This window comes from Cupriavidus sp. IDO, assembly GCF_000812465.1.
GTDB lineage: Bacteria > Pseudomonadota > Gammaproteobacteria > Burkholderiales > Burkholderiaceae > Cupriavidus.
In genome coordinates this window covers 57,287-113,396 of sequence record NZ_JWMA01000063.1, presented here as the reverse complement: position 1 = coordinate 113,396, position 56,110 = coordinate 57,287, and the positions used below count along the sequence as shown (strand labels likewise).

The 56,110-nt window shown below is 63.1% G+C and carries 54 protein-coding genes and 3 pseudogenes (2 of these 57 cut by a window edge); 31 read left to right on the top strand and 26 right to left on the bottom strand.

All coding sequences use genetic code 11. From position 1 onward, the window contains the following. Both ltrA and RM96_RS19895 read right to left on the bottom strand, forming a co-directional pair. Positions 1–577, bottom strand: the beginning of a protein-coding gene (gene ltrA / locus RM96_RS19900; protein ID WP_039013080.1) for a group II intron reverse transcriptase/maturase. It extends 707 nt beyond the left edge of the window; only the first 577 of its 1,284 coding nucleotides appear in the window; its start codon is at positions 575–577; the stop codon falls past the left edge of the window. 712 nt (positions 578–1,289) lie between these two features. Further along, positions 1,290–1,817: pseudogene (locus RM96_RS19895) on the bottom strand (aldehyde dehydrogenase family protein); the annotation flags it as partial. A gap of 69 nt (positions 1,818–1,886) precedes the next feature. Here RM96_RS19895 and RM96_RS19890 point away from each other — a divergent pair. After that, positions 1,887–2,809, top strand: a pseudogene (locus tag RM96_RS19890) (LysR family transcriptional regulator). 164 nt (positions 2,810–2,973) lie between these two features. Here RM96_RS19890 and RM96_RS19885 read toward each other — a convergent pair. The 5 genes from RM96_RS19885 to RM96_RS19865 form a co-directional block, all read right to left on the bottom strand. Then, positions 2,974–3,378: an SRPBCC family protein gene (locus tag RM96_RS19885; protein ID WP_039013078.1), complete on the bottom strand. Its 405-nt coding sequence runs from the start codon at positions 3,376–3,378 to the stop codon at positions 2,974–2,976. Positions 3,379–3,404: 26 nt separating this feature from the next. After that, complete coding sequence (locus RM96_RS19880; RefSeq protein WP_039013076.1) at positions 3,405–3,890, bottom strand: SRPBCC family protein; 486 nt, start codon at positions 3,888–3,890, stop codon at positions 3,405–3,407. Further along, a complete protein-coding gene (locus RM96_RS19875; protein WP_039013074.1) occupies positions 3,862–4,230 on the bottom strand; it encodes an ArsR/SmtB family transcription factor in 369 nt (122 codons plus the stop codon). Before RM96_RS19875 ends, RM96_RS19880 begins: the two co-directional genes overlap by 29 nt. 103 nt (positions 4,231–4,333) lie before the next feature. Further along, a complete protein-coding gene (gene tolA, locus RM96_RS19870) occupies positions 4,334–5,098 on the bottom strand; it encodes a cell envelope integrity protein TolA (RefSeq protein ID WP_039013072.1) in 765 nt (254 codons plus the stop codon). A gap of 386 nt (positions 5,099–5,484) precedes the next feature. Next, positions 5,485–6,441, bottom strand: coding sequence for an AraC family transcriptional regulator (locus RM96_RS19865; protein ID WP_039013114.1), 957 nt, complete (start codon positions 6,439–6,441; stop codon positions 5,485–5,487). 140 nt (positions 6,442–6,581) lie between these two features. On the opposite strand from RM96_RS19865, the gene RM96_RS19860 reads away from it, so the two are divergent. Next, entirely contained in the window at positions 6,582–7,121 is a 540-nt protein-coding gene (locus RM96_RS19860; protein WP_039013070.1) for a carboxymuconolactone decarboxylase family protein, read from the top strand. A 72-nt stretch (positions 7,122–7,193) separates the two neighbouring features. Here the strand turns inward: RM96_RS19860 and RM96_RS40050 are convergent, their stop codons facing one another. Together RM96_RS40050 and RM96_RS40045 are read right to left on the bottom strand one after the other, a co-directional pair. Then, complete coding sequence (locus RM96_RS40050; protein WP_238587329.1) at positions 7,194–7,715, bottom strand: LysR substrate-binding domain-containing protein; 522 nt, start codon at positions 7,713–7,715, stop codon at positions 7,194–7,196. A gap of 242 nt (positions 7,716–7,957) precedes the next feature. Then, positions 7,958–8,089 (bottom strand): annotated as a pseudogene (locus RM96_RS40045) (LysR family transcriptional regulator); the annotation flags it as partial. 107 nt (positions 8,090–8,196) lie between these two features. On the opposite strand from RM96_RS40045, the gene purB reads away from it, so the two are divergent. Further along, positions 8,197–9,561, top strand: a complete 1,365-nt coding sequence (gene purB / locus RM96_RS19850; protein ID WP_039013068.1) for an adenylosuccinate lyase — start codon at positions 8,197–8,199, stop codon at positions 9,559–9,561. Between the two features lie 35 nt (positions 9,562–9,596). Then, positions 9,597–10,583 (top strand): tripartite tricarboxylate transporter substrate binding protein, encoded by a 987-nt coding sequence (locus tag RM96_RS19845; RefSeq protein WP_039013066.1) that lies wholly within the window; start codon positions 9,597–9,599, stop codon positions 10,581–10,583. 21 nt (positions 10,584–10,604) lie between these two features. Here the strand turns inward: RM96_RS19845 and RM96_RS19840 are convergent, their stop codons facing one another. Together RM96_RS19840 and RM96_RS19835 are read right to left on the bottom strand one after the other, a co-directional pair. Continuing rightward, the gene (locus RM96_RS19840) at positions 10,605–11,270 is read right to left on the bottom strand and encodes a response regulator (RefSeq protein ID WP_063926001.1); all 666 of its coding nucleotides are present in this window, start codon (positions 11,268–11,270) and stop codon (positions 10,605–10,607) included. Further along, positions 11,251–12,921, bottom strand: a complete 1,671-nt coding sequence (locus RM96_RS19835; RefSeq protein WP_039013065.1) for an MASE1 domain-containing protein — start codon at positions 12,919–12,921, stop codon at positions 11,251–11,253. Before RM96_RS19835 ends, RM96_RS19840 begins: the two co-directional genes overlap by 20 nt. 505 nt (positions 12,922–13,426) lie before the next feature. On the opposite strand from RM96_RS19835, the gene RM96_RS19830 reads away from it, so the two are divergent. From RM96_RS19830 to RM96_RS19785, 10 genes are all read left to right on the top strand, one after another. After that, positions 13,427–13,684 carry a hypothetical protein gene (locus RM96_RS19830; RefSeq protein WP_039013111.1) on the top strand — a complete coding sequence of 86 codons (258 nt, stop codon included), beginning with the start codon at positions 13,427–13,429 and terminating at the stop codon, positions 13,682–13,684. Between the two features lie 106 nt (positions 13,685–13,790). Beyond that, positions 13,791–14,018 (top strand): hypothetical protein, encoded by a 228-nt coding sequence (locus RM96_RS39415; protein ID WP_039013063.1) that lies wholly within the window; start codon positions 13,791–13,793, stop codon positions 14,016–14,018. Positions 14,019–14,293: 275 nt separating this feature from the next. Then, entirely contained in the window at positions 14,294–15,592 is a 1,299-nt protein-coding gene (locus tag RM96_RS19820) for an NRAMP family divalent metal transporter (RefSeq protein ID WP_039013061.1), read from the top strand. After that, positions 15,589–16,803, top strand: a complete 1,215-nt coding sequence (locus RM96_RS19815) for a DUF2252 family protein (protein ID WP_082016612.1) — start codon at positions 15,589–15,591, stop codon at positions 16,801–16,803. Before RM96_RS19820 ends, RM96_RS19815 begins: the two co-directional genes overlap by 4 nt. A 253-nt stretch (positions 16,804–17,056) precedes the next feature. After that, positions 17,057–18,055, top strand: a complete 999-nt coding sequence (gene tauA, locus RM96_RS19810; protein WP_039013059.1) for a taurine ABC transporter substrate-binding protein — start codon at positions 17,057–17,059, stop codon at positions 18,053–18,055. A gap of 87 nt (positions 18,056–18,142) precedes the next feature. Continuing rightward, positions 18,143–18,919, top strand: coding sequence for a taurine ABC transporter ATP-binding protein (locus RM96_RS19805; RefSeq protein ID WP_039013057.1), 777 nt, complete (start codon positions 18,143–18,145; stop codon positions 18,917–18,919). A gap of 10 nt (positions 18,920–18,929) precedes the next feature. Next, positions 18,930–19,805: an ABC transporter permease subunit gene (locus RM96_RS19800; RefSeq protein ID WP_039013055.1), complete on the top strand. Its 876-nt coding sequence runs from the start codon at positions 18,930–18,932 to the stop codon at positions 19,803–19,805. 149 nt (positions 19,806–19,954) lie between these two features. Continuing rightward, on the top strand, positions 19,955–20,278 hold the full coding sequence (locus RM96_RS19795) for an ArsR/SmtB family transcription factor (RefSeq protein WP_039013053.1): 324 nt from the start codon (positions 19,955–19,957) through the stop codon (positions 20,276–20,278). Next, positions 20,275–20,685, top strand: coding sequence for an SRPBCC family protein (locus RM96_RS19790; protein ID WP_039013051.1), 411 nt, complete (start codon positions 20,275–20,277; stop codon positions 20,683–20,685). Before RM96_RS19795 ends, RM96_RS19790 begins: the two co-directional genes overlap by 4 nt. Before the next feature lie 77 nt (positions 20,686–20,762). Next, positions 20,763–21,182: a DUF1801 domain-containing protein gene (locus tag RM96_RS19785; protein WP_039013049.1), complete on the top strand. Its 420-nt coding sequence runs from the start codon at positions 20,763–20,765 to the stop codon at positions 21,180–21,182. Between the two features lie 73 nt (positions 21,183–21,255). Here RM96_RS19785 and RM96_RS19780 read toward each other — a convergent pair whose 3' ends face one another. From RM96_RS19780 to RM96_RS19770, 3 genes are all read right to left on the bottom strand, one after another. Beyond that, complete coding sequence (locus tag RM96_RS19780; protein ID WP_039013047.1) at positions 21,256–22,113, bottom strand: cytochrome c; 858 nt, start codon at positions 22,111–22,113, stop codon at positions 21,256–21,258. A 212-nt stretch (positions 22,114–22,325) separates the two neighbouring features. After that, a complete protein-coding gene (locus RM96_RS19775; RefSeq protein WP_039013045.1) occupies positions 22,326–22,847 on the bottom strand; it encodes a DUF6496 domain-containing protein in 522 nt (173 codons plus the stop codon). 385 nt (positions 22,848–23,232) lie between these two features. After that, positions 23,233–24,618 carry an APC family permease gene (locus RM96_RS19770; protein ID WP_039013043.1) on the bottom strand — a complete coding sequence of 462 codons (1,386 nt, stop codon included), beginning with the start codon at positions 24,616–24,618 and terminating at the stop codon, positions 23,233–23,235. Positions 24,619–24,966: 348 nt separating this feature from the next. Between RM96_RS19770 and RM96_RS19765 the strand changes: the two genes are divergently transcribed. Next, positions 24,967–25,665 carry a hydrolase gene (locus tag RM96_RS19765; protein WP_039013041.1) on the top strand — a complete coding sequence of 233 codons (699 nt, stop codon included), beginning with the start codon at positions 24,967–24,969 and terminating at the stop codon, positions 25,663–25,665. A 192-nt stretch (positions 25,666–25,857) separates the two neighbouring features. On the opposite strand, the gene RM96_RS19755 is transcribed toward RM96_RS19765, so the two are convergent. The 5 genes from RM96_RS19755 to RM96_RS19735 all read right to left on the bottom strand — a co-directional run bounded on the left by RM96_RS19755 (position 25,858) and on the right by RM96_RS19735 (position 30,644). After that, positions 25,858–26,553 carry a hypothetical protein gene (locus tag RM96_RS19755; protein WP_193752484.1) on the bottom strand — a complete coding sequence of 232 codons (696 nt, stop codon included), beginning with the start codon at positions 26,551–26,553 and terminating at the stop codon, positions 25,858–25,860. Continuing rightward, entirely contained in the window at positions 26,519–27,079 is a 561-nt protein-coding gene (locus RM96_RS19750) for a hypothetical protein (protein ID WP_052279599.1), read from the bottom strand. The genes RM96_RS19755 and RM96_RS19750 overlap by 35 nt, the downstream gene beginning before the upstream one ends. A 517-nt stretch (positions 27,080–27,596) precedes the next feature. Further along, on the bottom strand, positions 27,597–28,241 hold the full coding sequence (gene leuD, locus RM96_RS19745; RefSeq protein WP_039013036.1) for a 3-isopropylmalate dehydratase small subunit: 645 nt from the start codon (positions 28,239–28,241) through the stop codon (positions 27,597–27,599). Further along, positions 28,234–29,652, bottom strand: coding sequence for a 3-isopropylmalate dehydratase large subunit (gene leuC, locus RM96_RS19740; protein WP_082016611.1), 1,419 nt, complete (start codon positions 29,650–29,652; stop codon positions 28,234–28,236). Before leuC ends, leuD begins: the two co-directional genes overlap by 8 nt. Before the next feature lie 29 nt (positions 29,653–29,681). Further along, positions 29,682–30,644 (bottom strand): tripartite tricarboxylate transporter substrate binding protein, encoded by a 963-nt coding sequence (locus RM96_RS19735; RefSeq protein WP_039013034.1) that lies wholly within the window; start codon positions 30,642–30,644, stop codon positions 29,682–29,684. A gap of 103 nt (positions 30,645–30,747) precedes the next feature. On the opposite strand from RM96_RS19735, the gene RM96_RS19730 reads away from it, so the two are divergent. The 10 genes from RM96_RS19730 (at position 30,748) to RM96_RS19685 (ending at position 39,914) form a co-directional block, all read left to right on the top strand. After that, positions 30,748–31,674 (top strand): LysR family transcriptional regulator, encoded by a 927-nt coding sequence (locus RM96_RS19730; RefSeq protein ID WP_039013032.1) that lies wholly within the window; start codon positions 30,748–30,750, stop codon positions 31,672–31,674. A gap of 118 nt (positions 31,675–31,792) precedes the next feature. After that, the gene (locus tag RM96_RS19725; RefSeq protein ID WP_039013030.1) at positions 31,793–32,128 is read left to right on the top strand and encodes a DUF3175 domain-containing protein; all 336 of its coding nucleotides are present in this window, start codon (positions 31,793–31,795) and stop codon (positions 32,126–32,128) included. A gap of 86 nt (positions 32,129–32,214) precedes the next feature. Further along, positions 32,215–33,237, top strand: a complete 1,023-nt coding sequence (locus RM96_RS19720; protein ID WP_039013027.1) for a class I fructose-bisphosphate aldolase — start codon at positions 32,215–32,217, stop codon at positions 33,235–33,237. 135 nt (positions 33,238–33,372) lie between these two features. Then, entirely contained in the window at positions 33,373–34,335 is a 963-nt protein-coding gene (locus RM96_RS19715) for a chromate resistance protein ChrB domain-containing protein (protein ID WP_039013105.1), read from the top strand. A 25-nt stretch (positions 34,336–34,360) separates the two neighbouring features. Then, the gene (locus RM96_RS19710) at positions 34,361–35,563 is read left to right on the top strand and encodes a chromate transporter (protein ID WP_039013025.1); all 1,203 of its coding nucleotides are present in this window, start codon (positions 34,361–34,363) and stop codon (positions 35,561–35,563) included. A 23-nt stretch (positions 35,564–35,586) separates the two neighbouring features. Continuing rightward, entirely contained in the window at positions 35,587–36,174 is a 588-nt protein-coding gene (locus tag RM96_RS19705) for a superoxide dismutase (protein ID WP_039013104.1), read from the top strand. An 84-nt stretch (positions 36,175–36,258) separates the two neighbouring features. Next, positions 36,259–36,717, top strand: coding sequence for a chromate resistance protein ChrB domain-containing protein (locus RM96_RS19700; protein ID WP_039013023.1), 459 nt, complete (start codon positions 36,259–36,261; stop codon positions 36,715–36,717). A gap of 32 nt (positions 36,718–36,749) precedes the next feature. Continuing rightward, entirely contained in the window at positions 36,750–37,376 is a 627-nt protein-coding gene (locus tag RM96_RS19695; protein ID WP_039013021.1) for a hypothetical protein, read from the top strand. 90 nt (positions 37,377–37,466) lie between these two features. After that, positions 37,467–38,723, top strand: a complete 1,257-nt coding sequence (locus tag RM96_RS19690; protein WP_039013017.1) for an MFS transporter — start codon at positions 37,467–37,469, stop codon at positions 38,721–38,723. Between the two features lie 132 nt (positions 38,724–38,855). After that, positions 38,856–39,914, top strand: coding sequence for a DMT family transporter (locus RM96_RS19685; RefSeq protein WP_039013015.1), 1,059 nt, complete (start codon positions 38,856–38,858; stop codon positions 39,912–39,914). Between the two features lie 261 nt (positions 39,915–40,175). Here RM96_RS19685 and RM96_RS19680 read toward each other — a convergent pair whose 3' ends face one another. Continuing rightward, the gene (locus tag RM96_RS19680) at positions 40,176–41,117 is read right to left on the bottom strand and encodes a hypothetical protein (RefSeq protein WP_039013013.1); all 942 of its coding nucleotides are present in this window, start codon (positions 41,115–41,117) and stop codon (positions 40,176–40,178) included. 490 nt (positions 41,118–41,607) lie between these two features. On the opposite strand from RM96_RS19680, the gene RM96_RS19675 reads away from it, so the two are divergent. Beyond that, the gene (locus RM96_RS19675; protein WP_039013103.1) at positions 41,608–45,555 is read left to right on the top strand and encodes a BTAD domain-containing putative transcriptional regulator; all 3,948 of its coding nucleotides are present in this window, start codon (positions 41,608–41,610) and stop codon (positions 45,553–45,555) included. A 452-nt stretch (positions 45,556–46,007) separates the two neighbouring features. Here RM96_RS19675 and RM96_RS40040 read toward each other — a convergent pair whose 3' ends face one another. After that, positions 46,008–46,490, bottom strand: coding sequence for an FAM174 family membrane protein (locus RM96_RS40040; RefSeq protein WP_238587326.1), 483 nt, complete (start codon positions 46,488–46,490; stop codon positions 46,008–46,010). Between the two features lie 184 nt (positions 46,491–46,674). Continuing rightward, positions 46,675–47,175, bottom strand: a complete 501-nt coding sequence (locus RM96_RS19665) for a hypothetical protein (RefSeq protein WP_039013011.1) — start codon at positions 47,173–47,175, stop codon at positions 46,675–46,677. Positions 47,176–48,025: 850 nt separating this feature from the next. On the opposite strand from RM96_RS19665, the gene RM96_RS19660 reads away from it, so the two are divergent. Genes RM96_RS19660 through RM96_RS19645 form a run of 4 tightly spaced genes read left to right on the top strand, consistent with a single transcriptional unit; the run spans position 48,026 to position 52,478 of the window. Further along, positions 48,026–48,784, top strand: coding sequence for a DUF3348 domain-containing protein (locus RM96_RS19660; protein ID WP_039013009.1), 759 nt, complete (start codon positions 48,026–48,028; stop codon positions 48,782–48,784). Between the two features lie 10 nt (positions 48,785–48,794). Beyond that, positions 48,795–51,149, top strand: a complete 2,355-nt coding sequence (locus tag RM96_RS19655) for a DUF802 domain-containing protein (protein WP_039013007.1) — start codon at positions 48,795–48,797, stop codon at positions 51,147–51,149. Continuing rightward, positions 51,146–51,793, top strand: a complete 648-nt coding sequence (locus tag RM96_RS19650; RefSeq protein ID WP_039013005.1) for an OmpA family protein — start codon at positions 51,146–51,148, stop codon at positions 51,791–51,793. Before RM96_RS19655 ends, RM96_RS19650 begins: the two co-directional genes overlap by 4 nt. Beyond that, the gene (locus RM96_RS19645) at positions 51,786–52,478 is read left to right on the top strand and encodes a DUF2894 domain-containing protein (RefSeq protein WP_039013004.1); all 693 of its coding nucleotides are present in this window, start codon (positions 51,786–51,788) and stop codon (positions 52,476–52,478) included. The genes RM96_RS19650 and RM96_RS19645 overlap by 8 nt, the downstream gene beginning before the upstream one ends. 101 nt (positions 52,479–52,579) lie before the next feature. Here RM96_RS19645 and RM96_RS19640 read toward each other — a convergent pair whose 3' ends face one another. The 3 genes from RM96_RS19640 to RM96_RS19630 form a co-directional block, all read right to left on the bottom strand. Continuing rightward, on the bottom strand, positions 52,580–52,924 hold the full coding sequence (locus RM96_RS19640) for a cupredoxin domain-containing protein (protein WP_238587325.1): 345 nt from the start codon (positions 52,922–52,924) through the stop codon (positions 52,580–52,582). 8 nt (positions 52,925–52,932) lie between these two features. Next, positions 52,933–53,460: a DUF4142 domain-containing protein gene (locus RM96_RS19635; RefSeq protein WP_039013003.1), complete on the bottom strand. Its 528-nt coding sequence runs from the start codon at positions 53,458–53,460 to the stop codon at positions 52,933–52,935. Positions 53,461–53,776: 316 nt separating this feature from the next. Next, complete coding sequence (locus RM96_RS19630) at positions 53,777–54,760, bottom strand: Bug family tripartite tricarboxylate transporter substrate binding protein (RefSeq protein WP_039013002.1); 984 nt, start codon at positions 54,758–54,760, stop codon at positions 53,777–53,779. Positions 54,761–55,210: 450 nt separating this feature from the next. On the opposite strand from RM96_RS19630, the gene RM96_RS19625 reads away from it, so the two are divergent. Continuing rightward, on the top strand, positions 55,211–55,978 hold the full coding sequence (locus RM96_RS19625; RefSeq protein ID WP_039013001.1) for a ParA family protein: 768 nt from the start codon (positions 55,211–55,213) through the stop codon (positions 55,976–55,978). Positions 55,979–56,073: 95 nt separating this feature from the next. Here the strand turns inward: RM96_RS19625 and RM96_RS19620 are convergent, their stop codons facing one another. Further along, on the bottom strand, positions 56,074–56,110 hold the end of the coding sequence (locus tag RM96_RS19620) for a cation acetate symporter (RefSeq protein ID WP_039013000.1). Its footprint extends 1,625 nt past the window's final position; 37 of the gene's 1,662 nt are visible here — the last part of the coding sequence; its start codon lies beyond the right edge, outside the window; the stop codon is at positions 56,074–56,076.

Below are 56,110 nucleotides of genomic sequence, written 5' to 3'. Positions count from 1 at the left end.
CGACAGCGCATTCCAACCACATCTTGATCAGATGCAGCACACGCCGATCGACGATGCGTCGCGCAAGCGAACGCATCAGTTCCGGGTGGGGAATGCTGCCAAAGTAGTCCGCGAGGTCGGCGTCAACAACGTCCGTATGACCACGGTGGAGCCGCTCCTCCACTTCGACCACCGCCTGCTGGGCGTTGCGGCCCGGGCGATAGGCGTACTGCTCAGGTGGAAGGTCGGCCTCAAAGATCGGATCGAGCACCAGCATCGCTGCTGTCATGCAGACCCGATCACGCAAGGTCGAGATGCCCAGAGGCCGGAACTTGCCGTTAGCCTTCGGGATGAACACTCTTCTGATAGGGTCCGGTCGGTAAGTCTTCTCTCTGAGTGCAAGCGCCAGTTCGCCAAGCCACCGCTCAACCCCGTACGCTTCGACATCCGCGAAGTCCTGACCATCCACACCCGGCGCGCCCTTGTTGGAGCGGCACTGGGCGTAGGCGTGAGCCAGAATGTCGCCGCGGCTGACCTTGTCATATAGGGCATAGAAGCGGTACTCGGCTTCTGCCTTCGCTTTCGCGTGTAACGCCATCTGCAGCTTCCGAACACTGATCGGAGTTGATAGGTTGCCCAATCTCCTGTCCCTCACTACGTCTTGCGTTTGTCTTGAACTGAGGCCCCTTCCCTCCACCGGCATTACCCGGCTTCCCCGGTACTACGGGCCTCTCCGCCACCCCACCGCGCCCGGCCTGTCCCTCGCGGGCGTCCGGTTGGCCATCCCTGGCCACGCCGTGGGGCTTCCCGTGTTGCGTGCGCTTTCCTTGTGTACATGCTGTCGCCACTACCCCGGCGCAGCGACTGGCGGTACTGCCTCGCTCATCCATCCAGTCGTATCAGCCTTCCCCGAAATGGCTGTCGGGTCGGCCTGCGCATCGTCCTTTTCGAGATTTGCTCGGCGTTCACTCGCGTTACGGCCTGCACACTTGCGCTGTCACCAATTCGTGACTCGCTTACCCGAAGGCTTCAGCCACTTCGTTACCTCCATAGCTGCTCCGGTTGCTTCCGGCTGGAGCGGTTGCCGGGTGGGGCTTTCACCCACTGGAAAAGCGCCGCCTTTGCACGGCGCACAGACGTTGGCCCGTAGTTGCACAGAGCCATCCGAATGGCAACTACGCCCTGCGGATTCAACCGGTCGATGCAACACACTAAAGGCTTTGCGAGCGTTTGGGTTGCGCGATCACGAAACAGTGAGAACGGCCTTTGGCTCGAGAAAAGCCTCGAGCCCAAACGTGCCGTACTCGCGATCACGAAACAGTGAGAACGGCCTTTGGCTCGAGAAAAGCCTCGAGCCCAAACGTGCCGTACTCGCGACCGATACCAGATTGCTTGAAGCCGCCGAATGGTGCGGCCGGCTCGTGCGCGAGCGTGTTGACGAGGACTCGACCGGCTTCGATCCGCGACGCGACCTCGCGCGCACGCTTCGCATCCGCCGAAAATACATACGCCTGCAAGCCGTAGTTGGTGTCGTTGGCGATAGCGATCGCATCTTCCATATCGCGGTAGGTGATAATCGACAGCACAGGACCGAAGATCTCTTCGCGGGCAATCGCCATGTCGTTGGCCACATCGCTGAAGACGGTCGGACGCACGAACCATCCTGCGTCGATGCCATCTGGCCGGCCTTCGCCTCCCGCGATCAGGCGCGCGCCTGAATCGATGCCGATCCGTATATAGCGCTGCACGCGTTCCCACTGCTTCTGGCTGACCATTGGGCCGACCGTCGTCTGTGGATCACGCGGATCGCCTGCCTGCGTGCTCGCAACTTCCTGCTGCAGATAGACCCGATGCATTGCGCTGACTAGTTGTACAATTTTGCATGTACCGTTGAACAATTTGGGACAATGAACACATCGGGCTTGAACGAACTGGAGGCGGTGCTGGCCGTCGCGCGTCATCGAAGCTTTCGCGCGGCCGCGACCGATCTGGGCATGTCGACGTCTGCGCTCAGTCATGCGGTGGCGGCGCTCGAAGCGCGTATCGGCGTGCGGCTCTTCAATCGCACGACACGCAGCGCGTCGCTGTCGGAAGCCGGCGCGCAGTTCGTCGACAGCGTCGCGCCCGCACTCTCGACCATCCGCGTCGCGATCGAACAGGCGGGCAGCTTCCGCGACACGCCATCGGGCACGCTGCGCATCAATGCGTCAGCCGGTGCGGCCAGGCAGGTAATGCCGCTTTTCATCGAATTCCTGCGGCGCTACCCGGAGATGAAGCTCGATCTGGTCACCGAAGGGCGCCTGATCGATATCGTCATCGAAGGCTTCGATGCTGGCATTCGTCTGACCGAAACGGTGCCGCAGGAAATGATCGCGGTGCCGTTCGGTGACAGGCAGCGCTTCGCCGTGGTCGGCAGTCCGGCCTATTTTGCGCAGCATAAGCCGCCGCGTACGCCGGCCGATCTGAACGCACACCGCTGCATCCGTTCACGCATGCCGAGCGGTGCGATATATCAGTGGGAGTTCGAGCGGCACGGCGAAACCTTGCGTATTGACGGCAAAGGCGTGCTGACGCTCGACGAGCCGGGCCTGATGCTGGCGGCGGCGCGTGCCGGTCTCGGTCTTGCGTACCTGGCCGAATGGAACGTCGCCGCGGATCTGGAAGCTGGCACGCTGGTTCGCGTGCTGGACGATTGGACGCCCCGCTCGACGGCCTCTGTCTGTACTACCCGGGCCGCCGCCACGTGCCGGCCGGACTACGTGCGCTGATCGGCATGATCCGCGACCACGCCAACGAGCGGCGGGCGCGCCGTCAGCGCACGTCAGCATAGGGGGCGGAGCCCGGCGCATGGACCTGGTGCGGCGTTACGAGGTCCGGACGACCGATGCGCCCCCCAAAGCTGCCATTTGCCTGATGAGACGGCGAACGGCAAATGTGGGTCGGGAAGCACCACTGGCTTCGAGCTTCATCGCCTTCGCAACTCCGAGCGAGTTGCTAGCGCGTTTCGACATGCTTCTTGAAGTTATTCAAGATGCTTTGCCATCCCTGTTGCTGTTGCTCGACTGGATATTCCGATTCGGCGTCGAAGCTCACGCGCACCGCGACGCCCTGCGGCGTGTCGGAAAACTCGACCTGTGCACTGCGGTCACCGAAGGCGTATTCGATCAGTTTGTTCTCGACGATCTTCGTGTAGGTTCCTGCAAAGTCGAACCCCATGCTGCCATCCTTTGCCTCCATCCGCGAGGAGAAGGCGCCGCCAGCCCGCAAATCCACCGTGGCGGCGGTGGTATGCCAGTCGTCGGAGGCGGCGTTCCATTGCTTGATGTCTTCCGGCGTTGTATAGGCGCGCCACACTTTTTCGATGGGGGCCGCAACGGTGACTTCAACATTGATCTTCATAGTCTTTTTTCCTTAATCGATCCTGGTCAGCGCAGCGTGCACGCAAAGTCGTCGAGTTGAGTGATGACGGTATTCCAGCCATCGAAGAAGCCCAGCTTTTCGTGCTGTTCACGCGCGGCATCGTCCGGGTGCATCACCCTGGCGATGTACTGGCTGCCCGTGCCTTCGTCGGCCATGGTGATGACGGCCGTGAAGCCGAGCCATGGCTTGGCCGGACGCCAGCCTGCCGTGAGCATCGACGTAAATACGAGGCGCGATTGCGGCACAACATCGAGGAAGCAGCCGGGATTGTCGCTGGAGTTTCCGTCCGGGCCCTGCATGAAGGTATGAAAGGCTCCGCCCGGTTGCAAATCGAACGCGCGCACCTCGGTGGTCCAGGGCCTGGGGCACCACCACTCCTTGAGCAACTCCGGCTCCGACCATGCGCGCCACAATGCGGCCCGCGGCGCGCGGAGCACGCGGGAGATGACGAGGTCGCGGGAATCAGCCGTCCCGGCTGCGCTTTGTGACATTGCTCTGCTCCTCTTGATGAAGTCGTTCGACAAATTCGACCATGCGGTCGGACCTTGCTTCCCACACGGCCCGCTGCTCGGCGATCCATTGTTCGGCTTGCGAAAGCGTCGCCGGCACCAGCTCGCACGTGCGTGTTCGCCCGAGCTTGCGGGAGCGGACGAGGCCGCTGCGCTCAAGGACGGTCAGGTGCTTCATGAACGAGGGCAGCGCCATGTCGAACGGCGCCGCCAGCGTTGAAACCGTCTGCGAACCACCGCTCAGTGCGCAGACGATCGCACAACGGGTGGGATCGGCGAGCGCATGGAACACCTCGCTGACTGTGGCGGTATAGTTAGCCATACGGCTAACTATAGTCCATTCAGGAGACGGGCGCAATTGCCATGGTGTGCCACGAATGCCGATGGGCGCTCGCGCTGATGCGCAGCTGGCACGGCGGCGCCGATTACGAACTGCCCTGATCCTTTGGCCAGAAGGTGATCCTGATCTCGGCCGGCGCGACGCCGTTTTCGTCGCGCGGCAGCGGGTCGGAGCGCGACACCGCCCGCAGGACGGCGTTGTCCCAGGCCGCATTGCCGCTCGACTTGGCAATCCTCATTGACAGTACCGATCCGTCTGGCGCCATGCGGACGGCCACCACGGCTGCGGGATTGCCGGCGATGTCCTCATCGAAGATGATGTTCGGCTTGACCCGCTGCCGGACGCGCTCGGCATAAGCGGATGAAGGCTTCCCGGAGGTGCCGGTGCCGGTATTCGCGGTGGCGCCGCCCGCCTGCTCCCGCAAGCGCGCCAGTTCGCTTTGGTGCCGGGCATTGCTGGCCTGGCGCTGTGCATCCATCGCGTTGCGCTGTGCCTCCCGTTCTGCCTCCTTCCGGGCGGCCTCCGCCCGGGCCTGCTTTTCGCGTTGCGCTTTCGCTTCGTCGCTCGCCGCGCGCCTGGCGTTGCGCTGCTTTTCCTGTAGCGAGATATCGGCGTTTTCTTCTTCTACCGGCTTCGCGCTCGGCGTCGGCGTGACTGTCGGCTCGGGTGGGACGGCCTCCGGCATGGGCTCCCACAGTTCGGCAGACACCCCTTCCGGCGGCGTGCTGTGCCAATGCACGCCGTAATAGAGCAGTGCGCCGAGCAACACGTGCATAAACAGGGCCGCGAGGAAGCAACTCAAGGTGCCCCGTTCTGGCACGGGCTGATAGGGGTATGCGCCGATCTGCATGGATCACCTGCCTCGCCGCTGCTCGTTGCCGGGATAGTGTGCCTGTCTCCGACCGATGCGACGTGTCCCTCCGACCAATCCAGCTTCAGCCTGGCAATGGCCAGCGAAGCAGAACAAGCCTGAAGGCTGCTCTCCAGGACATAAGCACATTCTACGAGGTGCAACGCGGGAACGGGAGCTAGCCGTGCGACTGGCAGAAGACATTTTGCGGGACTTTCTAGCGATCTCGCCGTCCCTGCCGGACGTCGACCACGACCTTGGTCCGGGCGGTGCCGGCGGCGACAAGTTCATAGGCAGCCTCCGCCCCGTGTCCAGGCCGAAGCGGCGCGGATCGATCACCGGTCGCGGCTTGCCGGCTTCGGCCAGTCGCGTGGCATGCCGCCGGGCTATGGGGTATCAGGGGCCTCGCTGCGCTTCTCGCGATGCCGGCGCCGGTATGCGCCTGGCCCCACGCCGAAATGCTGCGTGAACACGCGGCCAAACGCGGCCTGCGAGGCGTAGCCGCATCGCTCGCCCACGGTGGCGGCGGACAGCTCATCCTGTCGCAACAGCCGCGCGGCGCGCTCCATGCGCAGCGTGGTGACCAGTTCCAGTGGCGTGATGCCTCCCAGCTGCGCAAAGCGCCGTGCCAGCGTCGCGCGCGAGACGTTGCAGATGGCCGCGAGACGATCCACGCTCCATGGCTGCTCCGGAGCGCGCACCACGGCATCCACGGCTTTCGCCATGCGGGCATCCGCCATCAGGGCGAGCAGTCCCTGTGCCACCGATCCGCGCGCGACCAGCGTGCGCAGCAGGATGGTAAAGAGCGCGGTGGACAGGTCCGCAATGATGGCCGCGCCGCCCGGCTGGGGTCGGTCTGCCTCCACATGCATCATGCCGATGAGTCCGCGCAGCCAGTCAGAATCGTGGCTGGTGGTGTCCGCATCGCGAGGGGCTGTCGTGACGCACAGCACCTCGGGCAGTGAGCGCAGCAGGATGTCCGCCGAATTGCCGAGCACAAAGGTGCCGCACAGGATGTCCAGCGGCGCGCCAGCGCCGGCTACCGTGATTTCCGTGACCATCCCATTGAAATGGCGCGATTCCGCTGCGCGCCCGGCCCTGCCCTTGACGCCGACGATGGTGTGCGCGGCCCCGTGCGGAAACACCAGGACATCGCCCGCCGAGACCCGCAAGGCCTCCTTGCCCGACAGGATTTCCGCGCGCCCGTCCAGGATCACGTGATACGGCACGTGGCCTGGCGCGGCCTGCGCATTGTGCGCGGACCAGGCACCGGCCACGCGGCAATGCAGGTCGACCGTGCCGGAGGGCGACAGCAGGCGGACCAGTTCACTGAGGCTGTCCATGAGGCTGAGACGATCGCGCAAAAAGATGAGCAGATTCTAACCTTTCCGGATCGCCGGCACACCTACCATGAAGTCCAAGGAAGCGCCGCACATCAACCCAGGTGATTCCCCTCACCCCCTGAATGAACTGGAGATCGATCATGACCACCCGCCTGCATACCATTCCCGTCGCGCAAGCCACTGGCAAGGCCGCCGAACTGTTCGGCGCCATCCGGAAGGGCGTCGGCATGGTGCCCAATGCCTATGCCACCATCGGCAGCAATGCCCCCGCCGTGCTGGCGCAGGCCCTGCAAACCAACCAGGTGCTCAAGGGTGGTTCGCTGTCCGCCCTCGAACTGGAAGCGATCAACCTCTCGGTGAGCGAGCACAGCGGCTGTGACTACTGCGTGGCCGCGCATTCGCTGACGGGGAAGATGGCTGGCTATACGGAAGCCCAGACGCGCCTGTTGCGCGAGGGCAGCTATCCGGACGATGCGAAGATCGACGCGCTGACGCGCTTTGCGGTGGAGCTGGTCAGCACCCGCGGCACGCTGCCGGCGGCCAGCCTGGAAGCTGTGCGCGTGGCGGGCTACAGCGATGGACAGATCGTCGAGGCGATTCAGGCGGTGAGCGCGATTCTTTTCACGAACATGCTCAATCGCGTCAACGACACGACACTGGACTTCCCGGCCGTCGCGTAAGGTGGTGGTGAGCGGGCCCCGCGCGTTGCCTGCTGCCTGGGCGGATGTTGCGCGGGTGCCGCGCGTTCCGAGTCATGATCGGGCTTCGCCCGGCGAAAGCATGTCGATAAAGGCTTGCATATAGCCCCGCACGAACTGGTCGGCACGCAGGCTGATTACCGCCATGGATGGCGGGAATATGCGGCCTGTCTCGATCACCGCCAGGTCAGTGTCCCTGTCTGGCTCGAGCGCCATCTGCTGGAGTACGGCAACACCGAGGCCCGCGGCAACATAGGCTTTGATGACATTGGCATCGGTGGCTCTTACCACTACGCGTGGGGAGAGTCCATGGCGCTCGAACTCGCGCAGCACGGCCCAGCCCGAATTGAAGCGCTCGTCATAGGCCACTAACGGGTACTGGGCGATATTCTCGATGGTGACCTTTTTGCGCCGCACGAGCGGATGATCGCGGGGCACGATCAGGCAGCGGCGGATCGGATAGGCATCGATCGAGATGATGCCCGCGGGGGTGCTTTGCGGCAGCGTCGAGATGCCAAGGTCCACGGCGCCTTCGCTGACCCACCGCAGGATTTCCGCGGGCGTGCCCTGCGCCAGTTCCAGATCGATATCCGGGAAGGCGCGGCGGAACCTTTGATGACGTCGAGCAGCGCATATCGGGCATGGATATGCGTAGTGCCGATACGCAGCGTTCCGCTGTTCATCGCCTCGGCCGTACGTGCCAGGTTTGACAAAGCGCGCGTGTCGTTCAGGACGCGTCTTGCAAGCGCGGCCGCTTCCTGCCCTGCATCGGTGAGACCCACCAGCCGGTTTCCACGACGCACGAACAACTCGATACCGATCTCATTCTCGAGCGCGCGGATCAGCTTGCTGACCGCAGGTTGCGTGGTGTGCAGTGCATCCGCCGCGCGCGAAACGCTCAGCTTGCTGTCGATCACTGCCTGGATGCAGCGCAGTTGTTGTAGCGTCATATCATGCCATTTTGGTAATGATTGTCTCCAAACATGTCATTTTACAGAATGATTTTGTCACCCCAGAATGACTGTCATTCCCTTTTCCGCGACAGAAGGCATCAACCATGACAAGCAGTGTGTTCGACCAGGCCCTCCAGCAGCATATGTGGAGCACGGACGAGATGCGCGCCGTGTTCTCGGAAGAGAACCGGGTGCAGAAGTGGTTGGACTTCGAGGCGGCGCTGGCGCTGGAACAGGCAGGACTGGAAATCATCCCTGCGGCCGCGGCACGGGAGATTGCCGCGCGGGCGCGGGTGGCGCACTTCGACCTGGAGCAGCTTGCCATGGAGGTTCGCCGCGTCAAGCACCCGCTGGTGCCAGCGGTGCGTGCCCTGCAGCGCCAGTGTGATGGCGAAGCCGGGGAGTTCGTGCATTTCGGCCCGACCTCTCAGGACGTATACGACACCGGCATGATGCTGCAGGTCCGGGAAGCGCACCACATCCTGACGCGCGACCTGGCTGCGGTAGCGCAGGCGCTGTACCGGCTTGCCAACGCGCACAAGCACACCCCGATGGCAGGCCGCACGCATTCGGTACAGGCTTTGCCGATTACCTTTGGCCATAAATGCGCGATATGGCTGGCGGAACTTGGCCGCCACAATGAGCGTCTGGCGGCGCTGGAGGAGCGCACCTTTGTCGGCCAGATGGTTGGGGCGGTTGGCACCAAGGCGTCCTTCGGTCCGCACGCCATCGAGCTGGAAAAGCGGGTCATGGCGCGCCTGGGATTGAATGTGGCCGAGATAAGCTGGCAGCCCGCGCGGGACCGGCTTGCGGAGTATGTCGGCGTGCTGGGATTGCTCGGCGCGACGCTGGGCAAGATCGCCAACGAGATCATGAACCTCGAGGCCGACGAGGTGGGCGAACTGGCTGAGCCTTTCAGCGAAGGCAAGGTGGGCTCGTCCACCATGCCGCATAAGCGGAACCCTGCAGTGGTGGAGACGGTCGTCACCCTGAGTCGCGCGATCCGCTACAGCGTGGCGATGATGCACGACGCGCAGATGGCCGAGCACGAACGCGATGTGGCCGCTGTGCGGATGGAGTGGAAAGCGGTTCCCGAGGCCTGCATGATGACGGCGGCCATGCTGGCAATGATGGAACAGGCGCTGTCCGGCCTGACGGTAAAGACTGACCGGATGCGGGCCAACCTGGACCTGCTCGGTGGCTTCCTGATGTCCGAGCGCGTGATGTTCGCGCTCGCGGAGAAAGTAGGCAAGCAAAGCGCGCATGAGCTGGTCTACGCCGCCGCCATGCACGGGATGGAAGCTGGCATCACGTTCGAGCAAGCCCTGTTGCGCAACGCCGCGGTCCGCGACGCGCTGGATCCCGTATTACTCAAGCAGCTGCTTGACCCAGCTACCTATGTCGGGCTGGCGCCGGCAATCGTCGAAGCGCTTCTCGACAAAATCCGGGCAAGCGGCTGGCTGGACTGAACGCAACCAAAACCATACGCAAAGGAGACCATGCAATGTTCCAAGCCACCAAACAAGTGGGAAGACTCGTCGCAATGGCGCTGCTATGTGCAGCCGCGGCGGCGCATGGCGCGCAAGCCGACGCCTATCCAAGCAAGCCCGTTCGCGTGATCGTGCCATATGCCGTGGGTGGCGGCGGGGATATCGTCGGACGGCCTCTTGCCCTGTATCTTTCACAGCGCACCGGGCAGCGCTTCATCATGGACAATCACGGCGGCGCCAACGGCAATATCGGCATGGACATGGTGGCAAAGGCGCCCAACGATGGCTATACCCTGGTACTGGCGCTGACCGCGCAACTCGCCGTCAACCGGAGCCTGTACCGCAACCTGTCCTATGATCCCGTCAAGGATTTCGAGCCAGTGTCCCTGCTGGCTTCGGCGCCGTACTTCCTGGTGGTGCACCCGTCGGTCCCGGCGCGCAATCTGGCCGAGTTCATCAAGCTGGCCAGGGCCAATCCGGGCAAGTACACGTATGGATCGTCGGGCAATGGCAGCGGTCCGCACCTATCAATGGAATTGCTGAAATCGAAGGCCGGCATCGACCTTGTGCACGTTCCCTTCAAGGGCGCCGGCCCGGCCATGCCAGCGCTGCTGGCCGGGCAGGTGAGCGCCATGTTTGCCAGCTATGGGCTCGCGGCGCAGCAGATCAAGGCAGGCAAGCTGCGGGTATTGGCCGTGTCTACCGCGAATCGGGCGGTATCGATGCCTGACGTCCCCACCATTGCCGAAGCTGGCGTGCCCGGCTACGAGTCCAATGTGTGGTACGCCCTGATGGCGCCACGGGGTACACCGAAGCCGATCATTACGCGCCTGAGCAGCGAGATCGCCGGACTGATCAAGAGCTCGGACCTGCGCCAGCGCTTTCTTACCGACGGCATCGTGCCGGTTGGTTCGACACCGGAGGAACTGGGCGCATATATCAAGACAGAGAGCGCCAAATGGGAGGCTGTGGTGAAGCAGTCGGGCGCAAGCATTGACTGACCCTGGGGACGCGGATCCGCTCTATTGGCTCTCGATCCACTGTATGGCGAAGCGCATCAGTTCCTTGCCGTTAGGAATATCCAGCTTTTCCTTAATGTTGGCCTGATGTGCCTCGATGGTCTTGACGCTACGATTCAGTTTCCTGGCGATCTCGCGGGTGCCGAAGCCGAGTCCGATCAGGTGGAGGACCTCGAACTCCCGTTCCGAAAGGCTCGCGATCGAGCCCGTCGGATCTTTCTTGGGAACCGTCAGGGCCCGCGCCAGCTTGTCATGCATGGCGGCGCTCAGGTAGGTATTGCCGGCGCGCACCTCGCGGACGGCGTTCATAATGTGCTCCGTGGCCTCGAGTTTCATCAGGTACCCGTTTGCCCCTGCCCGCAGTGCGCGTTCGGCAAACTGGGATTCGTCATGCATGCTGAGGACGAGGATTGCCAGGTCTGGATAGTGTTGCCGGAGCGTCTTGACAAGCTCCAGGCCGGAGTTCGAGTGCAGGCTGAGGTCCACAATCGCCATTTCAGGCCGGCAGGCCATCTTCGCCAGAGCCTCTTCGGCACTCGCGGCCGCGCAGCAGACGTGCAGATCCTCATGCTGATTCAGCAAGTGCGCTAACCCCTCCCGGATGATGGGGTGGTCATCCACGATCAGGATCTGCGTCGCGCGACCCGGGCTAGTTGACTTCTCTTCCATGGCCGGGACTCTCCGATATCGGATAGTAGATGGCAACCGTGGTGCCACCCATGGCATTGCGGGCGACAGTGCAAGAGCCGCCGAGAAGGCTTGCCCGGTGACGCAGGTTGTGAAGTCCCAGTCCCGAGGCACACTCCATTTGTTTCAGGTCGACCCCCACCCCGTCGTCACTGATGGAAAGCCTCTGCATGGCGCCTTCGCGCTCCAGGTCGATCCAGATGTGGCGGCCCTGGCTGTATTTCAGGGCATTATTGACGGCTTCCTGTGCCGCACGATAAAGATTGATCTGCAGCGGCGGATCCAGCAAGTCCACATTCGGCTCGACGCGTAGCGTGCAGTCTATGCCATTCAGCGAGCGAGTCGTCTGTGCCAGCCCTTGCAAGGCGACCGTAAGGCCACCAGATTCCATTGCGACCGGATCCAGGCCATGGGCAATCTTGCGAGTCAGCAATGACGCCTGCTTCACCAGTTCGACGATGGTAGCCGCCACCGCGGCAGCTGGGTGGCCATCCTTCTGTAGCTCCTGATTCAGGGTGGTGCAATAGAAGCCCAGGCTGGTGAGGTGCTGCCCGAGGCCGTCATGCAGTTCCCGGCCGATGAGCCTCTGCTGCTGATCGCCGATTCGGATCAGCTCTGCTTCCAGCAGGCGACGTCGCCCCATCTCCTGCTTCAGTTCATTGTTTGTCCGCTCCAGGTCTCGGGTCCGCTCTTGCACGCGCCGCTCCAGTTCGATGTGGGACGCCCGCAGGAGGCCATGGATGCGCTTCTCCTGAGCGTGTGCCGCCACCAGAAGCAGTCCGGTTACTGCCACGACATTGGCGAAGGCGCACCATCTCACGAGGCTATCCACCGGCGTTGCGGCGGCAAAGGGGCCCGTGCCGTTCGTGGTGCCCCAGATGGCGATGATCGAGACCAGCAAGGTTGAGAGGGTGGTGCCCAGGTGATCGAAGCGGAGAGCCGCCCAGATAGTGAACGGAAAAATCGCGAGGGCTGCCGGATAGTAGCCGTGCCCGGCTAATTCGGTGGCGCCGAAGATAAGGTGACTCACCCAGAAGATCGCAACGGTCAGCCCGCACGCTTCGGCGGCATGCTTTGCGGAGCGGATCGGGCTCGGATACGCGAGCAGGCTGAGCAGAGGCGGGGCCACCACGAGCACCCCCATCATGTCACCGAGCCACCACTCCAGGAAAGCTGCGCCGTACTTGGTGACTGGCACCAGGCCCCCTCCGACGAGGGCAGTCGCACCAATCAGCGCACTCACTACCGTGCTGACCGTGGCAGCCAGGATGATGAAGGCAATCACGTCCTGGATACGGTCCAGGGTAATCTGGAATCGGGCTACCCGCTTCAACAATAGTGAACCCGTCAACGCTGCCGCCGTTGCGCCGAGGCCAATCATCGCAGCCACCGGTAGCGGCACGCCTACCGACATGTTGGCCAACGCGGAGCCAATTGCAATTCCGGGGGCAACTGCGGAACCCATAACAAGCAGCGCGACGAGGGCGATGCCGCTGGAAGGCCACACCAGGGACACCGCACCGCCCACTACCGCATAAGCAAGTCCCAGCTTTGCCGCCGCGAAGTACGCCAATGCGACCAATCCAGTGTTAACAAAGAGGCGTAGCCTCGGGCCGCGCGGAATGATTACCATTGCTCGCCTCAAATTCTCGGAACAGCGCCTGGCACATCAGGTTTTTTTCTCGTTCGCCGCAATGACAATGGTCTTGCGAAAATTAGCATCCGATGCACCTGTGGCAAATCCCGCATTTGCACCAGATCTGTGCCAGATGAAGTGCTTTGAAGCAACGGCGCCGCAAGACTACTCTGAATCTACGTCAGAACTCCCCTGTGTGGTAAGCATAGTCGGATGGAATCGCTGAGCTATGCCGTTCGGGTTCCACGCGAGATTCCGTTTGAGCGCAAGCGTCATCGCGCCGGGTTCCGGGCCTTCGGCCAGGGTCCGAGTGCAGCCCAGGCGGGCGGAGTCGCCCCTGCCATCGAATAGGGCAATCCCCTAGCCATTTTTCGGAGAATTACCTTATTCAACCTCCTGGCGTCAGGACATACATTGAACCGGTACGAAGTTGCGGCGCGCAATTTGGCGCGAAAAGAATTCTTTTCGGGTTCCTGCAACCACCTGAATGGAGGTGAGAAAAATGGTAAGAACAGTCTTACTGCTCGCTGCGGCGGGTGCGGCGCTTGGCGCCGGGGTGGTCTATGCCGGCATCGGGCCGCGAGATGTCTACACCGACGGCGCTAGTGTGTTGGGGCCGCGAGACCCATATACCGATGGAGGGAAGACCACAAAATTCGACGTCTATTCAGATGGGGCGAAAGTCGGGGATAGGCGCGACGTGTTCACCGATGGCGCGAGAATGACCAACCGCGATGGATCGGGCGACAGCATTATGTAAGCAACTACAGAAGGGGCAGCCCAAAGAACACGTGGTCGGCGCTCACGTCCCCGGTCACAAACCAACCTCCCCCGGGGTAACAGCCTCGGGGGATTCTTTTTGCGACATGCTCGCCGCCGGGTCCGATGCGGGCATCCGCTACGACGAACGGCTCAAAAAGGACATGGTGGCGATTCCGATCGGCCCGCGCCGGCAGCGCTTTGTCGCAGCAGCATCGGCGGGCTACCTGGCCGCGCACGGCACCCCCGGACATCCGCGCGAGCTGGACCGGCAGTCCCGCACAGCGCACACCACCAGGCAAAAACTACATGCGGGCGCTGGCCGCCGATTGTAGTTCGTGCCATTGAGCACGGAGCCTCGCGCACCCTGACGACGGAATGACAGGCTTGCGGCTATCGCGGGTATCCCAGCCACCACATGTGAACTTCCAGCGACCAGGCGTGCGGCCAGTGTGCATGCAACCCGAGCCGATCCGCTTCGCTTCCCGGCGACCATCCCGGCGGCCCAGAGACCCCGGTTGGTATGACAATTGCGTTGGTGCCCGATGCGGCAGAAGCGATGTCGTTGCCGTCCCCACAGCCTGGTCAGTCGTGTTCTCCGAAGGATCATATGAAGACCAATGCCTCGCCTTCGGTACCAGATGCGGCGCCGAGTCCATGGCTCGAGAAGCTCGGGCCGGGCGTTGTCACAGGCGCCGCGGATGATGATCCGAGTGGAATCGCGACTTACTCCCAGGCGGGCGCCGCATTTGGCTACAACATCCTGTGGACAATGCTGCTGACCTATCCGCTGATGGTCGCAATTCAGATCGTCAGCGCGAGAATCGGCCGGGTCAGCGGGCACGGTCTGGCGACGAACATCCGGCGTCGCTATCCGCTGCCCCTGGTCTATGCCGCGGTCGTCCTGCTTCTGATCGCCAATACGATAAATATCGCGGCTGACCTGAGTGCAATGGGAGCTGCCGCAAATCTTGTCATCGGTGGGCCCGTGGCACTCTTTACCGGCGGGTTCGCTGTCTTGTCCCTCGTGCTGCAAGTCTTCGTGCCGTACAAGCGCTACGTACGCGTGCTCAAATGGCTGACGCTTGCGCTGTTCGCCTATGTCGGCGTCATCTTTGCGGTCGAAGTGCCATGGGGGACCGTGGCGATCCGCACGGTCTTTCCCCAGCCGTCGTGGACGCCGGCGTACCTTACGACCATTGTGGCGGTCTTCGGCACTACCATCAGCCCGTATCTCTTCTTTTGGCAGGCATCCCAGGAAGTTGAAGAACTCCAGATAACGGCTGGCCAGCACCCACTGAAGAAGGCGCCCTCACAGGGTCTCAAGAATCTCAGGCGCATTGGCATTGACACGTGGATCGGCATGGGCTTCTCGAACATGATTGCGTTCTTTATTGTCCTGACCACCGCTGCGACGCTCCATGCCCACCACATCACCGATATCGAAACGACAGCCCAGGCTGCTTCCGCGCTCAAGCCCATTGCAGGCCGGCTTGCATTCGTGCTGTTCGGCCTGGGCATCATAGGAACCGGACTGCTTGCCTTGCCCGTCCTCGCCGGCTCTGCCGCCTACGCGATGGCGGGTGCATTCCAATGGAAGAACAGCCTGGAGCTGGAGCCACGGCTCGCCAAACGCTTCTACGCAGTGATCGGCATTGCGATGCTGGCAGGTCTCTTGCTCGGCTTCTCTTCCGTTGACCCGATGAAGGCGCTGTTCTGGAGCGCTGTCATCAACGGCGTCACGTCGGTCCCGATCATGGTGCTCCTGATGAGGATGTCATCTCATCCGGACGTGATGGGAGCGTTCTGCATCACAGGCGGCCTCCGTCTGGCAGGCTGGGTGGCGACGATAACGATGGCCGGTGCTGCCCTGGGCATGGTCATCCTCTCGGTTGTTCCGAAAACGTGACAAAGAAAATCCCGCGAGCGGCGGTACTTCCGCGGAACCGGCTGGCTGCCCTGAAGGAGCTGCGCCACCTCAAAATGGCAAAGTCCGCGCATGCCTATGTTCGAGGCAGCAGCGACAAGTTCTACGAATGGCTGGCATCGGTAAAGCCGAGCAGCTTGCCGGAAGGTCCCCCGATCTGGATCTGCGGTGACTGCCATCTTGGTAACCTCGGTCCTGTCGGAGACGCCTCCGGACAAGTCGCGATTCAGATTCGCGATATGGATCAGACCGTCATTGGCAATCCCGCGCACGACCTGATACGGCTTGGTGTGTCGCTAGCGACTGCCGCGCGCGGGTCGGACTTGCCCGGCGTGGTGACCGCGCAAATGACTGCCGCGCTGATATCGGGATACCTGGATGCCCTGGCCCGTGACACTTCCAGCGAGTTGCCGTCGAAACCCGTGGCGGTCAGGACCGCGATGAAGACGGCCACGCGCCGGACGTGGAAGCAGCTGGCCCGCGACCGCATCAAGAATCCCAAGCCGAACATCCTGCTGGGCAAGCGGTTCTGGCCGCTGCGCCGCGAAGAGAGCAAGGCGATTGAGCGCATCTGCGAGAACGAGGCGTTACTTGACCTAGTGACCTGCCTGTATTCGGGACGCACACCCGAAAGCGTGAAACTGCTCGACGCAGCCTTCTGGGTGAAAGGATGCAGTTCGATGGGCCGGCTACGCTATGCCGTCTTGCTTGGTATCGATGCCAGGGACGGCAGCAAGTACCGACTGTTCGACTTCAAGGAGGCGGTCGCCCCCGCTGCACCCCTTAAGGCGAAGTGCTCGATGCCGCTCGACAATGGTGAACGTGTTGTAGAAGGAGCAAGGCACCTGGCACCCTTCCTCGGCATGCGAATGGCATCGGCGAGAATTCTCGACAAGAGTGTATTCGTGCGAGAGCTTCTGCCGCAGGACCTCAAGCTCGAGATCGATACGCTCTCTCAGGCCGACGCAACCAGGGTAGCCCGCTATCTCGGCATGGTGGTCGGGTTATCCCACGCCGGACAGCTTTCCCGTTCGGAGGCGGCAGCATGGCGCCGCGAACTCATGCGCCACGGCAAGTCGCTGGCGGCCCCATTCTGGCTCTGGACCAGCATTGTCGACCTCGTCGGCGTCCACGAGCGACAGTATCTCGAACACTGCAGACGGTGGGCCCTGGGGCGCGCCAGGACTACCTGACAGATACGTTCCAGGTATCTGGGTGCGCGCATCGTGCACCCAGCCGAGCCATCCCCCCCATCGGAAGCCGCTACTGGATTTCCATGATTGACGCCACCCCGCACCGCCGCGTTTCCGCGCCCATCGCGGCACGCGCGCTGGCGGCCCGATCTGGCCCCAGCGAATGCCGGCAACTGGCCCTATAGGCCCGGAACAGCCCTCACCTATAAAGCCGTGACCCCCAACACCTCTTACCCTTCTGAGGAGTACAACTATGCGGTGGATCAGGCAATTCGTGACGGGCTTCGCCCTGGTGGCAGCGCTGGCGCCAGCCGCGCACGCCGAGGACAAGAATGTAGTCATTGCTTACCAGGATATGGTCGTGCCCTGGCGTTATGCGCAGAACATGAAGGAACTGGAAAAGCAAACCGGCTACAAGGTTTCATTTCGGCAGTTCGGTGGTGGCGGGGATGTGATCCGGGCCATGGCTTCGGGCCAGATCGCAATCGGCGAGGCGGGCACGTCGCCCATTGCTTCGGCGCTTTCGCAAGGATTGGACGTCGAACTGTTCTGGATCCTGGACGACATCAACGCGGCCGAGGCCATGGTTGCGCGAAACGGCAGCAAGATCACCAGCATCGCCGACCTGAAAGGCAAGCGCGTGGGTGTGCCCTTCGTGTCGACCACGCACTACCACACGCTGGTGGCGCTGGAGCGCGCCAGGATCAATCCCAAGGACGTCCGCATCATGAACATGCGGCCGCCCGAGGTGGCCGCCGCCTGGGAACGCGGCGACATCGACGCCACCTTTATCTGGGACCCGGTGCTCGCCAAGCTCAAGCAGTCAGGGACCGTGCTGATGACCTCCGGGCAGATCGCCGCCGACACGGGCAAGGCCACCTTCGACGGCATGATCGCCAGCAAGAAGTTCGCCCGCGAGAACCCGGAGTTCATGGTCAAGCTGGTGCGCGTGCTGGCCGCCGCAGATGAAAACTACCGCAAGAACAAGGCATCCTGGACCGCCGATTCGCCGATGGTGAAGGCGGTGGCCAGGATGTCCGGCGCCAAGGCTGAAACGGTGCCCGCGAGCATGGCGCTATACGCCTTCCCGACGTTGCAGGAGCAGGTCTCGGAGCGCTGGCTGGGCGGCGGTGCGGCGCGCGCGCTGCAGTCGGCAGCGCAGTTCCTCAAGGAGCAAGGCACGATCCAGACCGTGCTGCCGGACTATGGCCCGGGCGTCAACGCCGAATGGGCAAAGCGGGCGTTGCGCTGACGCCGCGCCCCTTGTCGCAGAAGATGGCCGCCGCGCGCAAGCCGATCTGGCGCGGCTGCCCCGAAAGTCCTGTTTCGGAAGCCCATCATGTACAAACTCGAAATCGATAACCTCAGCGTCAACTATGGCACCGCGGGCGGCGCCGGGACGCTGGCCCTGTCGCAGGTCAACCTCACGATGGAGCGTGGCGATTTCGTCGTGGCGCTCGGCGCCTCCGGCTGCGGGAAGACCACCTTGCTTTCATGCATCGCGGGCTTTATGGAACCCTCCGAAGGCGAGATCCGCCTGTGCGGCAAGCCTGTGCACGGGCCAGGTGCCGAACGCGGCGTGGTGTTCCAGAAGCACGCCCTGATGCCGTGGCTCAGCGTGGCGGACAACGTCGCGCTGGGATTGCGCCTGCGCGGCGTGGCACGCGCCGAGCGGCTGCGCGTCGCCCACGAGAAGCTGGCCGCGGTGGGGCTGGAAGCGGTCGCCGCCAAGCCGGTCTATCAGCTTTCGGGGGGCATGCAGCAGCGCGTCGGGATTGCCCGCGCGCTCGCCTGCGATCCGGCGGTGATGCTGATGGACGAGCCGCTTGGCGCGCTTGACGCGCTGACGCGTGAATCGATCCAGGCGCTGATTCTCAAGCTCTGGGCGAAGGAACAGAAGATTGTCTTCTTCATCACGCACAGCGTGGAAGAGGCGCTGTTCCTGGCCACGCGGCTGATCGTCATGACACCCTCGCCCGGCCGCATCGCGCATACCTATGAATTGCCGTTCGCGCGGCGCTTCATCGAATGCGGCGACGCCCGCGCCGTCAAGTCCGACCCGGAATTCATCCGCTATCGCGAAGAGATCGTCGATCTGATCCATGCCACCGCCTGAGGAAAACGAGATGCCCGCTTCCGTCCAACGCATCGAACCCACGCCACGCGTCACCGCCACTGCCGCAGCCAGGGCAAGCCGGCCCATGAAGACCGTCTCCGGCTACCGCCTGCCAGGCGAAGGGTCAAGTTCCCGCATCTCCACGATCACCGTGGTCATGCTGCTCGCGCTGTGGTGGCTTGCCAGCCATCTGCGCTGGCTGCCGCCGCTGTTCCTGCCGACGCCGGAATCCATCGTCACGGCCTTCATCGATGCCTGGCAGGGCAACCTGCAAGGCGGCCAGCCGCTGACCGAGCATTTTGCGGCCAGCATGATGCGCGTGTTCGGTGCGTTCGGGCTGGCCGTGGTCACGGCGGTGCCGATCGGCGTGATGATGGGGGTGTCGCGCGTCGCGCGCGGCGTCTTCGATCCGCCGATCGAGTTCTACCGCCCCTTGCCGCCGCTGGCTTACTTGCCGCTGATCGTGATCTGGTTCGGCATCGACGAGACCTCGAAGGTGCTGCTGATCTTCCTGGCCTGCTTCGCGCCGCTGGCAATGTCGGCCCAGGCAGGCGTGCGCTCGGTCACCATCGAGCAGATCAACGCGGCTTACTCGATGGGTGCCACGCCGTGGCAGGTAGTCCGCCATGTGGTGATCCCCGCGGCGCTGCCCGACATCCTCACCGGGATGCGCATTGCCATCGGCTTCGGCTGGACCACCCTGGTTGCCGCCGAGATGGTGGCGGCGACCGCCGGCCTCGGCCAGATGGTCCTCAATGCGTCCAACTTCCTGCGTACCGACGTGGTGATCATGGGCATTGTACTGATCGGGTTGATTGCCTATGTGTTCGACCTGATGATGCGCAAAGCGGCGAAGTGGCTGGTGCCCTGGAAGGGACGGATGTGAGGCGAGCACGCCGCGCCGCATCCGAAGGCCATGGTCTGGAATCCTGACTGTGGCCTTGTTGAAGTCCAGATCCGATTTCGGTTCGGCTTGACTTACGCATATCCGCGTAGTTATATGTAGATCAATAACCAGTCAGTTATTGATTCCAGATGCCGGACGCTCAGGATGTACTCTTCAGAACGCTCGGCGATCCGACCCGGCGGGCTATCTTCGAGCGGCTGTGCCGCGACGGAGAGCAGACCGTCGGGGCGCTGACGGCCGGGGCCGGGGTCTCGCAACCGGCCGTCTCTAAGCATCTCGGAATCCTCAAGCAGGCCGGGCTGGTGCGCGACCGCCACGAAGGGCGCCAGACGCACTACAGCGCGCAGCCCGGCGCCCTGGCCCCGCTGATCGGCTGGACCAGCCAGATGACCGGCTTCTGGCAAAGCCGGTTTGACCACCTCGAAGACCTGCTGAAAAGGATGGACCAATGAACGAAGAATCAACCGAAAGGCTCTCCGTCGTTGTCGAGCGCGAGCTGCCTCATCCACCGGAAAAGATCTGGCGCGCGCTCACGCAGCCACAGCTGATCGAAGCGTGGCTCATGAAAAACGATTTCAAACCCGTGGTGGACCACCATTTCAGTCTTAGCGCAGACTGGGGCGCGGTGGACTGTCAGGTCCTGGCCGTCGAGCCGGACAAGACGCTGTCTTACACATGGGCGGCCTATGGTCTGGAGAGTGTCGTCACCTGGACGCTTACCCCGACGAGCACGGGGACCCTCCTGCGCATGGAACAGGCGGGCTTCCGGCCGGATCAGCAGCAGGCCTACCAGGGCGCCAGGGGCGGATGGCCACGGTTCTTTGCGGCGCTGGAGCAGGTATTGGCGCGCACGGACTGATGCCGGCACAATGCAGGGCCGGCCGGTGCCAGCCGCACCACCTGTTGCGCTAACCTGGAACAGCGATATCCAATCCAATGAATCCATCGGAACGCATTGACCAACTGATCGCGGGAATCACGGACTGGCGTGGCAAGACCTTCGCCACCCTCCGCAAGAGCATCCTCGAGGCCGACCGGGAAATCATCGAGGAATGGAAGTGGATGGGAAGCCCGGTATGGTCCCGCGACGGAATCATCGCGGTCGCCAACGCGCACAAGGGCAAGGTGAAGCTTACCTTTGCCTACGGCGCGAGCCTCCCGGATCCCGACAAGCTCTTCAACGCGGGCCTCGAAGGCAACGCGAGACGAGCGATCGATTTTTTCGAGGGTGACAAGATCAACGAGCGCGCCCTCAAGAATCTCGTCCGTGCCGCTGTTGACTACAACCAGCTCAAACTGAAGAAGAAGGCGGCTCCGGGTACCCGGGCGAAAGCACACAGCAGTAAAGAGACGTGAAGCCATGGCTTCTTCCCGCTCGCTGTCTCACTGACTCGGGTTCCGCCGCTGCCCCGCCTTCCTCGCTGCCGCGTCAGTCGGCCTTTGCCGCCTTGCGCCCGGCCATATGATGCAGATATGCCAGCAGGTCCTTCAGGTCCGCATCCGACAGCGTTTTCTCGTCGATGGCCGACATGCGCGAATTGGGCCACCAGCGCAGTGACTGCGGGTCACGGATCAGCCTGGCCAGCTTGTCATCCCCCAGGTACTCGACCGGACTGTACGGCACGTTCAGGTCGGGACCAAGCTGCGCATCGCCGGCCCGGTTGAAGGAGTGGCAGGAAAAGCAAACGCGCTGGAAGGTCGCGAAACCGCGCATGACCGGTCCGTCGGCCGGCAGGCCGGAGGCGGGCCGGATGGCGGCAAAGCGCTCGGCAGGCGATGCGGCGATGTCGATGCGCACGATGTTGTACGTCCAGAGACTCTCGTTGACTTCGGATGCCGCATGACCCGGCGGCACCGTCCAGATCAGGCGGAACGGCCCGATGTCCTGGCCCTTGAGCGTCGGCCACGGCGCGGCGGGATTCTCGACCGCCAGCCAGGCGCGCGGCTGGTCGGCGCTGTCTGCCAGCAACATGCGCATCGGCAGGTGAGAGACATAGCCATCGCCGGCTGCCGTCGTGGCACTCGCGCCGGCTGTCACCGGCATGCCCTGCAGCAGGCTTGTAACGGGGATGGCCTTGAATGTCAGGCGGCGTTTCAGGTTGTCGTCGTCAACCGTCACATCGGTCAGGCGACGGTCGTTCAGCAACCCGGCGACGGTCCAGCCGCGCTGTTGCGTGCCGGCGGAAATGGTCAGCGTTGCCGAATCCGCGGCACACGCCGAACCGGCCAGGAACGCCATTGCGCAGCAGCCAAGCGCGCCAACTGCCCTTGCAATCCAGCCTCCCATTCGTCTCTCTCCCGAGCGTGTGATGTCAGGCATTCAGCGTAGAGGCTGGAATTGCCGCGTGCAAGCGAAAGGTGCGGGCCAAGGCACGCTTTGAGCCTATGCGCCATGGTCAGACCGCAGCCGGCCCGATCCCTCCGCAGCATGCGCTAAGCGCGGACGCGGCATTCGGCATCGGCCTGCCGAATGCCGTGGTTCGACGCCGGGCACTTCACTCAGCCGGCCTTCTTTGCCGCGCGCGTGCGCGCGGCCTTGCGGGCCGCTTCGGAGCGGCCGGCCGCACCCTTGGTGCTGGCGGCCTTCCTGGCGGCAGCGGATCGATCGGCTGCCGTGCGCTGGCTTGCCGCGCGCTTGCCCTGCGCGGAAAGCGCCTGCGGCGAAGCCCCGGCCGTGCCTTCACGCTTGAGTGCCTTGAGGGCAGCGCGGGCACGCGTGACCGTGCTTTCCGAACTGGCCCGTCGCGGCGCCGCCTTGGTACCGCCAGCCTTGGTACCGCCAGCCTTGGTGCCTGCGGACTTGGCCGCCGTTGCGGCGCCCTTCTTCGGCGGCACATCAACGCCTGCGCGGCGCGCCTCCGACAATCCGATCGCTATGGCCTGCTTGGCCGAGCGCACGCCGTGCTTGCCGTGGCGAACGGCTTCGATCTCGTCTCGAACGAAATGGCCGGCCTGGGTGGTCGGCGCCTTGCCCGCACGCTTGTCTGCCCTGGCGTGCGCTATGCTCGATGCCCTTGGCATGGTCGTCTCCATGACTGCGCGCGGTCATCCGGCTAGTCCGCTGAATCATTGAAATGGGAGGTGAAGGACATGTCATGCGGGATGCAGCGCTAGGCGCAAAGCGCAGCAATAGCACAGCTATTGCGAGCATTTGCAACGACGTGATGTGCCCGCATGACATGGCAGGCACCGACCGATTTCAGTGATTCAGCGGACCACAGCCATGGCAGATGCAATGCCCGCGGCGCTGATCGGCCCGCCATCTGCCGGCGGGCTAAAGAAGTCCAACGCAAATGCCGTTCCAGGCCGGCAACCTGTGCGCCCACCGCCGCTCACGGGGGCGGCCGTCGTGCCACCGCGGGCGAAAACTGCACGCCCTGGGACGAAACTACAAGGCGCTTGCCCGCTAGCGATTGTCCTGCCTGCGCGCCTGGAACGAGTGATACCGGTTCAACAGCAGCGGCACGCCGCCGATTGCGATGCCACCCAGGCCCACGATATTGGTGGCGAGGTCGAAACCCGGGATGCTATAGACCGCGATGAACCACAGGAATGCGGCGCTCAACGCTGGCCAGACCACCAGGAAAACCATGTCGAACGGCGACCTGAGTGCGTCGCGCCGGAAATGCCAGGCGCAGGCAAAGCCGGCCAGTCCATAGTAGAAAGCCACCTGGAAGCCGATCGCGTTGACCGAATCCCTGATGATCTCGCTGACGCTCGGCAGTTGCGACGACAGGAACAACAGGAGCAGCCCAAACCCCGTGATAAGCGCAGTGGCCACCCACGGCGTGCGACAGGTCTTGTGCAGCGTCGCGTAGCGGGGATGGAGCGTGCCGTCACGGGCCTTGGCGTACATCGTGCGCGTGAATTGCAGGATCGAGGTTTCGAGGGTCCCTACCGTGCTCAGCATGACCGCGACGACGGCCAGGTAACTCCACGGCCTCGGCAGCAGCTTCTCGGCGACGGCGAACAGCACGTTGGTGCTCGAACTGGCGATCTCCCGGTCGTCGAGCACCAGCAGGGTCACCGCGGCGAATCCCATGAACAACGCCAGCACGACCAGCATCGCCAGCAGCGCGCCACGCCCCGGCGCGCGGGCCGCATCCCGGGTTTCCTCATTCAGGTTGACGGTGACATCCCACCCCCAGAAGAAGAACACCGCCGTCAGCGCGCCGGTCGCGAAAAGCTGCGGCGTAAAGCTGGCAGGCGAGAGCGCGGCCAGCGAGAACGCGTGCGCGGGATGGGCGCCGTACTTGACGAGCGCGAGGAGGATCACGGCCACCAGTATGCCCACCTCGATCACTGTCATGACGATCTGCGTGTAGCTGGTGGGCTTTATGCCTTTGACAACAATCGCACTAACCAGCAGCAGCCAGCCGGCAGCCACAAGGGTGACGGCTGCCGGCTCGTTGGCAAGGCGGGGAGCGAGCAGCGTCAGCGTGGCAGTGGCTGCCGGAATCGTTCCGGACACCATGAAGACCGCCGAGGCCACCAGCAGCGCCCATCCGGCAAAGAAGCCAAGCACCGGGTGGAAGATAGCGCTCACCCAGGCATAGGACGCGCCGGCATTCGGGTTGATGCGATTCAGATGCATGTACGCGAAGGTCACGCCAAACATGATCAGGCCGCAGTACAACAGACTGGCCGGCGACAGGCGCCCGACCGCGGCAATCAATGCCGCGGTGGTTGCGGCGATGCTGAAGGCTGGCGCGGTGCCTGCGACGCCCATGATGACGGACTCGCCCAGCCCGAGCGCCCCGCTTTCCAACCCGTCCTGATCCTTTGCATCCATAGCAGCCACGCTCCATCCCTGACACCAATGGGGTCCGTTGCGGCGCGTAGGGCCTGTTGGAAGGGCTGTCGTACGGCAGGCTTGCCGGCCGGTATTTCCATAATAGAAGGCCGGGCCAGGGCAGCAACGGACTGAGTGGCGGCAGTCGTCGGGCATCGCAGATGCAAGGATCCACTACGGCACCCTGGCAAGCCCACAGCATCAAATTATTTGAATACATATTGCAGGGGACGACCGTTATTTCCGCACGCGCGCTCGCTATAGTTCTGCACATCGTCAGCGCAACAATAAACAGCGCAAACCATATAGCTTCAAACCAATTGAATATTTTACCAAACGGAGAGCCCCATGTCGAACGCCAAGCTTGAAGTCCTGACCCCGCGCAACAGCCAGCTGATCATCATCGACCACCAGCCGCAGATGGCCTTCGGCGTCCAGTCGATGGACCGCCAGACGATCAAGAACAACGTCGTCGGGCTGGCCAAGGCAGCCAGGATCTTCGAAGTGCCGACCACGATCACCACGGTCGAAAGCGATTCGTTCTCGGGCTACACCTACCCGGAAGTGCTCGATGTGTTCCCCGGCAAGCAGACGCTGGAACGCACCTCGATGAACTCGTGGGACGACCAGAAGGTGCGCGACGCGCTGGCCGCCAACGGCCGCAGGAAAATCGTCGTGGCGGGCCTGTGGACCGAAGTCTGCAACACCACGTTCGCCCTGAGCGCGATGCTCGAAGGCGACTATGAGATCTACATGGTGGCCGATGCCTCGGGCGGCACCAGCAAGGAAGCGCACGACTATGCGATGCAGCGCATGATCCAGGCCGGCGTGGTGCCGGTCACCTGGCAGCAGGTCGTGCTGGAATGGCAACGTGACTGGAAGAACCGCGAGACATACGACGATGTGATGGCCGTGGCCAAGGAACACTCGGGTGCCTACGGCATGGGCATCGACTACGCCTACACGATGGTGCACAAGGCGCCGCAGCGCACGTCCACCACGCACGAATCGCTGGCGCCGGTGCATGCGCCGGTCATCGAGCGCTGATCCGGGCCAGCCGCCAGGCATCTCCGGGAGACAACATGCGCCCCACCCGACCGATTGCGAACGGCGCTTTCCTGCTGGGATGCTGGCTGGCCGTCAGTGTTTCCAGCGCCGCCGCGGCAGCTGTTGTCGTGCAGACACTGCGCCTGTGATGGAAGCCTGCGGCGGAGGTCGCGCCGGTCGCTTGCCGGGGGCTTACTGGGTCGCTGCCGCCTTCGGCGCCACGACGATCGGAGACGGTTGGATGGATGCGTTCCGCAACTCGGGTGCCGATGCCAGGGCGGCTTGCAACTGCTTGAGGGCGTCTTCGCTGGCGCGGTGCGCCGACAGCGCAAAATTGCGCTTGAATTCCGAGAATTCAGCCTTGCCGACGCCGCTCACTTCCTTCTTCAGCACGATTGCACCAGTGAGGTCGGTCACGGTACAGGTCAGCTTGATTGTGAATTGCGTCGGCGGCCAGGTCAGGGCGCTGTCGGACGACGAGTCGGTGACCATTTCCCGCGTCACGATATAGCTGATCTGGCCATTGCGAATAGCGGCCTCGTCATTGGGCGCCTTCAGCTTGCTGACGTTGGCAAATACATTTGAAAGCGTCGAGTACATCGGGAGTTCGATGTCGCGGTAGGGAAAATAGCTGACCTTGTCGCCACCGCCTCCTGGCGTAACGATTTCCTTCTCGCGCAAACCGGCGGGAATGACATAGCCGACGTTCTTGTCAATCTTCTGTGCGAGCGCTTCTGTGGGCGCGGATTTTTCCGTCGCCATGACGATCGGATGTGCACAGCCGGCAAGTACCGCGGCGCTCGCTACCACGGCGCCGATTTGAACCAATGACCGCATTGTTGATTCCTTCTGGTTATTTGAGAGCGTTGATAAAATCCGAATCCGCATAGAGATTGCCGAGCAGCGTTTGAACGGAAATGCTGTACTCCTGCACTGCGCGCGGAATGGCGATGGCCGCGGCGAATGAGGATTCCCATTCGCGATAGACAGACTTGACGCGGTCGTAGCGCACCGCGCCGCCCTTCTTAACTACAAAGCGAGCCTCGATCGTGCCGTTACCGGTGGAGATTGCGGGGTCAATCTGGTTCTTTAGCAGCGTTCCCGTGACTTCGATATCCGAATCAGGAGCGAGCTTGCCTGCCATGGTCAGCTCGCGCGTAATCGCTTCGGACAGGTATGCCGAGAACGTACCGCCATAAGGCGAGCGCATGGTATTGGCGCGCAGCGGTATCTGATTGGGATTTGCCGAGCTCTCTATGGCATTGAAGGCACCGATCCTCGCTTTCCCGGCACCGCTAGCCTTCAGGGCCTGCACGTTGTCGACGGAAGGGGTATAGGCGGGTGCCACGACAGCGCAGCCAGAGACAACAACAGCCAGCGCGGATAACGCCAGCGATGAGAGAACACGACCCACGGAGGTAACCTCTTATTCGTTTTGTTATGGATTGTCGCCAGGCGAGACCATGCCCGCCATGGCCATCTGTTGCCGGGCTGCATCCCAGACGGCAATCGGCAATTTACCTGAAGCGCCATTCTGTTGGCAGACCGCGCTCGTGTTTAATCATCGGCACGTTGTGAAAGGATGACACCCTTCTTTGGAAGGGTGAATGCAAGCCGGAGGCTGCGGCGGCAGATGACGCAATCCTGGATTGGGCGGTTTGCACCCCGGCGGTGGGGAAGATTGAGCTTCGAGTCCGGGCGACCAATATGCGCGCGATATCGCTATATGGGCGCTTCCGCTTTCTGGAAGAAGGGCGCTTCGAAAGGCGGATACGGCCGCCTGACGGGTCTTATATCGCAGACATCTCCATGGCGAGGTTTCGCCAAGCCAAGTAGATGACGGAAAGGAGTCGGGGGCCGATGTCAGGTTGGCGAGGGAGCATCCCCGAATCGACCATACGTGTTACTCCGGCGTACTTGCCGGGCCAGCTTCAGGTCGCACCCAGACGGTCACGCGTGCGCCGTGCCACGTCCTTTGCCCACGGAAACTCGGCCCAGTACTGCCGGACAAACTGCTCGATCTCGCCGCGCTGTTGCAGCGAGAGACCAATCATGTCGAGGCCTTCGAGGAACATGTGGCGGTGCCGCGCCGACAAGTCAAAGGGATGGTCTCCGGCAGGGGTACGCACCCGCATCGTCTCGACATCGATGCCGATGACGTTATTGCTGTCCGCGTCCACGTCGTTCATCAACTGCTCGATGACGTCGCGCGGCAGCATCACGAGCAGCAGCCGGTTGTTCATGGCGTTCGAATAGAAGATCTCGCCGAAGCTCGGTGCAATCACGGCGCGAATGCCGAATTGCTGCAGCCCCCATACCGCGTGCTCCCGGCTCGACCCGCAGCCGAAGTTTGCGCCGCCCACAAGGATGCTGGTGCCGGCGTACTCAGGCCGATTCAGCACAAAGTCCGGGCGCAGCGCTCCGGTGGCATCGAAGCGGTGGTCGTAGAGAATGCCCTTGTCCAGGCCGGCCTTGTCGATCCCGCGGAGGAACTGCTTCGGGATGATCTGGTCGGTATCGAGGTTTCCAAAGCGGATCGCGGCGCCTTTGCCGGTGATGCGGATTGCTTCAGACATGCGAGATCTCCAGCTTGCGGACGTCGGTGATGGCGCCGGTGACGGCCGCTGCGGCGGCCATGGCCGGGCTCATCAGGTGCGTGATGGCACCGCGCCCCTGCCTGCCCTCGAAATTGCGGTTGGTGGTGGACGCACAGCGCACGCCGTCGGCAAGCACGTCGTCGTTCATGGCCAGGCACATCGAGCACCCCGGTTGCCGCCATTCGAATCCGGCGGCGGTGAGGATATCGGCAAGACCTTCGCGTTCCGCCTGCGCCTTGACCGCACCGGAGCCCGGCACCACCATGGCCCTGACTCCGGCGGCCACCTTCCTGCCACGAACCACGCCGGCGACGGCCCGCAGATCCTCGATGCGCCCGTTGGTGCACGACCCGATGAATACATGCTGGATCGCGGTGCCTTCCAGCGCCGCGCCCGGCTGCAGGCGCGTGTACGACAGCGCGCGCTCGACCGAGCGCTGCTCGGCTTCGTCGATCTGGTCTTCGGGAAACGGAATGCATCCGGAAACCGGCAACACCTGGTCGGGGCTGGTTCCCCACGTCACGTGGGGCTCGACATCGCTGGCATTGAAGACGTAGTCCATGTCGAATTCGGCGCCAGGATCGCTGTGGAGCGTGTCCCAGTACCGGAGCGCAGCCTCGCGCTGCGGACCTTCGATGTCCACGGCGCGGCGCAGCACATAGTCGGTGGCCACTGCATCCGGCGCAATCAGCGCGCCGCGCGCCGCGGCTTCCACCGTCATGTTGCAGAGCGTAAAGCGTGCCTCGACGCTCAGGTCGCGAATGGCCGAGCCGCAGTATTCGACGACATAGCCGCGCGCGCCCTGCGCGCCGATCGCGCCGATGATCCTGAGGATCAGGTCCTTGGCGGTCGTGCCGGCAGGGAGCTTGCCGTCCACGCGGATGCGCATGGTCTTTGCCATCCGGTAGACCAGCGTCTGGGTCGCCAGCACATGCTCGACCTCGGAGGTGCCGATACCGAAGCCGAGCGCGCCGAGCGCACCGTAGGTCGTGGTATGGCTGTCGCCGCAGATCACCACCATGCCCGGCCGGATCATGCCGTGTTCGGGGGCGATCACGTGCTCGATGCCTTGCAGCGTGTCGTTGGTATCGAATAGCGGAATCGCGTGCCGGTTGCAGTTGTCGCGCAGGTTGGTGGCCTGCAGCGCCGAGGCGGGATCCGCGATCACGCGGATCGCCACGGGGTGCGTCGGGATGATATGGCTGACGACGGAAACGTTCTGCCCCGGGACCAGCACACCGCGCTCTTGCTCATGCAGCCCGGCAAAGGCCTGCGGGCTGGTGTACTCGTTCATCAGGTGCAGGTCGCAATACAACAGGACGTTGTCGTCATCGATCCTGGCCACCGTGTGGGAGTCGACCAGCTTCCGGTACAGGGTCTTCGGTATCATTGCTGTCATGGCTGCTGCCTTGTCTACACTCATTCCGCGGTGATGCCGCGCTGCTTGATCAACTGTGCCCACATGGGCATTTCCTTCTCCAGGCGCTGGCGCGCCGCATCGGGCGTGGTCGGGGTCGGCTCGAAGCCTTCCTTGAACATCCGGTCTTTGGTCGCCGGCGAAGCCAGCGCGGCATTCAGCGCGGCGTTCAGCTTGTCGATGACGGGCCTGGGCGTGCCCGCCGGCGCGAACACCATGAACCAGGTTTCGAAGTTGTAGCCAGGCAGGCCCGCCTCCGCCGCGGTCGGAACATTCGGCAACTGCGCGGAGCGCCTGGAGCCCGTGACCGCGAGCGCCCTGAGCTTGCCGCCCTGCACATGCTGCTGGGCCGCCGACACCACCGGGAAGCTCATGTCGACCTGGCCGGCAATGGTGTCAACGAGGGCCGGGCCGCCGCCGCGATACGGCACATGGACGATGGAGACGTTGGCCACCGACTTGAACAGCTCGGCGGACATGTGGAAGGTGCTGCCATTGCCCGCGGAGCCGTACGTCAGCTTGCCCGGCGCGGCCTTCGCGGCAGCGATCAGTTCCTGCAGGTTTTTGGCGGGCACGTTGTTGTTGACCACCAGCACATGCTGCGAGCTGGCGACCATGCCGATCGGGGCCAGGTCCTTCAGCGTGTCGTACGGCATGCGCGGGAACAGGCCCGGGTTGATCGCCAGCGACACCGTTTGCAGGCCAATCGTGTAGCCATCGGCAGCGGCCTTGGCGACGGCATCGACACCAATATTGCCGCCGGCGCCGGCACGGTTTTCGACGACGATGGTGCCGCCCAGGCTCTTCGACCACGCATCCGAAACCAGCCGGGCGGCGATATCAGCGCTGCCGCCCGGGGCGTACGGCACGATCAGGCGCACCGGGCGTTGAGGATAGGACTGGGCAGCAGCCGTGCCGATGGAAGCGGCACAGACCAGCAAGGCGGTGAGGTGGGCAAGCTTCACGAGCGTCTCCGATGGGTATGAATTGTTATGGAAATCATCGTATCATTTACCCACAAAAACATAATTCAGGACGAGTTACTTCTTTGGTTCCCCTCATTCACTAATGGATAACTTCTCCGACCTCGCCTTCTTCCAGTGCATCAACAAGCACGGAAGCCTTGCGGGCGCCGCCCAGGAACTTGGCGTGACGCCGCCTGCGGTCAGCAAACGGCTGGCCGGCCTCGAAGCGCGCTTGGGCGTGCGGCTGCTGCACCGGACGACGCGCCGGATCAGCCTGACGCCGGAGGGAGAAAACTACCTGGTGGAAGGCGCCCGCATCCTCGCGGAAATGGAAGCGCTCGAGCGCACGATCGCCGGAAGCAGCAGTACGCCGCACGGGTTGCTGAAGGTCGGCGCCACACTCGGGTTCGGCCGCCGGCATATCGCGCCGGCGCTTTCGGAGTTTTCGCGCAGGTATCCGAAAATCGAGGTTCAGCTCCATCTGAGCGATCGTCCGCTGAACCTCGTCGAACAGGGCCTGGACGCCATGGTCCATTTCGGCGAGATGCCGGATGTGCGGCTGACGGCGAGGCTGCTGGCCAACAACCGCCGTCTGCTGTGCGCAGCGCCGCGCTACCTTGAAGCGGCCGGCGCGCCGTCAAGCCCGCGTGAACTTGCACGGCACAACTGCATCTTCATTCGCGAGGCCGACGAGACCTTCGGCACCTGGCACATGCGCAACGGCGTGCAGCAGGAAACCATCAAGGTTCGCGGGACCATGAGTACCAATGACGGGGAATCCGCCCTGGCCTGGGCGCTCGACGGGCAGGGACTGATCGTGCGCTCCGAGTGGGACGTCGCCGAGCATCTGCGTGGCGGCGCCTTGCGGCGGGTGCTCCCGCAATGGCAGTTCTCGCCGGCAGATATCTACCTGGTTTTCCCGGCGCGCAACAACCGTCCCGACAAAATCCGGGCGCTGGTGGATTTCCTGCTGGATCGGTTTGCAGCTCACCGCGGCCCGGCGCCTGGAGGTTCGGATAGCCACTGGTAGGCGCTTGTTGGCGCGTCAGCTTAGGCATGTGTACGGGTCTTGCCGCCCCGGAGCGGCCAACACGGCGAAAATTTGCCTACGCTTACTGGGTGCCAATGCAGCTGTTGGAGGATCGGAGATGGCCGCCACCAAATCCACTCGCCGACCGGCAAAGGGCCGCGCCAGGACTCGCGCCCGGAAAGTGCGGCGCTGGTCGCAGGACGTGACCGAGCACAGCGACGCGCTGGACCTCGAACCGCATCTGTTCGCCTCGGACAACCCCGAGGAGATCGCCGCTTCGCTCAAGCGTTCCGCCCAGAGCAGCCGCCGCCGCAAGGGCACGGCTTTCCAGTCGGCGATGTCGATGCTCAATTTTTATATCAATCGCGCCGGCCGTCACCTGCCCAGGGAGCGCCGCGCCACGCTCGAGCGGGCCAAGGGCAAGCTGCGCGAAGCGTTCGGGCGGCCACCATAAGCACAGCCCACGCGCCCCCGGCTCTCTTGCGCGATTGCATTGACGAGTGAATGCTTGTGCCTATGTCACCCTCGCGGAGCAACATCATGGACACACGAAGCGAACTGCAAGCCACCGTGGACGCCCTGGTACAAGCGGGCAAAGGCCTGCTGGCCGCCGACGAGAGCGGGCCGACAATCGCCAAGCGGTTCGAGCGCATCGGCGTGGAATCGAGCGAGGAAAACCGCCGCGCGTGGCGCAACCTGCTCCTGTCGGCACCGGGCCTGGGTGAATTCATCAGCGGCGTGATCCTGTACGAGGAAACGCTGGGCCAGCGCGCCGACGATGGCACGCCGCTGCCGGAACTGGCTGCGCGCCAGGGCATCGTGCCCGGCATCAAGGTGGACAAGGGCAAGCTCGCGCTCGCCCACGCACCCGGCGACGAGATCACCGAAGGTCTCGACGGCCTGGCCAAGCGGCTTGTCGGCTATCGCCAGCAGGGCGCGCGCTTTGCCAAGTGGCGCACGGTGTACAACGTGTCGGACCAGCTGCCCGGCCGGCTCGCTATCCAGGCCAATGCGGAGGCGCTGGCACGCTATGCCGCCATCTGCCAGGAGTCGGGCGTGGTGCCCATCGTCGAGCCAGAGGTGCTGATGGACGGCGCGCATTCCATGGCGCGTTGCGCCGAAGTTACCGAGGCCGTCCTGCACGAAGTCTTCCACGCCTTGCACCGGCATGCGGTGGCGCTCGAACACATGCTGCTGAAACCCAGCATGGTGCTCCCCGGCAAGGAGGCCGGGCATGCGGCGCCAGCCGAGGTTGCCATGCAGACGGTGCAGGTGCTCAAGCGCACGGTGCCGGCGGCAGTGCCGGGCATCTTCTTCCTGTCCGGCGGACAGACGCCCGTCGAGGCCACCGCCAATCTCGATGCCATGAACCGGCTCGGCCCGTTGCCCTGGCGGCTGAGCTTCTCCTACGGGCGCGCCTTGCAGGAGCCGCCCCTGCTGGCCTGGCGCGGCGAGGCCGCAAACGCGGCGCTGGCGCAACGGGCACTGCTGCAGCGCTCGCGGCTGAATGGCATGGCCTGCCTGGGGCAATACGAAGCAGCGCTGGAGGGCGCTGCGGGCTGAACTTTCGGCCGGCGGGCAACATGGGAAGCCCCGTCGTCGCATGGACGACAGGGCTATGCCTTTTGAGAACCCACGAAACGATGTAGATATCTCTACATTGTTGAAAGATAGTCTATGGGCTTCTACCATGCCCTCATGACTGCTTTCACTGATTCCTGGGCCCTGCTGGTTGTCAGCCTGCCAACATCCGGCGCCACTGCGCGCATGCGGATCTGGCGCACGACCAAGACGCTCGGCTGCGCCGCGCTGCGCGACGGCGCCTATTTGTTGCCATCAGGCGAGGAACAGGTCGCCCAATTGCGTGAGTTGGCGGACGAGACCCGGCAGGAGGACGGACAGGCCTGGCTGTTAAGCGTCCATGCCGAAGATCCAGACGAGGTCGCTGCCTACCGTGCCTTGTTTGACCGCAGCGCTGACTATGCCGAACTGCAGGAAGCGCTGTCCGAAGCCCGCAAGCTGCTGTCCGGCCTGAGCAATGCCGAACTCAACCGCCTGCTGCGCCGGCACGGGCGAACGTACGAAGCGATTCGCAAGATCGACTTCTTTCCCAACGAGGCTTCCACCCGTGCCGAAGCCCAGTGGAATGATTTCAGCAATGCCATCACAACAATCCAGTCGCCCGGCGAGCCGCATCCTTCGTCGGCCAGCATCGCCCGGCGGGATCCGGCCCAGTATCAGGGACGGCTTTGGGCAACGCGCCGCCACCTGTGGGTAGACCGCGTGGCCAGCGCCTGGCTGATCCAGCGCTTCATCGACCCGCACGCCCGTTTCCTCTGGCTCGAAAACGCGGCCGACTGCCCGGATGACGCGCTTGGCTTCGATTTCGACGGCGCGACGTTCACCCATGTCGGCGATCGCGTGTCCTTCGAGGTGCTGCTGGCCAGCTTCGGCCTGGATTCGAACCGCGGGCTCGGCCGTCTCGGCGCAATGGTACATGCGCTGGACATAGGCGGCCCGTCGGTACCAGAGGCCAGCGGATTTGAAGCCATGCTGGCCGGCGCGCGAGGGCGGCTGGCCGGCGATGATGCACTTCTGGCGGAAGTCAGCCTTGTGCTCGATTCGCTCTACGCCCACTTCTCGGCCAACCGGAAATCCTGATTTCGATCTCTCCCAGGGAAAATCCATGAGCAACCTGCCGCAAACCGGCATTTCGCAGGCACCAGGCGCCGAACGGCCCGGCTACACCCTCTGGCAGCTGGTCCTTTACTTTCTTCGCCTGGGCACCTTCGGCTTCGGCGGTCCGGTCGCGCTGGCCGGCTATATGCACCGCGACCTCGTGGAACGCCGCAGCTGGATTACCGATGCCGACTACAAGGAAGGCCTGGCACTGGCGCAACTGGCGCCCGGCCCGCTGGCCGCGCAACTCGCCATCTACCTCGGCTACGTCCACTACCGCATCCTCGGGGCCACGCTGATCGGCATTGCGTTCGTGCTCCCGTCGTTCCTGATGGTGGTCGCGCTGGGCTGGGCCTATGTGGCCTTTGGCGGATTGACGTGGATGCAGTCGGTCTTCTATGGCGTTGGCGCAGCCGTCATCGGCATCATCGCCATCAGCGCCTACAAGCTCACGACCAGGAGTGTGGGCAAGGACAAACTGCTGTGGGCGATCTACCTGATACTGGCTGCCGTCACGGTGATCACCGAATCGGAAGTCGCCTGGCTGTTCCTGGCGGCAGGCGTCGTCACCTGGTTCTGGCGCGCTCCGCCAAAGTGGCTTCGCCAAAGCGGCGCCAACGCGCTGGCGGCCACGCAGGTACCTGCCGCAAGCGGGCTGCTCGGTACGCTGGACTGGCCACTGCTGACCCAGATCGGCGTGTTCTTTGCCAAGGCGGGAGCCTTCGTGTTCGGCTCGGGGCTCGCCATCGTGCCCTTCCTCTACGGCGGCGTCGTGACGGACTACCACTGGCTCAACGATAAGCAGTTTGTTGACGCGGTCGCGGTGGCGATGATCACGCCCGGCCCCGTGGTCATCACGGTCGGGTTCATCGGCTACCTGGTGGCCGGTTTCCCTGGCGCCTGTGTCGCGGCCGCGGCCACGTTTCTGCCGTGCTATCTGTTCACGGTATTGCCGGCACCCTACTTCAAGAAGTACGGAAAGCTGCCTGCCATCCTCGCCTTTGTCGATGGCGTCACGGCAGCGGCGGTCGGCGCCATCACCGGCGCGGTGATCGTGCTGGCCAGGCGCTCGATCGTAGACGTTCCCACCGTCTTGCTTGCCCTCGGCACGGTCGCGCTGCTGCTGAGATTCAAGAAGCTGCCCGAACCGGTCATCGTCGCCGGAGCGGCGCTGATCGGCCTCGCCGCGTATCCGTTGCTGCACCACTGAGCAGCATGAACAAGGAGGACACCATGACCTACCAGATGAAGCCGCTGGCCTGTGAACCCGCCAGGCTCGCGGGTCTCTCGGAGAAACTGATCGTCAGCCACTACGAGAATAACTATGGCGGCGCGGTGAAACGCCTGAATGCGATTACCGCCGAATTCGCCGCGCTCGATGTGGCGACCGCTCCGGTTTTCTTGCTCAACGGGCTGAAGCGCGAAGAACTGATCGCCACGAACTCCATGATCCTGCATGAGGTGTATTTCGATAGCCTCGGCGATGGCGGCGCCCTCGGCGGCGGGCTGGAGGCGGCCCTGGCGCGCGATTTCGGCTCCGTCGGGCGCTGGCAGGCTGAATTCACCGCGATGGGCAAGGCGCTTGGCGGCGGCTCGGGCTGGGTGTTGCTGAGCTACTCCCCGCGAGACCGGCGGCTTGTCAACCAGTGGGCTTCCGACCACGCTCATACACTGGCCGGCGCCTCGCCGATCCTGGCCCTCGACATGTATGAGCATTCCTACCACATGGACTATGGCGCGAAAGCCGCTGCCTATGTGGACGCGTTCATGCAGAACATCCATTGGGGGCGGGCCGCCGAGCGCTTCGACGCTGTTCGGTAGTAGCAAGGCGGCACTCACAGCCTGTCGCGATGGCTTCCCGCTGTCGCGTGTGCGCACCCTCGGCAACCCGTAGCGGAGACGACAATGAAATGGATTACCCGGGAACGACCCAAGATCGACCGTATCGCGTGTCCGTGGCTGATCGCCCGGTTTATCGACAAGACGCCGGAGTTTCTCTATGTGCCCGCCGGTGACGTGGTACGCGTGGCCGGCGAGACGGGCGCGATCCCATACGACATCCCAGGGGTAGAGCTGTCGCACGTCGGCGAGCAGTGCAGCTTTGATGCCTTCCTGCAAAAGTACGGCATGACCGATCCCGCCCTGCGGCAACTGGCGGAAATCGTGCGTGGCGCCGATACGTCAAGGCTCGACCTGACTCCGCAGTCTGGCGGCCTCTACGCTATCTCCCTGGGCCTGTCGCAAGTGTTCGCGGACGATCACGAGATGCTCGGTCACGGCATGGTGATGTATGACGCCCTGTATGCGTGGTGCCAGCACTGCCAGGCGGAGACACACCGCTGGCCGCCGAAGATGCCAGCCTGAACGGTGAGCCATCATCAGCACGGAGGTGTCGCATGAAGCCAATCCTGCTCATGGCATGGATGCTGTCGATGGCCGTGCCAGCCATTGGAGAGACCATCATGTTCAGCCAGCAGCGCGCTGGAACCTTGCCCGCCGGATGGGTCTGTGGCGTCACGGGGCGTGGCACCCCGAAATGGACCATCGAAGCCGACACGACCGCATCCGCCCACGCCAATGTTCTCAGGCAATCCGGGTCCGGCGATTTCCCCTGGTGCGTGAATCAGGCGGTTTCGATTGCCGATGGCTTCGTGGAGGCGAGATTCAAACCCATCGCCGGCCGCGAGGATCAGGCCGGCGGGGTCGTCTGGCGCTGGAAGGACGCAGACAACTACTACGTCGCCCGGGCAAATGCGTTGGAGAACAATGTCTCCTTGTATTACACGACGGGCGGACGCAGGCGCACGATCCAGTATCACCAGGCGCCCGTTGCCGCCAGGGTCTGGCATACGCTGCGCGTGGAATTTGCGGGCCATCGCATCCAGGTGGCGCTCGATGGCAAGCGATACATCGACGTGGCGGATGAGCACATCACCGGGCCGGGTGCCGTCGGTGTATGGACCAAGGCTGACAGCGTCACCTTGTTCGATGCCTTCTCGTTCGAGAGTGCGGGCGCCAGGTAGCGCGGTCGATGAGACATATCAGGCGGCAGCACACCCGCTTCCCATCGCTGCCATGCGGCCGTGACGCACGGCATGTCAGGCATATTCGCCATGCTTATGCATAAGGAACAGCCTGCGATCGCCGGCGGTGGCTGGCTCGCGCGGGTTGTGCTGCCGGACGGCGTGCATCCAGGCGCCATGCCGCTACTGATCGGCCGCGCAATGCGCGGTGTTTGCGATGGTTTCATTGCCGTACTGCTGCCGGCATACCTGCTTGCGCTCGGGTTCGATCCGCTGGCGGTGGGCCTGCTCAGCAGTGCCACCCTGGCCGGCTCCGCGCTGGCGACGATACTGGTCGGCATTGTCAGTCCGCGCTACTCGCAGCGCCGCCTGCTGACGCTCGCGGCCGCCCTGATGGCCGCGACCGGAATGGGATTTGCCGGACTGTCTTCCCTGTGGCCGCTCCTGCTCGTCGCATTTGTCGGCACGCTCAACCCGAGCTCCGGGGACGTCAGCCTGTTCCTGCCGCTGGAGCAGGCGCGCCTGGCGGACGCGGCAGCCCCGCAGGCGCGCACGGCACTGTTCGCGCGTTACAGCCTGACCGGTGCGTTCTCGGCCGGCCTGGGCGCGCTGGCGGCGGCATTGCCGGGCTGGCTCGTGGCACATGCGGGCCTGTCACATCTCACCGCCATGCGCGCGATGTTCATCGTCTATGCCTTGACCGGTGTCGCCCTCTTGTTTCTCTATATTCGCCTGCCCGATCCTCACCCTCACGCGCCATCCGCGGGCACCCCGCTTGGCACGTCGCGCGGTATCGTCATCCGTCTCGCGCTGCTCTTCAGCGTGGATGCCTTTGCCGGCGGCCTGGTGGTGAACTCACTGCTGTCACTGTGGCTGATGCAGCGATTCGGCCTTTCTCCCGGCGCCGCCGGCCTGTTCTTCTTCTGGGCAGGGCTGCTGAGCGCAGGTTCGCAACTCGTTGCCGTACCGTTGGCACGCAAATTCGGATTGCTGAACACCATGGTGTTCACCCATATCCCGGCCAGCCTTTGCCTGATCGCCGCCGCGCTTTCGCCAATGCTGGCCCCGACGCTGGCACTGCTGCTGGTTCGCAGCGCGCTTTCCCAAATGGACGTACCTACCCGGACGGCCTACGTCATGGCAGTGGTCACACCTGCGGAGCGCACCGCCGCCGCCAGCGTGACAGCGGTGCCAAGAAGCCTGGCCGGCGCCCTTGGTCCGACGATCGCCGGTGCGCTGCTGGCAGCGGGCTGGGCCGGAGCCCCGTTGCTGGCCTGCGGACTGTTGAAGATTGCCTATGATCTTGCGCTTCTGCGTGCATTCCGGCGTGTGGAGCCGATCGATTGACCGATTGTCAGCGAAGGCATCGAGCGACAACCTTGCCACGCCGAACCCATACTTGCAGCAAGCACCGCACTTCCGGCATGGTCTGCGGGAACGCGCGACAATAGGCCACCATTTCTAGCCGACATCGCTGACATGTCCGTTCGTGCCGCCGCCCCCGCGCTCGCCGCCGCACTCCTGTTCGGCGCCAGCACGCCGCTGGCCAAGACCCTGACGGGCACAATCTCGCCGCTGTTGCTGGCGGGACTGTTGTACCTTGGCAGCGGCCTGGGCCTTGGCGGATTCCTGCTGCTTAGGAAGCTCACGCAGAAGGCCGACAGCCAGACCCCGCCGCAACCGCCGATTCCGCGCCAGGAGATTCCGTGGCTTCTGGGAGCGATCCTGGCGGGCGGAGTGGCCGGCCCGGCACTTCTGATGACTGGGCTTGCCGTGACCAGCGCGGCATCCGCCTCGCTCCTGTTGAACGTGGAGGGCGTCTTCACGGCGCTCATCGCCTGGATCGTGTTCAAGGAGAACGCCGATCGGCAGATTGTGCTTGGCATGATTGCCATCGTTGCCGGGGGCATTCTTCTTTCCTGGCAGCCGGGCGCTGCCACCTTGTCTCCAGGTGCGCTGCTTATCGTGGGCGCATGTGGATGCTGGGCGGTCGACAACAATCTCACCCGGAAAGTGTCATCCAATGACGCAGTCCTGATCGCCTGTCTGAAGGGCCTGGTCGCGGGCGCGTGCAATACGGGATTTGCGCTGTTGGCAGGCAGCGCGCTCCCGGGAGCGTTACCCTTGGCTTCGGCAATGGTAATCGGCTTTGCCGGCTACGGCGTGAGCCTGGCGCTGTTCGTGATCGCGCTTCGTCATCTTGGTACGGCCAGGACAGGTGCATATTTCTCAGTGGCTCCCCTGTTCGGCGTGGTCATCTCCTTCCTGTTGTGGCCGGAGATACCGAATGTCCTGTTCTGGCTCGCGGCAGCGCTGATGGCATTGGGTGTGTGGCTGCATCTGCGCGAACGGCACGAGCACGAACACACCCATGAGGCGATGGAACACACGCATGCGCATCGCCACGATGAACACCATCAGCACGAGCATGATTTTTCGTGGGATGGAAAGGAACCCCACGTCCATACCCACCGACACGCCCCCATCACTCACAAGCATCCCCACTACCCGGATATTCATCACAGGCATTCGCACTAGTCATGATGTCCATGGATCGCTATCAAGCATCGTCGGGAATCCGTCTGGCGCTTGCGTGGATTCATAGTGGCAGAGCAACCATCATCTCGCAGCTTTCCCGTGCTGCCCGCGCGATCTCCTTATTCGGCATGCGCCGACGTCCCGGTTTCGCCACGCTGTCCGACTTGTCCCCACATAGCCGCGGCTCCGCCTTTTCGTCGCGAAGCTCACGATGCCTAGCGGCTGCGAACATGTAGTTCGCAGCCGCTACGATCGCGCACGCTAGCTCATGATCGGTGCCATTGCAGTTTCGATTCTGGACAGCTGGTTCCCAGTGATCATGCCACTGAGAGCCTGACTGAAGCGGGGCTCCTGCACTCCGGAAATGATGTATTGCCACCTGTATGCGGCAAGCAGGCCGATGCGCACGGAATCTTTGTCAGCCATCGACAGCGATCGTGGGCAGATCATCGCAAAGTAGTCGGCGTCCGCATTAGCCTGAGTTTGCAGAATGCCGTCCACAGCGGCGACCAGTTCGATCAGATCGTTGACAGCCGCGTCACGTTCTTCAGGCGAAAGCCTCGCATCTTCGCGCTGCCATTCGATTTCATCGAGAATCGCATGCTGTGATTCCTCGCGCCAGTGATAGAGAAAGACATCTTTCCATAATTCAGAGGAATTCATGTCGCCATCGATGCTGCCTCGATAGTGCGCAAGCACGAAGAGTTCAATGTGACAGGTTAGAGCGAGCACTGCCCAGGTGGACTTTGCGAGAACGAACGAGGCCACACTATTTGCGTCCGGCAAGAACGCATAACCAGCTGGCATGCCCTCGGCGCACATGCGCTCGATGCGGCGAAATAGCTCCTGATGCTTGATTTCTTCATCACTGAACCGGACAAGTGCTTCAAGCGCGCTCTGGTCGCCGAGTCGGTATGGGCCGCTCATCTCCAGTACCTTCGCCGCGATGAAGCGTTCGACGAGACCAAACATGTTCGCGTACGTACGGCCTTGAATCTGACTGAGCAGGCGCTGCTCGTCGTGTCCGAGAAAGGCGAGAGAATCGACCTTTGATAAAGTGTCCGGCAGAAACTTCTTCGTGAAATCGAAGCTTCGGCCGCGAATTACGTCGCGGTCGATGTCCCAGCGGACGCGCTTGGATGCAGCGATGCACTTGGCATAGCGGTTGGTAGTCACTCTATGCCCATCAGTCATGATTTCCATTGAAACGCTCCTTCAATACGTCACACGTCCCGTGGCCGCCGCGAGCGACGACTGTCCTTCCACCCTGCACGGTTCAAACGCCGGGCGGCGGTTTGAGGCACTGGGGTGCGCGATCTGCCGCCTGGCATACGCGATGGTGCCGCCCGGATTTCCCAGCCTTTCGAATGGGTAAGCCACGTTTGGCGTACGGCAACATCACGATTCCAACTATCGTTGCCTGACGTCATCGATCCGTGAACAGCGGGCGAGGTCGCGTAAAAACGCCGTAAAAAATCTCATGAAAGGGGCCGCATCTTACTGGGTAGCGTGCACATGAGGCCGGATTCGAATCAGCAACCATGCCTGTGCCTACCCCGACCCTTTTCAGGACAAGGTGAACGTAAAGAAGTGACCTACGAAATACAGCTGGGAGGGCAGTCTTCATTGATGCCGGAAAGTCGCGCCGGGCGGACTAGACTTTTTGAGAGCGACGCTTCACCTCACGCACGACATGGCCCGGCTCAAGATAGAAGTCCTCGGAGGCTTGCAAATCCGGCTTGCCGGGCAGCATGGATCGCTGGCTTTTCCCACCAGGAAGAGCAAGGCCATCCTGGCCTACCTTGCCTTGTCGCCGGGGATGCTGCGGTCGCGAGAGCAACTCGCAAGCGTGCTTTGGGAGCGCAGTGCGGAAGAGCAGGCAAGAGCCAGTTTGCGGCAGACACTGTCGAGCTTGCGCCGGGTCCTGCCGAACGCGCCGCCAATCTTGCACGCGGAGCCGGATGCCATATGGCTTGACGGACAGTTCGTGGAAGTCGACGCGCTGCAATTCACGAGCCTCGCGACTGAACGATCTCCGGATTCCCTGTCAAAAGCCGTTGCACTCTATCGGGGCGCCCTACTCGATGGTTTCGGCCTTCGTGAAGAACCGTTCGAGCAGTGGATGATCGTCGAGCGCCGCTGGTTTCATGAGCGCGCCGTGGAAGTGTTCACCGAACTCGTCGGCCATTACGAACAATCTGGCGAATTTGATCGTGCAATTGCGACGGCAAGCAGAGTATTGGCCCTGGACCCGTCACTCGAATGGGCCCATGCGCTGCTTATGAGGCTGTATGCGAGGACGGGACGCCGGAACGCTGCTGTCCGCCAGTACCAGGAATGCGTCCGAGTGCTCAATACCGAACTCGGCATTGCCCCGGCCGAGAGCACTCAACGTCTGGCTGCTCAAATCCAGCAGGATTCAGGTGGAGCTAGCGAGCCTACAGGTCCGGCCGTGGCTCCCGGGGAACCGGCTAAGCAGTCCGGGATTGCGTCGCGCGCTGGTTACGCGGCGGACAGCGCAACGGCATTGCCGGCGGAGCGCAAGCACCTGAGTGTGCTCTGCGCCCGTGTGCGCGAACCCATCGGCGTCATCGACCACGAGACGGCACTGGAGCGCGTCGACGCTGTGTTGAAAGCAATGGTCGACTCTGTTCAGCGATTCGGCGGCCTCGTCACCCAACTCAGAAGCGATGGTGTCACTGCACTATTTGGAGCGCCCGTCGCACACGAAGAGCATGCGGTGGAAGCCTGTTATGCAGCGCTCGCGATGCGCGCACGCATTTCGGCGCTCATTGAGCGATCCCTGGATGTGCGGATTGGCGTACATTCCGGCGAGGCTGTCGTCCGGACAATCGGCGACGAGAGGTCGCAGCACTATGACGCGCTCGGCTCCGTACCGCAGCTCGCGAATCAGATCGATGTCGTGCTCGCTGCCGGAGAGATCGGCGTGAGTGCAGACACGGTGAGATGTGCCGAAGGGTTCATCGAACTTTCGGATCTTCGCGCGAGACCGCTTCCTGGTGCGACGCCCCCCCTCGAGATCTTCACGCTGGGGACAAAGTCCGAGTTGCGCCTTCGCTGGAACGCTCGTACCGTACGCGGCCTCACGCATTTTGTCGGCCGCGACACAGAGATGGCTAATTTGCAGGGGATGCTTACGCGTGCCGGACGCAGCGCTGGCCAGGTATGCGCCGTCGTCGGCGAACCGGGCGTAGGAAAGTCTCGCCTCGTGCATGAGTTTGTCAACTCGGAACAGGCGGCCGGGTGGACAAAATTCGAAACGGGCGCGACATCGCGCGACACGAGCGCGATCTACCTTCCGCTGGCCAATCTGCTCCGGACGTGGTTCGGCATCGGGACGCATGACACCCTGGCTGAGGCCGCCGAGAAGCTTCGTCGCGGCGTCGACGCGGTCGACCCGGCGTTCGCCTGGACGTGTCCGGCGCTGGCTGCAATGCTGGACTTACCGCCGGACGATCCGCAATGGGACATGGCGACTCCGCCGCAAAGGCGCAAGCGTACACTCGAAGCGATTGCCTCTCTCATGATCCGAGCGAGCGAGCACCGCCCATCGATCCTCGTTGTCGAGGATCTGCACTGGATCGATGACGGCACGCAGGCCGTGCTCGATCATCTCGTCGACTTGATCGGTGCGTCACGCGTGATGCTTCTCGTGACCCATCGACCCGAGTATCGACACACATGGATTGGCAAGAGCTATTTTGCCCAGCTGCACGTGGACAATCTCGGCACCGAAGGCGCGAAGCTGCTGCTGCAGTCGCTGCTCGGCGACGGCAGCGAGCTTTCCGCCCTTAGGCGTCACCTGATCGAGCGGACGGGATGCACACCGCTTTTCCTGGAAGAGTCCGTTCGTGCGCTCGCAGATTCTGGCGCACTGGTTGGCCAAAAGGGCGCATACCAGATGGCGCGAACGATAGACACGTTCGATATTCCATCAACCGTGCATGCAGTTCTCGCTTCGCGGATCGATCGCCTGTCCGCGCAACAGAAGGCCCTTCTGCAGATGGCGGCCGTGATCGGTCATGAATTTCCCGTCGATCTTCTTGAGCCGATTGCCGATCTCGATCGCGAGCGGCTACTCGATCTGCTCGCCGATCTGCAAGCGGCTGAATTCCTCTATCAGACCCGCTTGTTGCCGCATCAGCAATATACCTTCAAGCATGCGCTCACGCATCGAGTCGCATATGCAAGCGTACTCAAGGAGCGAAGACGCTCTATTCACGTACAGCTTGTGGGTGTCATCGAGCAACTTTACACGCAACGTCTTGACGAGCATGTCGAACTCCTCGCGCATCACGCGCTTGCTGGCGAACTTTGGGACAAGGCTGTTCACTATCTGTACCAGTCCGCTGACAAGGCGCTGCAACGGTTCGCGTATCAGCAGGCCGTAGATCACCTGAACAAAGGACTCGAGATCATCCAGATGTTGCCTGGTTCCCCTGCGCGGCTCAGGCAGGAACTCGAATATCAAAAGGTCCTTGGCGTGACCATGATGGCAGCGAAGGGTTGGGCGGCAAAGGAAGTCCTCGACGCGTATACGCGGGCAAGGGCGCTCTGCGAGGAGCTTGGAGACGAGAGCGAACTGTTCACCGCACTGCGGGGAGAAGGACAGTATCGAATGATCCGTGGTGAGTCGGAAATCGCCCGAGAACTTGGCAACCGGTGCTCAGCACTGACCGCGGGCTCGCATGACCCCGGGATGCAAATCGAGACGCATCATCTTTTTTGGACGAACAGCTTTTTCATGGGGGAATATGCTGCTTCAGAGTTTCATAGCAGAAGCGGAATGGACCTTTACGAGCGAGAGCGAGACCACGCGCTGACATTCAAATACTCTGGACATGATCCTGGTGTGTGCTGCCGGTGCTTCACCGCGTTGGTCCAGTGCCTGCGTGGGTACCCGGACAAATCACTGTCGATTTGCGACGAGGCGCTGGGGCTCGCGCAAGAACTCTGTCATCCACTGACGACCGCATTGGCCTATTGGGCATGTAGCTTCGCACATATATTGCGGGGCGAGCCGGAACTGGCGAAGCAGTGGGCTGCGCGGGAAATTGCAGTTTGCGATGAGTACATGTTGCCCTTGCTGCTGTCGCAAGGTACGTTTCAGCTGGGTTGGTCGCTGGCGCAAATGGGCGATCTCGACGAAGGCATAGAAAGGATGCGGGAGGGAATTTCAGCAATCAGTGCAACCGGTGCGGAAATGGGGTTGCCATACTTCAATGCGCTGCTTGGCGAGGCGCTTGGCCGCGCGGGCAATCCAGAGGCAGGGCTCGTCGAGATCGATCGGGCGCTCGCCGCTGTCAATCGTCACCGCGGGCGCTTCCAGCTATCGGAAATGCTGCGCCTGAAAGGCGAATTGCTTGCAACTCGGCACCCCATGCAACGAAACGAAGCACTCGCCACCCTTCACGAGGCAATCGCCGTTGCACAAAGGCAGGGCGCGCGTCTTCCCGGGCTGCGGGCGGCGATCAGCCTTGCCCGTCAGTTGGCAGCAGCGGGCGACATTCAGCATGCATACGCCGTGCTACAGCCCCCCTGCGACGGCATTAGCGAAGGAAGTGACCTCACCGATATGCGCACCGCGCAGACGCTCCTGGCTGAACTGAAGCATCGCTAGCGCAAGCAATGTCATTGAGAAGTAACGAGATTGTTGGTGAAGAAATCGAAAGAGGAGGTTGCCATGGGAGGCCGGTTCCGAGCGCTCATTTGGCTGGCTGTGCTGCTTGCGTGTACCCACGCCGCGATGGGATGGGCCGGCGATATCAGGGTACTGAGCACGCCCACTTTGAAGTCAGCCCTACATGAACTCGGCATCGAGATCGTTGATTCGATATCTCATGGAGCCTGGAGCGACCACTGTGCTACATAGCAAAGGCCTGGAGCGCGCGAGTCCTTGATCAATCCGGATCGACACCGTTTTTCCGCCATCGTGATTCGGTTCACCTTGTAGTGCAGGCTTGACATGCATTGGGTTGGGCGGGGAAGAACGTCAGAAGGGAGAGTTACGATCGAGATCACCTCCAGGCTGATTTCCCGGATGCCCGCTCCTGGATGGTGATCTGAAAGCGGTCATTGACGCTGACTTACCGTGACCGGGACGATTTTTTCCAGTTGGTCGAGCAACAGCTCCTTTTGCTGGTTCGGCAGCTTGACCAGACTGGGATACATGTTAATCAATGCCAGCCGTTGCGAAGACGACTTGGAGGGCAGCAGCATGAGCAACCCCGCCTTCTCCCGGTCGGACAGCGATGACAGATGCGGTAGCGCGCTGAGTTGCGCCAACTTGGCGGACTCTGCCGAAGGTACGGCAGCTTCGTCCGTCACGGCAGACGGTGCCGATTTTTCCCCTCCTGGCGACGTGCTTTGCGCGGCCAATGGGCTCGGTCCCGACGAAGCTTGCTGCGGAGCTGCCATGGATGCCGGGGCGGAATCCCCTCCGCCGCATCCAGCAAGCAGCAGACTGAACAGCAGCATCCACCGAGCATGCAAAAAATGGCGCGGTGCATGTGGGACATGCCACACGCGGCAATTAAGGTGAACGTCTTGTTGCATGGCTAGGCATCCGATGATTCAGGAAAAAATGGGCGTGGCACCGCATGAAATGACGGTACCAGCCGCCACCGATTGCAGACGTGCCAGCGGATGCTGGCACGTCCATCTCTATGGCTTAGGACGCTCTCGCTAGTGTCGGGTTTCCCCGTATCGGTCGAATGTACCGAAGCCTGTGCTAAGTCGATCAAGGACCCACGAGACTGAAATAAGGCCCGGCGAAGCCCGCGAAGGTGATCGTATACACGAAATTCGCAAGGGTTGGACCCGCGATCAGCTGCTTGGTCCAGTTCCCGTTGGGGCAGGTGGCCGCGGCTAGTAACTGCTGGGGGGTCGGCGCCGTCGCACTGAGCGGCGGCACTACCAGCTGCCCGTTCCTGGAGGGTGTCAGCTTTCCCGACGAAGTAGCATCAGTGTTCTGCGTCTTCACATCGACGACCTGTCCGCCATGGTTTGTGCACTGCACGGTGCCTGAGTAAGTCGCAGACAGATTCGCTGTCGCATTAGTGTGGCCGACCCCGCCAATGGTGGTCCCGGTACAGCTGACATCCTGGCTGGAATCTACGGTGCATACCGGCTCGGCAGTTGCAAAATGCGCTCCGCTGGGCCCATCGGCGGAATTGGTTTCTGCCCAGGCTGCGGGAGCGACCAGCACCGCAGCCAATGTAGCTAAAGCTAGATTCTTCATGTTTTTCTCCAAGAATCCATTGAGCCCCCGGATGAGAAATAATTGGCTTGCTGTTTTACTTTTTCTCCTTTCACCAGGTTAAGGAAGCGCTGATCTGTCGATGAGACTCTCGATCTGATTCTGTAATTGTTTACTGCGAAATATAAGTGCGTGCCGAGGATTTTTTGCCGAAAAAAGAGCCGGCTCTCCTGATGCGCGTTGCGCACTCAGGACGGACTTCTCCCATGACGGGTCACCACTGATTTTTTGGCCGGCACCCCAAATTTGCCGGAGCAAACTCTCCTCGCTTGATATTAAGAATATGCGCTTCAGCCTGGCGATGAACCGGAAATTTCTTTTTCTTTGGGGCAGTGGCGCGCTGTATCTTGGCGCGCAACTGCCGTCGGAAGACTGCTTCAGGTCGGAAGCCGCCTACCGCGTTCGCTACTGGCATATGCCAAACCAGTCGAGGTCGGAGAATTCGCTCATCAAAAGAAATGCCGGAGGCCGAGCCGGAACATGACGGAGTATGTAGCGCCCGTGGGCGTAGATGTCCCGCTCGTGCTGTAGTGTTCTGGGGCGGCGGTCTGCCATACGCGGTGCCATTGCGTCCCGGTACGTGACGACACGGAAGCAATGACTGAGTAGCCCTCTTCCCGCGGTTAGCGTCCGGCAACGCCGCTTGTGGAGACTCAGGAGGCAGTAGAGGTTGCCCCCGGCTCGAACAGCCGCTCGGGTCGGGAGCAGCCGCCAACCCTACTCCGCGTCCGCCCTGCCCGCCCGGTATCACCCACCCGCCAGCCACCCGGCCTCCGCCGCCGCAATTTCCCCCCGCAGGCGTGTAAACTGCTGGATTTTTCTCTCTGGCGGTATGGTGCAAGTGCCACGGCGCACAGGTTTCAGCGGGCCGACGCTCGTTCGGTTGCTGACTCGCCTGACTGACGTCGATGCTCCCGATTCTGGAAAGTCACTCTCAAGCCAGCTAAGCCAATGGCTTGGCTGGGCGGACGCGATCGCGTTGTCGTCGGCGCTGAATGGCAGCCCGCCGGCTGTGCGGTCAGGCGCACAAGCCTGCGCCAGCGCCGAGGCGCGCGAGTGCGCCCGCGTGCGCGCGGCGCTGGCCGGCGCCATTGCGGACGATGGTGCACACGCTGCCAGGCGGCGGGGGCAGGCTCGCCCGTCTATGCAGCCTGACCCCTTGAATGCGTCGGCCGCGTCGGTCGCGCCGGTCGATTACGCTGCACATCGGCAGCGTTATCTCTCCTTGCAACAGACGATGGAGACAGGAATCGGCAGTTTGCGCGGCCGGCTTCGGATAGCGCTGTCAGGCCAGGCGCCTGGCATGGCCAGGCTGGCGACGGTGGATGCCGTCATGGAGCGTGTGCTGGGTGCGCGCGAGCAAAGCCTGCTGGAGACCGTGCCGTCGCTGCTCGAGGTGCACTTCGGGCGCTTGCGCCAGGCCGAAGAGACGAGGCTCGCCAATGCGCAGGCTGCCGGAGAGCCCGCAACGGTCAAACCGGGCACATGGCTGAACGTGTTCCGCAAGGATATGCAGAGCGTATTGCTCGCCGAACTCGACATCCGCTTCCAACCCATCGAAGGCTTGCTGGCGGCCCTGCGTGCCAGCTAATCAGGACATCATGACCCGAAACCCCATCCATATCGTTGCCTTCCTGGCGGGCCTGGCTGTCGTGTGCTGGATCGGCGCCGGCTACGCGGGCTCGAACGCCCTGGCGCTGGCCGTCACCATGCTGATCGGCGGCTTCTACCTGGCGGGCGCGTTCGAGCTGGAGCGCTATCGCCGGGCGACGTCCTCGCTCGCGCAGGCCGTCGCCGGGCTGACCGAAGCGCCGGCCAGCCTTCGCGACTGGCTGGATGCGCTGCATCCCAGCCTGCGCGATACCGTGCGCCTGCGCATCGAGGGCGAGCGCGTCGCCCTGCCCGGACCGGGGCTGACGTCCTATCTGGTCGGCCTGCTCGTTCTGCTCGGCATGCTGGGCACCTTCCTGGGCATGGTGGCCACCCTGAAGGGGACGGGTATTGCCCTGGAAGGCGCGACGGACCTGCAGGCCATCCGCGCTTCGCTCGCCGCGCCGGTCAAGGGCCTGGGATTTGCGTTCGGCACTTCGGTGGCGGGGGTGGCCACGTCGGCCATGCTGGGGCTGCTTTCCGCCCTGTGCCGGCGCGAGCGGATCCAGGCAGCGCAGATGCTGGACACGCGGATCGCGACGACCTTGCGCCCCTACTCGCGCAGCCACCAGCGCGACGAAGCCTTCCGGCTGCTGCAGCGCCAGGCCGATGTGATGCCCACCCTGGTCGATCGGCTGCAGGCCATGATGACGGCCATGGAGCAGCAGAGCCAGGCCCTGACCGAGCGGCTCGCCGCCAGCCAGGACGCCTTCCACGGCAAGACCGAAGCCGCTTACACCCGCCTGGCGTCTGCCGTTGAGCAATCGCTGAGGGAAAGCGTCGCCGACAGCGCCCGCGCCGCCGGCGCGGCGATCCAGCCCGCCGTGGAGGCCACGATGGCGGGCCTTGCGCGCGAGACCGCTTCGCTGCGTGACAGCGTCACACAGTCCATGCAGCAGCAGCTGGAAGGCATGTCGACCCGGTTCGAGGCCACCACGACTACCGTGGCGGACACCTGGAACCAGGCACTGGCAGGACATCGGCGTACGAGCGAGGCGATCGCCAGCGACCTGCGCGCCTGCCTCGACGGCTTCGCTCAGACGTTCGACCAGCGCTCGGCCGGATTGCTGGAGAACGTCGCCACCCGCCTGGACGCGGCGTCGGCCAGCGCTTCGGCAGCGTGGAACGACGCGCTGTCCCGGCAGGAGCGCGCCAGCGAGAAGCTCGCCGCCGACAACCAGCAGGCCTTGGCGACGGCCACTACCGCTTTCACACAACAGTCGGCGTCGCTGGTGCACAGCGTGAGCCAGTCGCATGCCGACCTTCAGACCCAACTGGCAGCGCGCGACGAGCAGCGGCTGGCGGCATGGACCGAAGCGCTCGGCGCCATGGCCAAGGCGCTGGGCAAGGAGTGGGAACAGGCGAGCGCGCACACCGCGAGCCGCCAGCAGGAAATCTGCGAAACGCTGGCCAGGACGGCGCGCGACACCTCGAGCCAGGCGCAGGCGCACGCCAGCCGCACCATTGCGGAGATCGACCGGCTCGTGCAAGCCGCGGCGGATGCCCCGAAGGCCGCGGCGGCGCTGCAGGCGGAACTGGCCGCGCGGGACCAGCAGCGGCTGGCGGCGTGGACAGAGACGCTCGGCACCATGGCCGCCTCGCTGCGCAAGGAATGGGAACTGGCGAGCGAACACACCGCAAGCCGCCAGCAGGAGATCTGCGAGACATTGGCGCAGACCGCGAACGACATCTCGACCCAGGCGCAGGCGCAGGCCAGCGGCACGATCGCCGAGGTCGCCCGCCTGGTGCAAGCCGCTACGGAAGCCCCCAGGGCCGCCGCCGAAGTCATCGCCGAACTGCGCCAGAAGCTCACCGACGGCATGGCCCGCGACAATGCGATGCTCGAAGAGCGCAGCCGCATGCTGGAGACCCTGGGCACGCTGCTCGACGCCGTGAACCACGCCTCCACCGAGCAGCGCACCGCGGTCGACACGCTGGTCGGCACGACAGCCGATCTGCTGGACCGTGTCGGCACCCGCTTCACCGACAAGGTCGAGTCCGAAACCGGCAAACTCGCCGTCGTCGCCGCGCAGGTCACCGGCAGCGCCGTCGAGGTGGCGAGCCTGGGCGAAGCATTCGGCGTGGCCGTGCAGTTGTTCAGCGATTCGAACGACAAGCTGATGGGCCAGCTGCAGCGCATCGAAGCCGCGCTGGACCAGTCGATGGCGCGCAGCGACGAGCAGCTCGCCTATTACGTGGCGCAGGCGCGGGAAGTCGTCGACCTCAGCATGATGTCGCAGAAGCAGATCCTTGAAGACCTGCAGCTGCTCGCCGGCCAGCAGGCTTCCAGCGCAGAGGCGGCATGAGAGAGGACATCGACGCCGGCGTAGAGCCGACCGTACCCGCCTGGGCGGTCTTCGGCGACCTGATGTCGGTGCTGCTGGGCGCCTTCGTGCTGATCCTGCTGGGCGTCATCGCCGTCCAGATGGAACTCTCGGCCCGGCTTGAACAGGAAGTCAGGCAGCGCCAGGAGGAAATGCAGCGCCGCGAGACGCTGGAGAAGGCGCTGGCCGGGCCGCTGGCGGCGGGCCGGGTCACACTCGTAAACGGGCGCATCGGCATCAACGGCAGCGTGCTGTTTGCTGTCAACTCCGACCAGTTGCAGCCCGAAGGGCGGGAAGTGCTCAAAAGCCTGGCTGCCCCCCTTTCCGCCTATCTCCGCGCCCGCGACGAGATCCTGATGGTGAGCGGGTTCACCGACGACCAGCAGGTGCGAGGCAGCAACCGCCGCTTTGCCGACAACTGGGAGCTGTCAGCCCAGCGCTCGCTGACCGTGACGCGTGCGCTGATCGACGCGGGCATTCCGCCCTCCTCGGTGTTTTCGGCGGCATTCGGCGCCGAGCAACCCGTGACCCCGAACGCCGATGCCGAAAGCCGGGCCAGGAACCGGCGGGTGGAAATCGCGCCTGTCCCGCGGGTGACCATGGGAACGGTGAAGCCCCGTGGCTGACGACCACGCAAACGACGCCCGGGCCTTGCTCGACGCATGGCGCGAGAGCGGCGCCAACCGTCTGGACCCTGTCCGCTTTCGCTTTATCGAAGCGCTGGCGCGGCGGTCGGCCGGTCACAGCGGCGATGCACGCCGCCTGCTGGATGACCGGCTGGCACGGCTGGTCGAAGCCTATGGCAGCGACCTGCAAAGCGCCGCAGGCAACGCTGGCCATGCCGACACCGAGCCAGCGCCCCGCAAGCCCGCAGCCGGGGCGCTTGCCAGCCTGGTCAGCTACATCGCTGCCCATGCCGAGCCCGAAGCCGGGGGGCCCGTGCCGCGCACCCTCGCGCCAGCGCGCAACGCACGTCCCGAGCCGGAGCTGGTCGACTACTTCCGGGACACCTGGGCCAGGGTCAGTGTCGAGCGGCAGTTGCGGCAGTCACTGGAGTGGGTGCCCGAGAATGCCGGCCCCCTCAACTCGAGTCACCTTGTACATCGCGCGCTCACCCTGATGCGTGAGATGTCCCCTGGCTATCTCCGGCATTTCCTCTCGTACGTCGACGCCATGTCGTGGCTGGAGCAGATGAACGCGGGCGATGCACCATCAGAAAAAGAGGTGCCTCGCACCGGAAGCGCGCGAAAGAACGCACGTGGCAAACCGCGCGGCACCAAGCAGAGATCCCGTATCAGAAAGACCACGTAGGTCTTGGGTATAGCCCCTGGCGCGCGGTATCCACCTGACGATGCAGGCACGCTGGCCGGCCGCACGCCGCGAACATCCGTCCGTGCAGCCGATGCACCGGCTCATTCAACACGAAGTGTGGCCTTCATGGTCGGATGCAATGTGCAGATGTAAGGAAAGACTCCGGTCTTCCTTGCTACATATTTCCACGACTTGCCCGGTGCGATGTTCTTCGAGTCGAATCCGCCAGATGGTGCTGTCACCGTGTGAGGGAAGGGATCCTTGTTGACCCACACGACGATGTCACCGGCCCGTACGGTAAGGGTCTGCGGTTCGAAACTGGTCCCCTCGATCACCACGGTGTGCATGACGGGCCGTGCGCTCGCCGGCGGGACTGGGCCGGTCAGCACCAGCCCCGCCGTGATCCACAGTGCCGCTACCCGGAACCGCATGTCAGGGTCAGCCACATGGGCCGTCACTGCTTCTTCCCAAGCGAACCTTGTATCTCCTTGGCATGCTCCAGGTGCGCCACGAAGGCAGGCCGCACTTTGACCAGCAGAGCTTTCAGTTCTTCGTTCTTGGCATTGGGAATCAGGGTCTTGTCCATGGCATCGATCACGGTCTGGTGATAGGTGACCTCATTGTCGATATAGGCGCTATCGAACTCGGCCCCCTTAAGACCCTTGAGCTTTTCTACATTCTTCTCTCCGCCCGCCTTGAGGCTGGCACTGGTCGGATTGTCCTCGGGCTTGACCTTGAGCTTCTTCACGAGATCGCTGGCTGACTTGTTGACGCCGGTATGGTCCGTGATCATCTGCTGCGCAAAAGCCTTGACGTCCTTGGCGTGCCCCTTCGACTTGGCCAGCTTGCCGGCGTCGATATCGACCTGATTCGCCGTGACGACAATCGAGGCAATTTGTGCATCGTTTGGTACATCATCAGCCAGCACTGGCCCCATCGGGAAAAGCATGGCGCTAGCGAGTGCAATACTTGCGATTTTCATGGCGTGTTGTCCTCCTCAGGCTTGAGATGGCACTAAGCAGTATAGAAAGCTTTGGCATCTCGCTAGCCGCCTGCACAACATCGGGGCATTGCTGTTCGAGCGCGGATTGACCTTATGGCGCACTTACCAGCACGGCGGTGGCGGGATCAGCTACCGCATCGCCCTCCGTCACGATCATCTTCGTCGGTCAAACCGTCTTTGGCGAAAGCAGTCGATACGACTTCCCGCTGCAATCCGATGACGGTGCCGTTGGCCTGCCTGACTGACGGCCGCTGCTATCGTTGCGATCTCGGCGGCCCGTCGGCCAATTAGCCCGCTAGTCCACGGTCGCGCCGGTGTCCCGCACGATCTTGCCGAGCCGGCCGGTCTCGCTGCGAACGAGAGCACCGAAAGCCTCCGGTGTGCCACCAACGACCGGCGTACCAATCGCCTCCCAGCGCTTGCGGAACTCCGGATCGGCGAAGATCGCATTGATCACGCTGTTCAGCCTGAGCACGACCGGGTGTGGCGTGGCTGCCGGTACGGCGATACCGTGCCAGGCCACGAAATCAAATCCCGGCATGCCTGCCTCGGCCAGCGTCGGCACATCCGGCAAGGCGGGTACGCGTGTCTTCGTCGTGACTGCGAGCGGGCGCAGCTTGCCGGCTTTTATATAGGTCAATGAGCTCGCCATGATGTCAAACATCACCGGTACCTGGGATCCCAGCAAATCGTTCAGGGCTGGTCCGGCTCCCTTGTACGCGACATGTTGCATCTTTGTGGACGCGGCGCTATTGAACAGCTCGCCGACCAGATGCTGGGGCGTGCCGTTCCCGGCCGACGCGAAGCTGTACTCGCCTGGCTTGTTCTTGACCGCCGCGATGAATGACTTGATGTCCTTGACCGGGCTGGCAGCATTGACCTCCAGCACCAATGGGAACGCGGAAAGCTGTATCACCGGTGCCAAGTCGGTCAGAGGGTTATAGGGCAAATGCTTGTAGAGCGTCGGATTGACAGCCATTGGCCCGCTCGCGGCAAGCAGGATGGTGTAGCCATCGGGAAGGGCCTTGGCGACGGCGTCCGAGCCAATGTTGCCTCCGGCGCCCGCGCGGTTCTCGACAACAACCGGCACCCCGAGGCGCGCCTGCATGCCGGGTTGCAGTAGCCGGGCCATCAGGTCGGTTGGGCCACCCGGCGGGTAGGGCACGACGAAGCGAATCGGCTTGACCGGATAGGCTTCGCCCGCTGCAGCAGCGGCAGGAATACAGAGGTTGAAGGCCAACGACAAGCCCAGATAGCCGAGTACCCGTTTCTTTTGCATTTGTGTCTCCATCCTTCGCCTAGTTGGATCGTGCTCTTGCGAAGCCGAGGCTATCCGCCGGACCATTCGGGGGAACCTTGGCAGTGCCGGCTCGAGCCGAGTATAAGGGTGGGTCACCAATGCCAGAATTCGTACTTTTCAATTTATTGACCATCCATGCAGATCAATTGGCAGAGCGGCGCGCGTAGTTCTGGCTTAGTACCGGTGCGTGGGGCTCTTGATGACTCGACGGGCGTGCGGCTGACGGAGGTCTCGCCCCAGCCCGCTTTGGCCGCCGGGCATTCCCAGCCAGGATCTTTCTCGGAGACGATTGTGCCGCCACGCGGGCTCCGCAGGCGTCGCCGCATCCCAGCCTGGAATATCGTTGCCACAGCCTGGCCGGCTGCTGCCGGGGACTCACCTTGCTAAGGTATGCTGTCGCCTTCGGAACGATCTTCTCCAGAGGGGCAAATGCGGCGCGTCGTATTCAATCAGAAAGGCGGGGTGGGCAAGTCGACCATCGTATGCAATCTCGCGGCAATCAGCGCCAGCGAAGGCTTGCGCACCCTGGTCATTGATCTGGATGCCCAGGGGAATTCGACCCAGTACCTGCTGGGTGCACAGGCGGCGGAGGCAAGCCCGACCGCGGCGAACTTCTTCGAAACGTCCCTGACCTATAACTTCAAGCCGGTGGACGTTACGTCCTTTGTCCATCCGACTCCGTTCGAGAACCTCGATGTGATGCCGGCGCATCCTGACCTGGATTCCCTCCACGGCAAGCTCGAGTCCCGCTACAAGATCTACAAGCTGCGCGACGCGCTGCTCGAGCTGGAGTCAGTCTATGACGCCATTTACATCGACACGCCACCGGCCCTGAACTTCTATACCCGATCCGCACTGATCGCCGTGGAGCGCTGCCTGATCCCGTTCGATTGCGATGACTTCTCGCGACGTGCCCTCTACACGCTGCTCGATAACGTGAAGGAAATCCAGCAGGACCACAACGAAGGGCTGGCGGTCGAGGGGATCGTGATCAACCAGTTCCAGCCGCGAGCCAGCTTGCCGCAGAAACTGGTCGATGAACTGGTGAGCGAGGGGCTGCCGGTGCTGGCGTCGCGGCTATCCTCGTCGGTGAAGATCCGGGAATCGCATCAGCACGCTACGCCCATGATCCATCTGGATCCGCGCCACAAGCTTGCACAGGAGTATGTGGCGCTGCATCGCGAGCTGGTTGGTTGAAGACTCGCCAGGGCGGCTGCTGGCGGACGCAGCAGGCCGGCCTGGCGGCAAGGTTCAACAGTAGAAGCTCACATCGATTGCACGGCGGCCTCTGTTCAATGTCCCGCCGCCTCGACGGCACCGATCCCGGTC

What these genes read in the sequence shown, in the direction of transcription:
- RM96_RS19885 (WP_039013078.1), bottom strand. Translation starts at nt 3,378, where the DNA reads ATGAAGATCAATGTTGAAGTCACCGTTGCGGCCCCCATCGAAAAAGTG.
- RM96_RS19880 (WP_039013076.1), bottom strand. Translation starts at nt 3,890, where the DNA reads ATGTCACAAAGCGCAGCCGGGACGGCTGATTCCCGCGACCTCGTCATC.
- RM96_RS19875 (WP_039013074.1), bottom strand. Translation starts at nt 4,230, where the DNA reads ATGGCTAACTATACCGCCACAGTCAGCGAGGTGTTCCATGCGCTCGCC.
- tolA (WP_039013072.1), bottom strand. Translation starts at nt 5,098, where the DNA reads ATGCAGATCGGCGCATACCCCTATCAGCCCGTGCCAGAACGGGGCACC.
- RM96_RS19865 (WP_039013114.1), bottom strand. Translation starts at nt 6,441, where the DNA reads ATGGACAGCCTCAGTGAACTGGTCCGCCTGCTGTCGCCCTCCGGCACG.
- RM96_RS19860 (WP_039013070.1), top strand. Translation starts at nt 6,582, where the DNA reads ATGACCACCCGCCTGCATACCATTCCCGTCGCGCAAGCCACTGGCAAG.
- purB (WP_039013068.1), top strand. Translation starts at nt 8,197, where the DNA reads ATGACAAGCAGTGTGTTCGACCAGGCCCTCCAGCAGCATATGTGGAGC.
- RM96_RS19845 (WP_039013066.1), top strand. Translation starts at nt 9,597, where the DNA reads ATGTTCCAAGCCACCAAACAAGTGGGAAGACTCGTCGCAATGGCGCTG.
- RM96_RS19840 (WP_063926001.1), bottom strand. Translation starts at nt 11,270, where the DNA reads ATGGAAGAGAAGTCAACTAGCCCGGGTCGCGCGACGCAGATCCTGATC.
- RM96_RS19835 (WP_039013065.1), bottom strand. Translation starts at nt 12,921, where the DNA reads ATGGTAATCATTCCGCGCGGCCCGAGGCTACGCCTCTTTGTTAACACT.
- RM96_RS19830 (WP_039013111.1), top strand. Translation starts at nt 13,427, where the DNA reads ATGGTAAGAACAGTCTTACTGCTCGCTGCGGCGGGTGCGGCGCTTGGC.
- RM96_RS39415 (WP_039013063.1), top strand. Translation starts at nt 13,791, where the DNA reads ATGCTCGCCGCCGGGTCCGATGCGGGCATCCGCTACGACGAACGGCTC.
- RM96_RS19820 (WP_039013061.1), top strand. Translation starts at nt 14,294, where the DNA reads ATGAAGACCAATGCCTCGCCTTCGGTACCAGATGCGGCGCCGAGTCCA.
- tauA (WP_039013059.1), top strand. Translation starts at nt 17,057, where the DNA reads ATGCGGTGGATCAGGCAATTCGTGACGGGCTTCGCCCTGGTGGCAGCG.
- RM96_RS19805 (WP_039013057.1), top strand. Translation starts at nt 18,143, where the DNA reads ATGTACAAACTCGAAATCGATAACCTCAGCGTCAACTATGGCACCGCG.
- RM96_RS19800 (WP_039013055.1), top strand. Translation starts at nt 18,930, where the DNA reads ATGCCCGCTTCCGTCCAACGCATCGAACCCACGCCACGCGTCACCGCC.
- RM96_RS19795 (WP_039013053.1), top strand. Translation starts at nt 19,955, where the DNA reads ATGCCGGACGCTCAGGATGTACTCTTCAGAACGCTCGGCGATCCGACC.
- RM96_RS19790 (WP_039013051.1), top strand. Translation starts at nt 20,275, where the DNA reads ATGAACGAAGAATCAACCGAAAGGCTCTCCGTCGTTGTCGAGCGCGAG.
- RM96_RS19785 (WP_039013049.1), top strand. Translation starts at nt 20,763, where the DNA reads ATGAATCCATCGGAACGCATTGACCAACTGATCGCGGGAATCACGGAC.
- RM96_RS19780 (WP_039013047.1), bottom strand. Translation starts at nt 22,113, where the DNA reads ATGGGAGGCTGGATTGCAAGGGCAGTTGGCGCGCTTGGCTGCTGCGCA.
- RM96_RS19775 (WP_039013045.1), bottom strand. Translation starts at nt 22,847, where the DNA reads ATGCCAAGGGCATCGAGCATAGCGCACGCCAGGGCAGACAAGCGTGCG.
- RM96_RS19770 (WP_039013043.1), bottom strand. Translation starts at nt 24,618, where the DNA reads ATGGATGCAAAGGATCAGGACGGGTTGGAAAGCGGGGCGCTCGGGCTG.
- RM96_RS19765 (WP_039013041.1), top strand. Translation starts at nt 24,967, where the DNA reads ATGTCGAACGCCAAGCTTGAAGTCCTGACCCCGCGCAACAGCCAGCTG.
- RM96_RS19755 (WP_193752484.1), bottom strand. Translation starts at nt 26,553, where the DNA reads ATGCGGATTCGGATTTTATCAACGCTCTCAAATAACCAGAAGGAATCA.
- leuD (WP_039013036.1), bottom strand. Translation starts at nt 28,241, where the DNA reads ATGTCTGAAGCAATCCGCATCACCGGCAAAGGCGCCGCGATCCGCTTT.
- leuC (WP_082016611.1), bottom strand. Translation starts at nt 29,652, where the DNA reads ATGATACCGAAGACCCTGTACCGGAAGCTGGTCGACTCCCACACGGTG.
- RM96_RS19730 (WP_039013032.1), top strand. Translation starts at nt 30,748, where the DNA reads ATGGATAACTTCTCCGACCTCGCCTTCTTCCAGTGCATCAACAAGCAC.
- RM96_RS19725 (WP_039013030.1), top strand. Translation starts at nt 31,793, where the DNA reads ATGGCCGCCACCAAATCCACTCGCCGACCGGCAAAGGGCCGCGCCAGG.
- RM96_RS19720 (WP_039013027.1), top strand. Translation starts at nt 32,215, where the DNA reads ATGGACACACGAAGCGAACTGCAAGCCACCGTGGACGCCCTGGTACAA.
- RM96_RS19715 (WP_039013105.1), top strand. Translation starts at nt 33,373, where the DNA reads ATGACTGCTTTCACTGATTCCTGGGCCCTGCTGGTTGTCAGCCTGCCA.
- RM96_RS19710 (WP_039013025.1), top strand. Translation starts at nt 34,361, where the DNA reads ATGAGCAACCTGCCGCAAACCGGCATTTCGCAGGCACCAGGCGCCGAA.
- RM96_RS19705 (WP_039013104.1), top strand. Translation starts at nt 35,587, where the DNA reads ATGACCTACCAGATGAAGCCGCTGGCCTGTGAACCCGCCAGGCTCGCG.
- RM96_RS19700 (WP_039013023.1), top strand. Translation starts at nt 36,259, where the DNA reads ATGAAATGGATTACCCGGGAACGACCCAAGATCGACCGTATCGCGTGT.
- RM96_RS19695 (WP_039013021.1), top strand. Translation starts at nt 36,750, where the DNA reads ATGAAGCCAATCCTGCTCATGGCATGGATGCTGTCGATGGCCGTGCCA.
- RM96_RS19690 (WP_039013017.1), top strand. Translation starts at nt 37,467, where the DNA reads ATGCTTATGCATAAGGAACAGCCTGCGATCGCCGGCGGTGGCTGGCTC.
- RM96_RS19685 (WP_039013015.1), top strand. Translation starts at nt 38,856, where the DNA reads ATGTCCGTTCGTGCCGCCGCCCCCGCGCTCGCCGCCGCACTCCTGTTC.
- RM96_RS19680 (WP_039013013.1), bottom strand. Translation starts at nt 41,117, where the DNA reads ATGGAAATCATGACTGATGGGCATAGAGTGACTACCAACCGCTATGCC.
- RM96_RS19675 (WP_039013103.1), top strand. Translation starts at nt 41,608, where the DNA reads ATGGCCCGGCTCAAGATAGAAGTCCTCGGAGGCTTGCAAATCCGGCTT.
- RM96_RS40040 (WP_238587326.1), bottom strand. Translation starts at nt 46,490, where the DNA reads ATGCAACAAGACGTTCACCTTAATTGCCGCGTGTGGCATGTCCCACAT.
- RM96_RS19665 (WP_039013011.1), bottom strand. Translation starts at nt 47,175, where the DNA reads ATGAAGAATCTAGCTTTAGCTACATTGGCTGCGGTGCTGGTCGCTCCC.
- RM96_RS19660 (WP_039013009.1), top strand. Translation starts at nt 48,026, where the DNA reads ATGGTGCAAGTGCCACGGCGCACAGGTTTCAGCGGGCCGACGCTCGTT.
- RM96_RS19655 (WP_039013007.1), top strand. Translation starts at nt 48,795, where the DNA reads ATGACCCGAAACCCCATCCATATCGTTGCCTTCCTGGCGGGCCTGGCT.
- RM96_RS19650 (WP_039013005.1), top strand. Translation starts at nt 51,146, where the DNA reads ATGAGAGAGGACATCGACGCCGGCGTAGAGCCGACCGTACCCGCCTGG.
- RM96_RS19635 (WP_039013003.1), bottom strand. Translation starts at nt 53,460, where the DNA reads ATGAAAATCGCAAGTATTGCACTCGCTAGCGCCATGCTTTTCCCGATG.
- RM96_RS19630 (WP_039013002.1), bottom strand. Translation starts at nt 54,760, where the DNA reads ATGCAAAAGAAACGGGTACTCGGCTATCTGGGCTTGTCGTTGGCCTTC.
- RM96_RS19625 (WP_039013001.1), top strand. Translation starts at nt 55,211, where the DNA reads ATGCGGCGCGTCGTATTCAATCAGAAAGGCGGGGTGGGCAAGTCGACC.